This is a genomic window from Legionella donaldsonii (assembly GCF_900452385.1).
Taxonomy (GTDB): domain Bacteria; phylum Pseudomonadota; class Gammaproteobacteria; order Legionellales; family Legionellaceae; genus Tatlockia; species Tatlockia donaldsonii.
On sequence record NZ_UGOA01000001.1, the window covers coordinates 3271374 to 3329044 of the forward strand.

The window sequence follows — 57671 nt, forward strand, 5'->3', positions numbered from 1 at the left end:
TATTCGGCCTTAATAGCCTCAGTTTATTGCTGTGCACCTTAATCTTGTTTGTGAGTTTTGTGGTGCACCGCTTTTCCATAAGATACATGGATGGCGACAGGCTTTATTCCCGTTACTTTTTTACCCTTGCCGCCATTACCCTCAGTGCAACATTAATGGTTCTTTCTGACAACCTCGTCCTGTTTTGGATCTCCTGGTCGCTGAGCAATGTCTTTCTAATACTGCTGATGGTGCATAAAAGCCAATGGTCTGCTGCTAAAAACTCAGGTTGGTTGGCTCTCAACACGCTACTTCCAGGAAGTTTAAGCCTATTGGCAGCGTTCATTTTGATGGCTGTGAATACTCACACCTTGTCTATGCAGCAACTGATCGGCCAATCCAATGTAATTTTTACACCCGCTCTCTTTCTGGCCATGGGGCTGATAATGTGTACGGCAGTGACCCAATCGGCATTGTGGCCATTTCACCGCTGGCTCATAAGCTCCTTGAACTCACCAACGCCAGTATCTGCACTGATGCATGCGGGACTCGTTAATGGCGGCGGCATTCTGATTGTTAAATTCGCCCCCTTATTTGCCATTAACAAAGAACCACTGACGGTTTTATTTATCCTCGGTGCTGTATCTGCCTTATTGGGTACGATTTGGAAGTTAATGCAAACTGACATTAAACGCATGCTTGCCTGCTCCACGATGGCTCAGATGGGGTTTATGATGATGCAATGTGGTGTAGGTTTATTTGCTGCAGCGATAGCACATCTTTGCTGGCATGGTTTATTCAAAGCCTACCTGTTTTTAAGTTCAGGCTCTGCGGTTAAACAGAAAAAATCAGAGGTTACCTCTTCGAAAGCGTCTCCTGGCCTACTGGTCGCTTCTCTTGCCGGTGGGGTGGTTGCGATGACTACTTTTGCCTTTGCCACGAATAAGCCTGTTTCCTTCTTTGAAGCCAGTGCTTTTGTCTTGTTTTTTGCTTTCATCGCTGGAGCGCAACTCATGCTTACATGGGTTCGTAGCCACCAGACAGCGTTAAGCCTGCTTTCAGGGCTCCTGCTTACTTCGTTTTCTGGCCTTCTGTATGGCGGGAGTATTCACCTTGTTGAGCTTTTGATACCGAGCCTCTTAACCATCCAGGCTCCGCAATTATCACTGCTCCACTGGCTCGTAATGATTTTATTCGGTTCCTTGTGGGCAATATTTAATCTTGGAGTGCATCAAACCATGGCGAAATCAAAATTTGGATGCTGGCTTTATATCACTTTGTTTAATGCTGGCCAGCCCTCAAGAAAAACAGTGACTGCTTTACGAAACGATTATAACTACTAATTTGTTAAGGAGTTTTTATGGCTACTGCAAAAATTTTATCTGAAAAAGAGATGATTAGTACTCGTCCTAAAAAAGAGGAAGCTGCTTTTCATCACACAAAAAAGGAAGACCTTCAAATACAAGCCCTGGTACACAATGCCGCAAAATGTATCGCGCCTGTTTGGCCGCTTGAAACGTTTATCGCTTGTAATCCTTTGCAAGGATTTGAAGCACATTCTTTTGAAGAGGCCCTGGCTAAAGGTGGCTTTAGACGTCAAAGGGCAGAGCGTAATCGCCCATTGGAAGAAGTTAATCTGCAAATGATTAAATGGTGTGGTGGTTTTTTTGATGCCGGGCAAGGAAGTATTGAAATGCCGCATCGTGATAAGGGTTTTTATTTTGGGTTCTTAAAACTGGCTTCTTTTGATAAGCAATTGCACCAAAATAAAAAAGAGTCAAAAGAGTTTTTGCGGCAATTACCTGAGTCAGCCGAAGAAGCGATTAACCTGTGCCTTTCAAGACTGAATGTTCCTCAGGGACAAGAAGAAGCGTTTCTTGCCAAGACACTTTGTTATTTACCCGGGTGGGCAGGTTTTGTGAAATGGAAGACGGATTGGCAGAACTCAAAACAGCCCGATGAAAAGCCCGTTACCCTCACCGATTTCATCGCCGTGCGCCTGGTGCTGACTTGTGTGCTCTGGCCTGATGCAATCCAAGAAAAAAAAAGCGTCGAAGATGGCTCTTTGGTTAAAAAAATGATGGCGCAACTAAAAAGCAAGGAAGATTCCTACCGGCAGAAGCTATTGAGCCAGCTTTTGCCAGAGGTCAAAAAAGGCGAGGTCCCTGTTTCGCGCAGAAGCGCTCAGTTAGTGTTTTGCATTGATGTTCGTTCTGAACCTTTCCGCCGCGCAATCGAGTCTTTAGGGCATTACGAGACCTTGGGTTTTGCCGGATTTTTTGGTCTACCTGTTCAAGTCAATGAGTTTGATGTTAATAAAACCAAAGAGTGTTGTCCCGTCTTATTAAAACCGAAGTATGCCATTAAAGAAGTACCCGTTGCTGCGAACAAAGACGATTTTGAGCGTTATCAGCGAGGCAAAGCACTTATTAACAGTTTTACAAGCCTCTATGGGCAATTGAAGCATAATTTTTCAACACCCTTTGCATTGGTTGAATCGTTAGGGCTGTGGTGTGGTTTGAACATGACTTTAAAATCGTTATCACCAACACTCAGTAAAAATTCAGTGTCTGCAATCAACAACTGGTTGAAGCCTGCTCTCCCAACTAAAGTGACCTATGAGTTAAGTGAAACGGATCCAGAGCATGGGTTGTCTGTACAAGAGCAGATTAATTATGCAGAAACAGTATTGCGTCTCATGGGACTCACTTCAGGTTTTGCCAAACTCATTATTCTTTGTGGGCATGGAAGTACGACAGAAAATAATCCCTATGCTTCTGCGTTAGACTGCGGTGCCTGTGGGGGGAATCATGGCGGTATTAATGCCCGATTATTGGCTTCAATCCTGAATAAAGCGGCAGTTCGACGGGGCCTGGAAGACCGTGGAATGCACATCCCCCTTGATACGGTATTTTATGGAGCGCTTCATAATACAACCACTGACTCCGTGGAACTATACACTGCAGAGGGGCCTGAACCTATTTATCCTGATCTCGTCAGTAAACTTCAAGAGGACTTAGAAGAAGCACGGCGTCTAACGAATCAGGAACGAGGGGTTAAATTGCATAGTAGTCATCCTCATAAAGACCTTGCAAGAAGAAGCCTGGACTGGTCTGAAACACGACCTGAATGGGGATTGGCACGCAATGCGGCATTCATTGTTGCTCCTCGTCATCTTACAAAAAATATCTCTCTTGATGGCCGGTGTTTCTTACATTCTTATCGCTTTGAACAAGATAAAGATGGCGCCTTGCTTGAGACCATTTTGACCGCACCCATGGTGGTTGCTGAATGGATCAATACCCAATATTTGTTTTCTACTCTCGATAATGTTGCTTTTGGTAGTGGCAGCAAGATAACCCATAACGTGGTTGGGACCATTGGGGTGATGCAGGGAAATGGGAGCGATCTCATGCATGGTCTTCCCCTGCAATCGGTCATGCGTTCTGATGAGCTGGCTTATCATGAACCACAGCGCTTATTGACGGTTGTTTACGCACCGAGAGAGGTTGTTTCCAAGGTGATTGAAAAGCACTCTATCTTAAAGACTTTATTCTTTAACCAATGGGTTCACTTAGTGGTGATCGATCCAATCAATCAATCGCCTTATCAATTGAATCAATCCGGTCAGTGGGTTTTTGTTAATAAGTAATTAGGAGAAAAAAATGACAGTTATTAAGGTTCAAGAAAGAAAAAACATCGGGATTAATTTGCATCCAATGAAAAAAATTGAGATTGTTGTTGCCGGAGAGCATGAACACCTGATCACCTCTATGATGGAAGAAGCCTCTGTGACAGGATATACGCTGATAAGAAATGTCTCTGGAAAAGGGCATCATGGCTTTCATGAAGGAAAAATGATGTTTAATGATAAGTCCTCTCTGGTTTTATTTATTGCTGTGGCACCTGAAGAGGTAATTGCTACGATCGCCCTGGGGATGAAGACTGTATTTCAAAAGGAGTCTGGAGTCATGTTTGTTTCGGATGTTTCGGTCGCCCGGCTTGATTATTTCCACATAATGAATACTTAATCATGTACTATAAAAATCAGACCATTTTGTTGGCATCCAAGCATGAGAAAGAACATGCCATTGCCCAACCTTTTATCAACAGGCTATCGTGCACCCTTCGTGTGCACGATTTTGATACGGATCAGTTCGGTACGTTTACTGGAGAGATTGAGCGAACCCTGAGCCCCTATGAAACCTGTCTCTTGAAAGCCAAAACAGCCGCAGAACACTACGATTATGCGCTTGCTTTAGCCTCTGAGGGCAGTTTTGGCCCTCATCCGGCATTCCCTTTTGTACCGAGTGCTCATGAGTTGATGGTATTTATTGATAGGGAACATAATTGGGTTGTTGCAGAGCAGCTTGTGAGCCCCAAAACAAACTATGCGATGATAACGATTAATGAACATAGCGAGATTGACTCCTTTCTGGAGCGAGTTCGATTCCCATCTCATGCACTCATCGTACAATCCATTAATAGGAAACATGTTTTTGCGAAAGGCATTAAAGAGTTAGAGAGCTTGATTCATTATGTATCCCTGGGCTTTAAAACAGAGAAAGAGCTTCTTTTAGCAACCGATATGCGCGCGATGATGAATCCTACCCGAATGGAAGTCATTGGCGAGTTAGCCGATAAATTAGCACAAAGGATTGCAACCCTTTGTGTCCAGTGCGGGTGCCCAGGTTTTGGGTTCAAAAGTACGCGCGGAACCCTCCCTTGCTCTTTTTGTGGTTCCTCAACGTCATTTTATGAAGAAGAGGTCTGGGGTTGTATTGCCTGTGATCATCAACAACATAAAGTACGAAGAGATGGGTTGTTAGAAGCAGACCCTGCGTACTGCGATTATTGTAACCCCTAATTGAACTGGATTGGGTTCAATAGGATGACTGAAAATCCTACCAACCTATCCCCCTGGGATAGGCGTATGGAAGCCTCATCGCATAAGGATCCTTATGCGATGAAATTAAAATCAAACCCTCATTGGTTAAAAACTAGCGATTGATCCACAACCCTTTTTTCTGATGAGTTGCCGGTTCTTCGAGTGCAATAGTTAAAAAGTCCGAGCCAACCTCTAGGGGAAGTAGATACAGAAAAATGGCTCGCTTCCTCTTTCTGTAGAACGACTTGTTGCTCTACAGAAGATTTCGGACGAAAGCCAAGACTGTTTAATAATCTGAACGTTGTTTCCCCCTGAAGCGCACTCTCAAATTTATTCTCAGGGAGAGAAGCCGGGGCAACTGTTTCCTGATGTTTCAGGCGATATAAATTGGCTAAAACAAGCGCTGACTCCACAACCATTAATGCAACACCCATCGCTGGATTTAGTGCAAAATCCAAAGCCACAAACAATCCTGAAGCCACCAAGGTAATGACTGAGTTATAAGTTAAACTCACGAATAAGTTTTGGGAAATATTTTGTTTGGTTTTTGATGCAACGTCAAACGCAGTTACAATAGGAAATAACAAACCCTGTTGAACAACTATACCCGCTTTTTGTTTCGTTACTTTATCACCTATACTTGACTCTACCGCAATCCCTATGTCTGCTTCTCCGATGGCTAAAAGATCATTCGCGGCATCACCTACCATAGCAACTTTGTGCCCCTGGCGTTGCAATTTTTTAATGTAACTATCCTTGGAAACCTCATCATCGCTAGTAGATGCACCAACAGTATTTGCACAAATATTGCTGAGAGGGATACCCAGTAAAGCAGCATATTGTTTTGCGGTTTCTTTATCCGCACCGGTACAGATATGGATCTGTTTTCCCATCAACTGTAATTGCTTTACTGTGGCAATCGCATCAGCGCGTAATTTATCGGTTAGAGCAATTTGTCCGATTACCTCTGATCCCCGCACCATATAAATGGTCCCATTTTTATTGTCGTCATAAGGCGGGTTAATCGTATCAATGCCGTTAGCACGAAGCATCTCTCTATTGCCAACCATAAATGTTTCACCAGAGATAATCCCTTTAAAACCGGAGTGGTGGCTTGCATCCGTTGATGTGACCTCTAGGGAGTTATCAATAAGAACCCCTTGTTTCTCTATATAGTCCTTAATCGTTTTTCCTACAGGGTGAGGCGCCCGACTTTCTAATAAAGCAATAAATTTCAGTAAAGGTTTGTTTTTTTCTTCGATAAACAGGTTGCTAACTGAAACCTCGCCTTGTGTAAGCGTGCCATTTAAATCAAAAACGACGGTATCAATATCAGAGGCACTCTGTAACGTCTTACCATCTTTATAATGAACACCTTTCTCGGAGGCTTTCTTCATACCAATTCTGACAGCCATAGGTGTAATCATACTCAATGCACAAGGGCATGCACTGACAAGAACAGAAATGACGCACTGAATAGCGAGTACAGGTGAAAATAACGAACCGACAACGACTCCTGATATTAATGCAACAGTCAGCAGGCCAGGAACAAAGTATTTAAGGATTTGATTTGCTAATAGCTCAACAGGCGCTTTTTCATCATTTGCTTTATTTATTTTTTTTGCAATTAAGGACAGATAGGAATTTTGATAGGTTTTGGTAACCCGCATTTCCAATGGAGGCATGTGATTAGCCAGGCACATACCCGCTTTTACCACATCACCTGGCTTAAATTGCTTTAGATGCGGTGAGCCATCAATTCTTGTGGTATACAACAATGCTGATTGCATTAATACGCCATCAACGGGAATAACTTCTCCTTTATTCAGGATAATAATATCATTAGGGACAAGCTGTTTAACCGAGATTTTACGCTCTCCATCCGCTTTTAATAAGGCGGTTTCAGAGACGCAATCACGTATATCCAGTTTTTCATGAAGTTTGTCCAATAAGCTATGTTCAATCGCCTCACCCAAGTGCCAAAATCCTAAAATAAGCGGGGCTGACTCTAGCATCATAGGTAAGCCTGGCACGAAGAAACTGACGGTAGAGACGGCAATAATAGTTAAGGTACTTATAGTATATAACGAACTCATCTCCCATTTTCTTTGCAGCAAAGCATGCCAGGCAGACTGGTATACTCGATGTCCCAGATATAAGGTGACCAACGTAGAGGACCCGGTGATTAAGTAATAAGCGAGCATAGGAATGTTGATGCCTGCAACAAACAGTGTCAGCAAACCTATACCGTATACCAACCCTACAGCGGCTTTGAGCCAGTGGCGATCATGGTGGCCATGATGGTCATGCTCGCCATGGTGTTTATGATGGTCATGCTGGCCATGGTGTTTATGATGGTCATGCTGGCCATGGTGTTTATGGTGGTCATGCTGGCCATGGTGTTTATGATGGTCATGCTGGCCATGGTGTTTATGGTGGTCATGCTCGCCATGGTGTTTATGGTGGTCATGCTCGCCATGGTGTTTATGATGGTCATGCTCGCCATGGTGTTTATGATGGTCATGCTCGCCATGGTGTTTATGGTGGTCATGCTGGCCATGGTGTTTATGGTGGTCATGCTCGCCATGGTGTTTATGATGGTCATGCTCGCCATGGTGTTTATGATGGTCATGCTCGCCATGATCATCATGTGAGCAACCCAGTTCATGCGCGCAACGAACTTTTAACCGTTCTTCGTCCTCAAGTACTTCATGTTCTATTTTCTCTTCGAGCGATATGTGATTATTTTGTAAAAAAAGCAACCACTTGTCCTGGTGGTGTGTGATTTCTTCTTCTGATTCACATAAAATGCTAATGCTCGGCTCGTCGCTCATTAAATCAAAGGACGCACGGATAAACCCAAGCTCTTTTTGAGAGGTTAATAGGGATTGATTGAGCTCTTCTGTATCATAGGCTCCTGATTCAGAAAGATAAAAGCGAAAATACCTAAAAGACATACAACACCTTTTATTAATGAGGTTACAGACGTTTAATTAAACTAATGATTGAAAATTAATTTTTTAAAAGTGGTAAAAATCATTGCTGCGATAACCATTGATAAGGCCAGGTGTATCAGCTACAGTCATCCGGTTATCAATATTAGCGTTAAACATTCATGCCACTCCAACCCAATTAAAGTGGTATAATATAACACTTTATTGAAGTGTTACAATATAACAGATGATAAAATTCACGCGAACATTCGTAATATGTGATTTATGGTAAAATCATGGTGTCGTTATTAGGAGATAATAGAGAGAATGAGTGAGGGCTTTCTAAACGAGGCATATGAGTACTGTGTTAAAAACGGTTACCGATTTACTGAGCCAAGAGAACGTGTCCTGAAAATACTTCTCTATGAATCGAAGCCTATGGGGGCTTATGAAATTTTAGAAAAATTATCTAATGAAATGGGTAAACAAAATCCGCCAACGGTCTATCGAGCTATACAATTTTGGCATCAAGAAGGGTTTATTCATTGTATTGACAGCCTCAAAGCCTATGTCGCATGCTCACATGGAAAACATATTGGACAGAGCAAGTTTCTTATTTGTACGCAATGTGATTTTGTTAAGGAGTTAGACGGTGTTGTTGATTTTACTCCTATAACCAAATTGGCTACAGCGATTGATTTTGAAATCATGAATTGTACAGTAGAAATTAAGGGGCTATGTGCTGACTGTAAACATTAATTTTCCTGTACGAGAATCGCGGCCACTTCCTGAGAATGAAAATACCAAAGCCTCTACTCCGATTGATAAGGATGAAAGTCCTTTATTGGGACAAACCGCTATGGCTTCTCCGAAAAGCCGTGTTTCACGGTAACTGAAAAAATACTTTGCGTACTGACGTAAGCTATTGCTGTCTTACGTCCCTGATGGTCTTGATTGTTGAATGCGAGATTCAACAATCTGACGCCATCGGTACCTTTATAACCTAAGCGACGTAAGAAATCGTCGTCACCGTTAACTTACTTTCCTCGCCATTTACCCGCAACGTCACCCTATCTCCAACTCGTGCTTTCAATAATGTTTTCGCCAGGGGTGAAATCCAGCTTATTTTTCCTGCACTAATATCAGCTTCATCGACACCGACAATTTTGACCGTATGGGATTCACCCTTTTCATTGCTATATTGAACCGTAGCGCCAAAAAATACTTGAGTAAGGCCCACTTGCAGTTTGGGATCGACTATCTGGGCGCTTTCCAGGCGTTTCGTCAAATAGCGGATGCGTCTGTCAATTTCACGTAATCGTTTTTTGCCATAAATATAATCGCCATTTTCAGAGCGATCCCCATTGCCCGCAGCCCAACTGACTACTTTCACAATTTCCGGCCTTTCATTACTGACTAAATGGCGTAATTCAGATTGCAACATTGAAAAACCAACAGGGGTCATATAATTTTTTATACTTGGTAACACGGTATCTGGTCGCTCCGGTTCACTATACTCGTCATCTTCTCTAGTAAAAGCCTTCGTCATCATTTACTCCCCAATTGTGTTATACACGGGATAAAAAACTTCATCCACCGTAGCCTGGTTGCTTGCAACCAGGATTTCAACCCAATCCCCCATACCTCATTCACCAGAATCACACCTCGTGAACTCTCTACTTCAATTTTCGGTAACAACCCCGGTTGCAAGCAACCAGGCTACCTTGTTTATCAAGAACAAAACCCAGCCAACGTACCCTGGTTGCTTGCAACCAGGATTTCAACCTAATTCCCCATACCTCACTCACCAAAGTCACACCTCGTGAACTCTCTACTCCAATTTTTTGGTAACAATCCTTCCCTGACATACCTATGGAAACTTGAATGAGGCCAATCGATTACTTCTTTTACCAATCCGTGTTTCACCGGATTAAAATGAATGTAATTCACATGAGCATAAAAATCTGATTCATCTCGTATCCGATGTTCCCAGAATCGTCGCTGCCATAAATTGTACTCATCTCGCTGGTTTTTTAATACCGGCTCTCCGATGGATACTATTTCTTGTAAAAAATAAGTTTTTATTTGGCGTAGTCGGGTGGAATAATCTGCTTCTCCACCAGGTAGCTCCATAATCATATGTAAATGCTCTGGCAAGACGACAATCGCCTTTATCATAAAGGGATTATTCTCTCTCGCTCGTCGAAATGAGCATCCTAGAGATGTTATATAACTCGTGAGCCAATTTGATTTTCTATCTCTTAAGGCTAATGTAAAAAAATAGGTGCCACCCGGCGTTTTATCTCGCCTGTAATTGACCATGAGGTTACTCTTCCCTGTGAACTTGCAACCAATAAATTAGCATTTTTATATTGAGGGAAACAATCTAATCGCGGTTTTTTGATAGATCCTGGTTGCAAGCAACCAGGCTACAGTTGCTTTCGTAACACGTGGGGGACATTATTTAAGAAACCGGGACATCCTGGTTGCAAGCAACCAGGCTACGGTTGCTTTCGTAACACGTGGGGGACATTATTTAAGAAACCGGGACATCCTGGTTGCAAGCAACCAGGCTACGGTTGCTTTCGTAACACGTGGGGGACATTATTTAAGAAGCCGGGACATCCTGGTTGCAAGCAACCAGGCTACGGTTGCTTTCGTAACACGTGGGGGGCATTGTTTAAGAATCCGGGGCATCCTCGTTGCAAGCAACCAGGCTACGGTTGCTTTCGCGACACGTGGGGGGCCTTGTTTAAGAACTATAATAGGGTTATGTGGGTTATTTATTGTTCTAAAAATGAAAAGAAAACTTGAATCCGGGACCGATCCCAGACTTTTCAAACGACAAAAAAGCGTTGAAGATTTATCTAAAGAACTGATTTATGCTGCCTCATTATACCAAGGAAAATTACAACATATTTCAAGTAATGGCTATTATGTATCCCAAGCCTTTTTATCATCTTATGCCAATGATTTTATTATTAATTTTTGTGATAGCATCGGTGATGTGCCACCTCAGATTAAATCAGCAGTAGCAGAAAAATTTGAATTAGTAAGAAAATCGCCCCCCAATACGAATCTTGTTGAAAGACATTCAAGCAAGGAAAATCCACATTTATGTTGCTGGGAGTTTTGTTTGTTAGTACTGAACGATATTAATAGGATATCTAAAGAACAAATTGATGATCTTTGTTATATCGTTTACACAATTAACGAACAAAACCAGGAACAAAATGAGGAGGATAGTAATCAGTTGTTAACCTTGGCTGACGCACTTTTTAACCCGGATGGATCTTATAAATGTTATTCTCCTGATCATTTACCATCCCCTGGTGACTTACTGATTTTTAGAAAAGTCGAACCAGTACTTCTTGCTGATTCCACAGAAGATAACCCTCGTTATTATAGTTGCCTTGCAACAGATACCCGTGAACAAATAGGGAATGAATCTCGTCCTTATCACTGTTCTATTGCCACCGATAACCAGGGCAATCACATAGGACTGGATTCTGATGAGGAGTATGTCAAGAAAAAAAATTTTACAACGCTAGGCTCTCTTATGAAGGATGCTTTCTATGAAGACAGCGAGTATTCGTTTGCAGATGACGGGATGTTTTTACCGGACAAAATTTATTATGTCCCCCTTGAAGAAGCGCTACAAAACATAGCGAATTTTATTGCAAAACATCAACATATCCTTGCTCTGAGAGATCCTGCGCTCAAAAAATCGGAAGGGGAAATACTGGAAGCACTGATTAAGAACGAGACCCAATACGATAAGCTAGCGCAAGAATTGCTAAATATTCCCAAACCTTAACCAGCCAACGTGGCCTGGTTGCTTGCAACCGGGATTTCAACCTAACTCTCTACACCTCATTCGCCACAACCACACCCCGTGACCTGAATACAAGATTCAAGCCCTGACTCCATTATGCACTGTTGCCGATATGTTCCTGACCCGTTATATTGGTTGTTACAAGAGCCACCTCATTAAGACGGGACTCTTGTTTGTTAACAGCGAATTAGTCACAAAATCAAGGACGAACGATAATGACTACAGTACAAATATCAATGCATCGATTAAAAACAGCCTTACGCTCTTTCATGGCCATTTACCGTTTACCTCAAGATCAAATCGATGCTTTTTTGCGTTCCTATGAGAGCTTTAACAAAGAGGCGTCAGATGAGAATGAAGAGCAAAGTATTGCTAACTATTATGCTGTTCTCAATCATCTTTGTGCGCTTGGTGAAGTAGAAAAAATGTATATTCCTCCCGTGATGGATCTCACTAAAGGTATCGTTGGCAATCAGATCTTATTCGAAGAAAAAATGAGCAATGATTTAAACATTAGGGAAGGTGATAAGGTTCTAGATATGGGCTGTGGCAGAGGACGGGTAGCTGCTCATTTAGCCACTATCACTAAAGCGAGTGTCACTGGATTTAATATTGATAATGTTCAGTTAGCAAGTGCTAACGAATTTGTCCATTTAAATCGGTTAACTGATCGATGCCAATTTATAAAAGCAAATTTGAATGATCCTTTTCCTTTTGAAAATGCTTCTTTCGATTCTTTATATCAAATCCAGGTTTTAACGTATGCTAAAAATAAGGAAAAACTCTTTGCTGAAATGTATCGCGTTCTTAAACCCGGAGGAAAAATATCCTTTCTGGATTGGGTACAACTGGATAACTACGATACGACTAATAAACACCATCGTGATTTGCTAAAACGCATTAAACCCTTAATCGGTGCAATTGATACGCCTACCCCGGATGAAATTAAAAATACACTCGAGAAAGTTGGTTTTAAGGTACTGTTAAATAAGGATATCAGTGTTGGAGGGCATCAAGCGCCCCTGATAGAAAAAGCGGATAAATATTATGAACACATGGAAAAATTAGTGTACTTCATGGTTAAATTACGCCTGTTGCCCAAACATTTTAAAGTATTGTTTGACCGATTTGTTCAGGATGGTGAGTCATTTATTGAGGCAGATCATTTAGGTCTGTTTACCACCAGTTGCCAAACCATAGCAGAGAAACCTGGTGTGAACCTTCATTGACATCCTCCCAAGACCGTTAGCAAACGTAGCCTTGATTTAGCGTAATCAAGGTGTTTGCGGGATCGTTCAGGTCGAGGCTTGAATTTTGAGTAGTGAATACAAAATTCAAGCCCTGCCCCCCGAGCACGTTTTCAACCGGTTATTGCTTTCACTTCTGAAACATTATAGAGTCCGGCAGCAAAAATTGTATAAGAAATGCCACGCGTATTGACCATCGTGTTTAGGTAAGCGCTGAGCTTTAGAGCTTGCCAATTTGAGATTTAATTTGTTAGTCATTCAGGTTACTACCTATGAGTCGGTTTTTTAGGGCACTTAATCCTTTTTCTAAATCATCCGGTATTTCCCACCGTACTAAACCTATGCTGAGTATATTAGCCTCCGATGAAATAACCGATTTATTACCTCACGAAATTATTCAATTACAATGGGAAGACAATTTATCCTGGGAAAGAACCCTTGACGCAACGTATTTATGTTTAGTGGGTGAACATTATGAGTACCCGACTGTAGCAGCTCAAAAAACTATATTTGAACAAGTAATGACGGCCTTTTTCCGACCCTATCTCATCCCGGTTATGATTGGCTCCGAGCTCCATGCATTACATAAGCATAACCGTCAAACAGGCATTAAAGGAGTTCTAGACTATTTGGTTTTCCCTTTATTAGCGCGTAAATTAATTTCTGATACCTATTTAGAACATAGAAAAAGTACGCCTATTATTAATTCTATAGCCTGGGGGATTGCTATTCCACTTGAAGTGATTAGACACTCGTTAGGATTAGCACTCACAATTGCTCTTGTTCCCGTAGTCGCATTAGTTCATCTTTTAAGAAATTTAATTAATGCCTTGTCAGGGCTAGAGATAGGCACTGACGTTGATAAGAAGGAGCGAGTCATCACTATCCTGTGATCATGAAACTATAGATCAGGGCTTAATTGATTGTTGAATACCTGTTTCAGCCTTGGTCCTACTCGCCCCTGTACCATGAACTGGTAGTATCGGAGCAAGAATTATGCTGTAATCGTTACTATCTATTTAAACTAAAGTGCAAAGAACATTAGGTTGGTGATTTTAATGGTGATTCAGCCAAGATTGTTTTGGTTTCACCTCTATTGATGAACCTGCCAATACACTGAATTGGCCTTAACACCAGAGACCTCACAGCCGCATAAAACTATTGTAATGACAATCAAGCATCCTTTTAATTTCAATGATAAAAGTGGATTAAATTGGAAACAAAAATAACCTCAAGCCGGCATCCATTGATCACTAAAGAAGTACTCATATCCAGTCTGGGCAATACCATTGAGTGGTTTGATTTTGGGCTTTTTATTTTCATGGCGCCCATGATCGGTGCTAAATTTTTTCCGCAAGCATCGGCTGGCAGTGGAACCATTGACGTTTTAATCTTATTTGCGGTTGGTTTTCTTTGCCGACCATTCGGCGGTATTTTTTTTGGTTATTTTGGAGATACGCGCGGCCGTACCAAAACATTAAGAATTTCTATATTGATTATCACCATATCAACCCTTTTGGTGGGTGTTATTCCGTCTTATGAGACGATAGGGGTCACTGCCCCAATCCTGTTCATCCTCCTGCGTTTAATACAAGGTATATCGATTGGCGGCGAATACAGTGGAATCATGATCTACCTTGCTGAATCAGCCCCACAAAACAAACGTGGCCTTATCACGAGTTTTGCAGCAATAGGTGCGAATTTGGGTTTTTTATTTGCCACAATCACATTGATGCTCATTCATTTATTGTTTACTGAAGAAGCTATTACCCATTGGGCATGGCGCCTACCCTTTATTCTTATAGGATTACCCGGCTCATTAATCATTTATTATCGGTTTAAATTAGCTGAAACGCCTGTTTACTCGCAATTACAAAAAAGAAATCGCATTGAGTCCTACCCATTTAGTGCGGCTATTAAGTTCGCCCCCTACCAATTACTAAAGATTTTTGGACTGACTTGCATGGGCTCCTCCTTTTACTATGCATTCTTTGGTTATATGCCAACTTATTTAGAACACTATATTGGCTTTTCATTCGCCAACGCCTTCATAATGAATAGCCTGATGTTAGTTATCATGCTATTTACAGTTCCTTTGGCAGGCCTGTGTGGTGATTATTTTACCCGAAGAAAAACACTGATAATCACGTCTACAGCCGTTATAGTATTCCTTTTACCCTGCTTTTATTTCCTGCAGTCCAAATCGATATTACTGGCGCTGTTAGCGCTGGCTATAGCAACTGTTTTAAGCTCACTAGAGCAAGGAAATACGCTAACTGCTATTGTTGAAAATTGTCCTGAGAACGTTCGTTATAGCGGGATAGCATTCTCTTATAATTTGGGAAATGCCTTATTCGGTGGCAGTGCGCCATTGATTATTACGCTACTGACAGAAAGAGCAGGCCTTATAACACCGGCTTATTATCTAATTTTTATGGCAGGGATCACTTTGCTTACCTCAACAACCTTACTAAGGAATAACCAGTCTTTAGGGCCTCTCCGCAAGCATCACGCTTTAGAATGTCAATGAATCAGATAAGTCCTGGTTGCAAGCAACCAGGCTACGCTGGCTGGTAAATCCTAGCGCCTCCCAATCCATTGTATTAACTGTAGAAAATAAACAATAATAATTGAAGGATTGAAATCAACAAACCTTGATTACGCTACGCTCCCTCAAGGCTGGCTTTTTAATACATAAGACAAGGAAAGTATAATGACTATTTCTAAATTGATAATGGCTAGCGTTTTGATAATTGCCTCAGCCACTGCTGCATCCGCAACAGATATGAGTAAAAATTGGGCATGCAGTACTAATGCAAGTGCAGCGACCACGGAAGCAGAAAAGTCTGCTGAGGTTAAATCGGATAATGCTGCTTCTTCAGCGCTTGGTGCGTTTTCTGCTGCAGCTCAAAATTGTCGAGATTGCACCAAAATTACCTGTGAAGTCGCTGAATAATGCTTAATGCATACTGTATCGAGTAATGTAAAATGAGTCTAATCGCGATGTATTGATAAATCCTGGTTGCAAGCAACCAGGCTACGCTTGCTGAAATCCATAATAGGTTGGATTGAAGAATATTAATTGACGGATTGAGATCAATCAACCTTGATTACGCTACGCTCCATCATATGCATATTATGGGGTCAGGTCTTGAGTTTTGAACCGTTGAATACAAGATTCAAGCCCTGACCCCATTTATGCAATTGTTGCTTAGCCCTGAAGTGATTTGTTGGTTTCCGGACTGCCTATCCTTACTTCCTCAATAATTCTCATTTTGAAAAAACCTGCGTATTGCATAACCATTTTGAGAAGATCGTGATTAGCCCCATCTTTGAAAAAAAAATGGGCGGGGCTAGGCTTGGATTTATCCGCTTGGTTATCGCCGACTACAGCTAGAAATTGCAATGATGGATCAAGCGCTGCGCTTTGCAATAGAGCATGAATTTCTTTCAATCGGGCAAGGTTTTCCTGATGAGTCCTGGCTACCTCATCGGGCGATAGGGTTCCAATGAAAAATTCAGGATTATACTTCTCGCTGTATTCTTCGAGAGCTTTCAAAAATAACGGTACGTTTTCAAGATGATTAGAAATGGTTTGAGCGATCAATCGAATTAAATCAAGTACCGGATCAAGATTACCATCGTATAGTGCTTCAATTGAATGCTCAATTTTTTCAAAGGAAATTACATCTCTTATTCGAGTAAAATCTTTAGCTTGCCATTGGTTTGCAGGTTCAGGCATGGTGACTTGATAAATCGCTTCCATAAGTAAAGCAACAATATCATTTTTATTTTTAGTGCTTTGCTCTTCTTGAGTTGGCAAAGTTGGAATGCCTAATTCAGTTTTTAAGAGGGCAGAAATTTCTTTTAATCGTGCCAGGCCTTTTTGATGAGATTCAATAAGATCAGCAGGTTTATGAGTATGATCGTGAACTGGTGTATGGCGCGTCGCATCATAAAACTGATATTGATATAACTGTTCATAAAAGGAATAGTCATTTTCTTCGAAGCGCATAACACCTTCATCAATTTTTTTAATAAGCTTAAGGATGGGCCCGATATCGCCACCGTCTAATGCGGCCATGGCTTTTTTAACCATCTTAGCGCCGCCGTATCCGAACAGAGTAGAATCATTCCAGTCATGTGCATAAGTAGAGTAGGATTTAAATTTTATTTTTACCAGCGCTTCGTTGGCTAAATGAGCAATTATTTCTCTCTTCATAATGTCGCCTTTAGAACTTTAAGAGCGCTTATTGTACTTAAATTTTATTAATTATACATTAACAGTTGTGCAGGAGAAGACGCAGATTACCTAAAGCAAAATGGGAAAAAGTATGGGTCGGCTTGGAAGCTAGCGTAGCATCCGCAACAGATATGAGTAAAAATTGGGCATGCAGTACTAATGCAAGTGCAGCAACCACGGAAGCAGAAAAGTCTGCTGAGGTTAAATCGGACAATGCTGCTTCTTCAGCGCTTGGTGCGTTTTCTGCTGCAGCTCAAAATTGTCGCGATTGCACCAAAATTACCTGTGAAGTCGCCGAATAATGCTTCATGCATACTGTATCGAGTTATGTAAATTGCGTCTAATCGCGATGTATTGATAATACCCTGGTTGCAAGCAAACAGGCTTGTATCTTTAAAAAGTAGGCAGAAATGCTTAATCTCAAAGGCACTTGGGATGGGAGAAGAGAGCTTGTATCCAGGCAAGGCAAAAAGCCTGGCGCGTAGATTAGCTAGCGTAGCCTGGTTGCTTGCAACCAGGGTTTTACAGGAAGCACCTCTAAGCAGCAAATTTTCCCATTTGCCCAAGTTAATATGAGAGCGGCCTTAGGGAATAAGAAAAAAAGAAAGCCCCTTTCTCTATCTGTGGTGACTCATATGAGTAAATCTGGTGAATAAAAATAGTAGATTTAATAGAAATCCTGGTTGCAAGGAACCAGGCTACACTTGCTGCGTAACAAGCATTGGAAACACTGGCAACCCAATTCTTCGACTGCATCCTGCTTGATTTGGATTTACCGGATAGGCCGGGGGAGGAAATTTTGCCGTTGATTCGGGCTAATCCTCTCTATGAAAGGACACCCATTATTGTGATTTCAGCGCATGTGGATGAGCCTTTGGGGAAACACTGTTTGGCGATGGGGGCGAATCATGTTTATGTGAAACCCTTGTTGCCGACCATGTTGCGGCGCATGGTGGAGAGTACGTTGATTTAAAGGACTATTGCGGATTGCCACCTGAGGTAGGTTGGGTCGCGACCCAACCTACTTCGACTGCATCCTGCTTGATATGGGGTTACCGAATAGACCGGGGGAGGAAATTTCGCCGTAATTAGACAAATTGCCCTCAATCTTCTAAAGCAGGGAAAATCGAAATAAATTTAGCTTAAAAAGAAAAAGATGCATGGCAACCTTGGGAGCCCAATATCTTGAAAAAATAGTAGAAATTGTATGAGAGTTTTCAATATGCGGTTGCCCTGGGCGTCAGAAAGTGTTTTTTAATAACTAATAATTCCTTAAGAATCGTCGTATATTATGACCGTGATTTTTAATTTGCATGAAGACTGTAAAGTTCGATGAGTTAATAGAGGTTAATTATGAGTAAAGGCCGTACCCAAAAAAATCTGAATGAACGTACCCACTTAATTCAAAGTCAACTAACATCACGTCATAAAAAATTATCGCAACCTATTAAAGCAGCTAAAGAAGGCAGCCTGGACCTCGAAAGTTTAAAGCAATTAAAAATAGAATTAGAAAAACCAGTTAGATTATCAGAAACTTTGTCTATTCAAATAGAAGATTGCTATCCTTCTACAGGTAAATACAAAAGTGCACTACCCAAAGGCTACCAATCAGATATTACTGCCGTCAATAAAGCAATTACTCGAGCTCAAAAATCCATCGAAGAACAGCAACGTAATCTAGAGGGGATGAAAGCAGACATCCTAGCAGGAAAGAGAGAAATTGCTCACACTTTTAATGTCAAAGCTAAAGATGGTATCCAAAAAATAAAAGACATCTGCCAAGCAAATAACATAAAAGAAGTTGGAAAACAGATCGCCGATTTTTTTCATGAAGAACATCGAAATTTGGATTTAGAAGCCATTGGTGATTATTTAAGTGGTCCAGATGCCGAGAATAAAGAAGCATTAGAGGCATTTACAGCTCGGATCAATTTAGCGGGTCAAAAATTTCTACCCGCTTTAAGAAGTTATTTAAAAACCTTCCTATTACCTAAAGAATCGCAAAAGATCGAACGGCTTTTAGAAAGTTTTAGCGAAGCTTATTGTAGGCAAAATCCTCAAGGGAATCTTGCTGATAAAACAGCTGGCTATGTGTTAGCAATGCAAGCCATGTTTATGGCTACTACTTTTCATAACCCCAATGCAGCCCAATTTAAAATGGACTTTAAAAAAGTTAAAGATATCTTAAAGGGCGCTAATAGTGGCGCAGATTATGACGAGAATTTTTTAGAAGACATCTATAATGATATTAAAGCAAATCCTTTTGAATTGAATTTCGTTAAAGCGAGCCCTGGATATGAGTTCAATTCTCCTACTCTCGGCCATGATTCTACTTTTAATCAATTAGATTTATTGTTGCAATCACCTACAAAAGCTCAAGTTATTTTTCCTGGAATAGGTGAGCACGTCAAAGCAACTGCCGATCAACCAAAATCTTGGTTAAGTACTTTGACTGGATATAAAGGGACAATCACTCTAACTAATGAAAATACGCAAGAGATATTAGCTACTCTCCAGGTTTATAGTCCGAGTGTCATTTCCAAATGGATATTTGGAGACACCCATAGGGTAATCATACAACCTGTTTCCCAAAATGGACTAGTCGCTCAAGCGAATATCGATTTAGCAGCCAAAATAGCAGCTAGATTTGAGTTACCAGTCACTCACGTTAAAGCAACCTACCACTATCTAGAAGAGGATTTACAAGCTGCTTATGGGAAAGAGAAAGCACTTATTCCTCCAAAAAATTCATCCCAAAACCGCCATAGCTGGTGGTCATTCACAGCGGAAAAATCAGAAGCTCAACAACCTGAGAAAAACATGTCTCTAGGAAACAACTCCTAGTTAGACCTGGCAACAGTAACCTGATTCTTGGGGGGGAACCCCCATTCCGGCATCGTACTGTTAGGGGTGTTTTGAAATCCCGGGTTACAGCCTTTGGCTTAACCCAGGCTACGCGGAAAGACAAGAGTTCCCACGGTATTTTATGCAACTAAATTTAGTTGCAACATTCTTCAAACTACCAAAGACGCTCATTCTTTTTCAAAAAAAGAAAAGCATAAAAGAGCACGGGAACGTCGTCATAGCGAGCGCTAAAGGTTGGGCGAGGTACCCTACTTACTGAGAGATGGTGCCCACTAACGAGGGGAACCCGACATAAAAGAGGCGCTGCACTTAAAGCTGCAGGTTCCTACTGTGGCAAGGAGTCCAGCTTCGCAGATTTTTTATGGTTTTTTTGTTTTTTAAACATAAAGGAAATTTGTCCCCCACGCTCAAGAATAGCCTCATAAATAGGTTCTATGGTGTTGATGCCGTGTTGAAGCCTCAATGCCTGTAAAATATCATTTGAAGTAATGCGGCAGCACTGGAGGCTTTTTCTCACGTATCTTCCATTTTTAATGATAATCACTTTCTCCCCTTTGATGTACTTTCCAATCCCATGACTTTTATACGTCAAGTAAGCCAGGAAACGATAAACCAAAACAATCAGCATACAGACAATCATCGAAGGTAAGAGGGGAATATTATTCACAATGGCCTCACCGAGTATGGCACCAAGGATGATGTAAATAATAAAATCCAATGGGGAGTGATTCCCATAAAGGCGTGACAGGTTCACCCTGAATAAGATAATCGCATACAAGGTAATGATGAGGCCGCGTATATATAAACCGTAGTCCCCTATTTCGCCGAGCCCAAAGAACTTTTCCATGTTAGAGATCCTTCCTTTATCGTTAATTCTAGCATAGCAACGCACAGCGCCTGTTTGACGGCCGTCTGTTCAACTGCACATTGGGTGATGCTTGGGCGAATCAGATGGGTATGAGGTGAATAGCTCCGATCTTGTGCGTATCGGCAGCAATTGGTTATTGATTGGGCGGTAAGACCTCTTCCCCGCTTTCGCGGAGAAGAGCAAAGGAATGAGAAGGCTTAGTCTAACTCAACATCGGTTTCCGTGTCGGTTTGTGCCAGGAATTTATCTTCGTGATCGATGATGAAACCAGCAAAAATACGGACTAAACGATCATCCAGTTTTTCCGGATAATGTACGCTGACAGTCCAGGTCTTATCGCCCAAATTGCGATTGATTTCAGCAAGTGGATGAGGGTTGTCAGGGGTTTCCAGGATAGCAAAACGGTGGAAATCGGGCGTTGCATAGGCCGCTGCAATCTCTTTGTAATTTCCTTCTTCATCGTATTCATAGATAGTGAATTTTGCGGCTTCAAGCGTTGCAAACTTTCCGCTGATTAAACCAATTTTTACACCGCGGGTATCATAAACATCGATGTCTTTTGCCCAGTGATACAAGATGCCAGGTGACAGCACGCGCGTGATACCAGTCGCTTGCCAGCCATCTTTATTCGATAAGTCATAGTTGTCACGAATACGGAAGGCACTCTTCTTTACTGTTCCGGGGTAGGTATCTTGTTGTGTGGATTTAATCTGGTATTGCTCAGAATATCTATAAACATGTTTTGAAATGGTAAAGGTATAAGGATGATCCTCATGAACGCTTGCCAAGGCTACAGACGACAATATTGCAAATAGAACAAACAGGCACGATCTAAATGATTTTCGCATTTTCTACTACCTTATATTGATTAATAATATTGCAGCAAGCATGAGTCAGGATTCAGTAAATAATCCAAATAATTTACAGAGTTACCTAACTTCAGGCAGCAGTATCATAATGCAAATTGCCAAAAAAGTACTAAGGAAATTTGTAACGGTAGGTATCAGTAAAATTGGTTTCTAGGCTTCCACAGCAACGGCATGCCCTGCACCTGGTTCAGGCTTGGTAATCCACACGATGGGAATGAGAGCCAGGAAGATGAGCGATGAAACCCAGAAAATATCATTTAATCCCAGCGTATCGGATTGTACATCGACGATTCGATTAAACAGTGCATAACTTTGTTGTTGGTCGATACCTAAAACATTCTGGCTCAGATTGATAAAGTCATTAAAGGTTGTTGTGTAGGGTGTTGATTGTTCGGTTAATTGCGAATGATGCACGATCGCGCGATTATTCCAGGTTGTGCTCGCAATGGAGGTGCCAATGGCACCGCAGAATACGCGTGCAAAATTGGATAGGCCTGCAGCCGCCGCGATCTTCTCGGTAGGTAATCCGGCAAGAATAATCAGTGATAGCGGGATAAAGAACATCGCGACAGGAATCCCTTGTAATAAGGTAGGGATCACCAGGGTCCAGGTATCGACATCACTGGTATAAAGCGAGCGTAGATAGAAGACAAGTGCAAAAAGAAGAAAGGCAATGGTTGTGATCACCCGGGCATCGCACCGGGGTAAAATTCTTCCGACAATCGGTGAGCAAATCACCGCAAAAACACCGAGGGGCGCCATCACTAATCCGGCATTGAGCGAGGGATAGGCCAGATCTTGTTGCAGCCATTGCGGTAATAAAACCAGGTTACCAAAAAACACGCCATAACCCACCGCAATAGCGATTGTACCGCCAGTAAAATTGCGGCCGGCAAAGAGGGTAAGATCGATCACCGGATTTTTCTGGGTTAATTCCCAGACGAGAAAATAGCAAAAGCCTACCCCTGCAATAATAGCGAGGATAACGATTTCCGGTGAGTTAAACCAATCGAGATTTTTGCCCTTATCGAGCATGATTTGCAGGGCAGCAACCCAGATGATCAGGAGTGTCAGGCCGATTGTATCAATCGGAAAAATTTTTCTGGCCGTCTCACGATCATGATAAATCCACCAACAGACGACAGCAGCAAACAAGCCGACTGGGATATTGATATAAAAAATCCAGGACCAATCATAGCTCGCCGTTATCCAGCCTCCCAGGGTTGGGCCGGCAATCGGGCCGACGGTCGCAGTCATTCCCCAGAGCGCTAAAGCAATGGAGCTTTTTTCCCTGGGGTAAGAGCCCAGCAAAATAGCTTGCGATAAGGGAATCAAGGGACCTGCAACAAAGCCTTGCAATATTCGGGCAAAAAGTAAAAAAGGTAAATTGGTTGCCAAACCGCAAAGCCAGGAGGTCAGCACAAAGAGTATAATAGCCCCTGTAAACAAACGAACCTGACCAAAACGCAAGGTTAACCATCCCGTTAAAGGGATCGCGATCGCATTAGCCGCTGCAAATACAGTGATAACCCAGGTTCCTTCATCGAGAGAGACACCCAGATTCCCAGCAATGGTGGGAATAGCGACATTGGCGATTGATGAATCAAGGACAATCATAAAGGTAGCAAGGGCAACAGCAATCGTGGCAATGACAAGCTTTGCCCCTTCTAAAGGAGGGAGAGCCGCGTGTTGCGTTTGTTCGCTAGTCATTGGGAAGTTCCCTTTGCCGAACTGGGGGCAGGCTCTTGCTCCTTGGGTGCGAGATTGATGGTTTTGGCTACATTTTCCTGAATGACTTTCAGGGTCTCGATATCGGCTTGCTTCCCTAAATCATCATAAATCGTTGTGGTATACCCAGGTACTTCGGAGGCTTCACTGATGTATTTTCCGCTTTGATCACGAATATTGACGGTGACTAACATGGATAAGCCAATACGCAAGGGATGCGCTTTCAGCTCTTGCGGATCAATCATAATACGAACGGGCAATCGTTGGACGACCTTAATCCAGTTTCCTGTCGCATTTTGAGCGGGCAAGAGCGCGAAGGCACTTCCTGTTCCGGCGGAAAAACCCACAATCCTGCCATGGTATTTGACGGAAGAACCATAGAGCTCTGCGATCAGGGTGGCTCGCTGACCAATACGCATATCCCTGACCTGTTTTTCTTTAAAATTGGCATCAACCCAGACTTGCTCCAAGGGAACAACGGCCATTAATCGGGTGCCTGGGGCGATACGTTGTCCAACCTGCGCCACGCGTCGGGAAATTTCACCAGCGGCGGGTGACCGTATTTCACTGCGCTTATAGGCAATATAAGCTTCCCGGAATCTTGCTGCTGCCAATAAAACACTGGGATGCTGTTGCAGGTTTGTATTTTCGGTTAATGCCCGGTTTGCTAAAAGCGCCGAACGGGCTTGCGTGAGCGAGGCATCCGCGCTTGTCAGGTTGTCTTTCGCATGCGTTAATTCCTCATTCGACACGGCGCCATAGCCTATCGCTGCTTTACGGCGTCCTAAATCTTGATGGGCCTTAGCCAGCGTTGCTTCCTTGTCTTTAATACTGGCAGTTAATCCCTCGTTATTAATAAATAATTGCTGGGTATTGCGTATGGTGGATGCCAGATTGGCTTCGGCCTGTTGCAGTGCAATAAAACTGTCAATCGGATCCAGTTGCACTAAAACCTGACCGGTTTTTACAAACTGGGTGTCGTCCGCTTTTACCGCGATAATCGTACCGCCCACCTGTGAGGTGATGGGGATGACATTGCCATTCACGTAAGCATTATCAGTTTCCACATAAAAACGCCCTACCAGCAACCAGTACAAGCCATAAAGGACCGCTATCAGCAAAAAAACGAGGGTCATTGAGGTAAGAATAACTTTCCGCTTCTGATGCATTTGCTGTTCATCATCGAGCTGGGTAATAACCTGTTCTGACATTAACTCTCCTGCTGTACTTTTTTGCATTTAGCAAATTGGGGCTGCAAAGCCCCCGCCAAGTGCCTTAATGAGTGCTATCTGCAGATTACGGCGACTTGTCACAAGTTGCAAATGTGCTTGTTGTTCGTTCAAATAGCTAAGCTGGGCATCCAGGACCACTAATTGTGAGGCAAGGCCGGTACGGTACTGAACGCGTGCCAAATTATAGGCATGTTCGGCTGCCTGGAGTGCTTCTTTTTGCGGCCTTAATTGTCTGTCAACGGATTGAATGGAGGCGAGCTGCATCGCCACCTCACCCAAGGCGCGATTAAGCGTGCTGTTATACTCAGCGACAGCTTCTTCATAGAGTGCGTATTTGCCGCGAAGTTGAGCCCGCAGGGCACCGGCATCAAAGATAGGTAAACTAAACGCTGCGCCCATAAATCTTACATTGGCAGTGTTCGTTATATCGCTCAGTGCAAACGCCAGGAAGGCTGCGCCGGCGACTAAATTCACATCCGGATAAAATCTCGCCTTTGTGCCTTTTATACCATGACGGCTTGCTTCTACTTTCCAGCGTGCGCCAACAATATCAGGCCGCCGACCCAAAAGGTTTAAGGGCAAATTGTCAGGTAATTGCGGTGTCCTGGTCATTTTTAATCGCGGCTGGGTAATCCCCAATCCCCTATCCGGTCCTCCACCGAGTAAGACACCTAATTGCTGGCGCAAGGTGATGATTTCTCCTTCGGCAGCAATCAGCTGGGTACGTGCTGTCTCTGTGCTGGATCGTGATTGGTAGACTTGCGTTTTGGTATCCAGACCGGTACGTAAACGCACCATAGAAATTTTATTCAACCCCTCGCGTTGAGCAACTGTCCCCTTTAATACGTCACGTAACGCGTAATAGTAGGCCAATTGATTGTAGGTTGACGCTACCGAAGTGGCCAGGGAAAGACTGGCTTCTTGCGCTGCAGCTTCTGCCGCCCTTTCCTGTGAAAGGGCTTCCCTGAGGAAAGCGATATTTTTTCCCCACAGATCCAAATCCTGATTGATATTTAAAAGGAAAGCACGCTGTGTGAAGGTGGCATTATCGATATCGAAAGGAAGGTCGGCTGAGGAAGCAAACCTTACCCGATCAAGGGCGCCACGCGCATTGACTTGCGGATATAAAGCCGCTGCTTTATTAGAGGCCAGCGCTTGGGCTTGCCTGATCCGGGCCCTGGCCACTTCCAAATCGGGATTGCAGGCAATGGCTTCATTAATTAACGTGATCAGTTGCGGGTCGCCAAATTGATTAGCCCAATCAAGTTTAGGCCAATGCCCATGTTGTTTGGGTATACTTTTCCTGGTTTGAAACTGGGTGGGAGGGGCCATTTTTTTATGGCTGTGAATGCCTAGATAATTGACGCAACCCGTCAGGGCGGCCAATAAGAGTATTAGCTCAAAGCATTTTAATAATAATTTGATGTGAGCATTCCCGGAAATCACATTGACCCTATTTATCTGTTGAAAAACGATTTTGGCCCATTCATAACTGCTGAATGCACGTTATTAATCCAAATTCACTATGAGTTAGTTAACTTATCTGGTCAATAGGCGTTTCGCAATAGCAAGGTTAGCTGATCCGGACAAAAAGTACTTGTTTTTGCTTGAAATTTAATCAAAAAAGCGAGCCGATAAAAGTACTGCTACACTAAATAAACACACCTACTGATAAAGGATTATCAATGAGAATAGTCTACTATCTGTTTCTTCTCTTATTTAGCTTTAGTTGTTTGGGACAAACGCGCGAAATTGCCCTGACTATCGATGATTTACCGCTTGTTGCCTCACAAATGAATACACCAGGCAATCAGCAACGCTCCACGGAGCGTTTCAATCGAATTATTCAAGCGCTGACCGAACATAATGTCCCTGCTACAGGCTTTGTGATTGCAGGAGCAATAGGAAAAGGGCAATGGGAATTTCTTGAACAGTTTCGTGCTGCAGGATTTGCGATCGGCAATCATACTTATTCGCATTACAATTTAAATCAAATGAACGCTGAGAAATACATTGCCGATGTAGCACGCGCCGATAAAATTCTTGCTCCCCTGATGACGGAGCCAAAATATTTTCGTTATCCCTATCTGGCAGAAGGCAACAAGAACACGAAGCCCAAGGTTCTTGATTATCTTAATGAACATCATTACACCATTGCGCCGGTCACGATTGATAGCAAGGATTTTGCCTTTAATGAACAGCTTTATCATGTTCCTTATCGCTCGAGAGATGCTTATGTAAAAAAGATGAAGGCGCGTTACCTTGCTTTTATCTGGAAACAAACCCTGAGAGCAGAAAGGTTAGCCAAAGATCCCAATGCAAAACAAATCTTATTAGTGCATGCGAATTTACTGAATAGCTATCTCCTGGGTGATGTTATTCAGATGTATAAAGACAATGGTTATACCTTTATTACCTTAACTGAAGCACTGCAAAATCCTGCGCCAGCCCTCACCATTCCTTCGACTGCAACGACCCCATCGGAGAGTGATATCTTAAAAAAAATTGGCAGTGAGCTTTTTCCCTCACAGCCTGAAAATGGGGCAAATTAAACAGCGTTGAAAAGCGCTGTTTAATGCTGTAGGCAATCAAAGGTTTTCCCGTGCGCAACGACAAATAAACCCTGACAATACCTCAGGGTTTGTCCAGGAGGCCAGGTTTAATTAGACTTGACATTGTCCTCACCAATCATTTTCTCAACCTCTTCTTTCTGCAAAAACGCCAATTCTTTTTGTCCTGTTAACGTCAAATACAAGGCTGTTTTTAGCACGGCATTAAAAGCAGCACCCCAGGTTAGCCAGAATAGAATGAGCAGCAATAAAGCATAGAACAGATAGTCATCGATCATTGCCTGATAGGGCTCGGGGATCCAATAGGGCGACAAATGGATAAGCAGGTAGAGAGGTGATAAATACAAGGCCAGGAGCACCAGGAGATTAACCTGAAACACGGCTGATTTGGACAAATAGTGTTTGGCTTTGTCAAAGGCAAGGCTAGGGGTTAATTGCTCAATCATAATAAAAGGCATGATTAAAAAAGCACAGAGATGCCAGCCAACATCGACTGCTTTAAAAAAGAGCCTGCCGAAATTACCGGCACGCGAGAGGAGTGATAAAAGGAATCCGGCACAGGTAAAAAAAACACCCCAGGAAAGTAATGCATAACGCTGTGACCAACATTGTTGCAATCCTTCTTTAAGGGATACGTCTTTCCCCGATAAGTTAAAATTCGCCATGTATACTAACAGCGCACTACAGAAGGTATTGATACCTACGATTAAAAAAATTAACGTTAGGAAACCGGCGATTTGCAGATACCAATTGTATTGAGCCATATTGGGCAGAAGGTTAAGTTCCGCCCCCAAATAAACACCCCAGCCTAATAACACGAAGCCTGAAAATGTAAAAACAAGCGCAACCAAAGGAATAATAATAAACAGTTTATGAGTTACTGCAAATCGCAGTGTTTGCAGAAATAAACGATTGGAGGCCCTCAGGTTAACAAAAAACATAGTGCCTGATAAAAAAGATCGGTAGATAATAGTATAGACGAAAGCAGCCTCGCCTGATGGTTAGGGCGGATAAGCTAGCCAAGATCCAAAACCATTTAATGGCCTGCATTAACGGGCAAAGTTAACACAGGCGCAGCCTGTGAATTTCCATCCAAGCCCGCAGTTAATGCCGTCAATCTTACTAATAAAGCAAAGGTAATTTTTGAGTTATGATCCGAGGCTCGAATAAAGAACCAATGGCCGTTATAGCGCGTTTTTACAAAGGCATCCAGGGGTTCTTTATTACTGGAGTAAATTCTCATGATACCCTGCAGGAGTGGTTTCCAATCGAAACAGCGCCCTTGCGTGTCCTTCGTTATTTTGACCAGATTCGCTTTGACATCCTCTTCCGGGACTTGCACCGCATGAGACAGAAAGAGCATTATCCCATAAACTGAGCGAAGACGAGCGAAAACAACATTCTTCGCCGGCGCAGTTTTGGCTATGGTAATGAATCCAGCGTGATTCACAGTGGAAGTTGCGATGTCTGTGTCCATAATAGCAATGTCCGGGCTGTTTTGCGGCACCTTGAGAAGGGCTTTAAGGGCTAAGGCATCCCGTGAGTAGGGGCTATTAAAGTGAATAATCAACCCTAACTGCTTTTGATAATTGATCGTTTCAATCCTTACTGTCTTTTCATGCAGCATTTTTTGCAGAAGAGTAATGAAGTGTAGAAATTTTTTGTATTCATAGTGGTCAATGGGTGAAATATCCGTGCTATTAGTCCCGGTGGCAAATGAGGCGTTATTAAGTTCCCCAAGTCGATTGATCACTACGCGCATAATTAACTGGTGATCGTGAATACCCCCATGAAAAAGTAATACCAGCTGCTTAAAATTGATGGGCTGGAGAAGTGAAGCGACAAAGTCTGCACTGTCAATGGGGACATAGGAAATGGTAGGTGAATCGGTATAGCTCACACTGGGCGCTACGGCGACGCCAACCGTAGGTATCGTTGAACCCGTATCTGTTGTGTTTCTGTCAACCGGCCAGTTCACATTCCCTGACAGGGCAGAATTTAAAGAATAGGAGGCTGTAACGCTCGTTACCTTTAAATGGGAGGTAGGTTCCAGATAACGTAAACGGACGAGATTTTTTAATACCTGTGCATTATCCGTTTCACGGACAATATCGTTATAACGTGCCCTGTCGAGATGAATTTGTCTTGGCCCGATGGACGTACATCCAGTTAACAATAAAACACTTAAACCCAGATATCGGAAATACAGGAACAGAGTTCGGTGAATTCGTGGGTAATCCATTACGTTGGTAAATCCCTCTTTGCGCTTGTCTGGCATCATAGCCCAGGATGAAAAAAATTAGCAAGTGCCGATCGGTTACTTGCCGTGACGAAGGAAAATAAGCCCTCCACGATGACGACAGGCGTTGATATTATTTCCAATAATCGAATAGCAAACCCTCTTCTCCAAACAGAGGATCCCTAGCTGGTAATCCTACCTGCTTGATGTTATCGACGACCTGGGGATGTTCTTCCGCTTTGCCATAATTCATGTCGCACTCGACATCAAAAGGATAAGCACCAATGCATTTGAAATCGTTGGTTGAACGCCTGTTTTTATGAGCCACACCGGCAGGCAGAATAATGACATCACCGCGAGCAATCTCATACATTTTACCTTGAGCGCCGCCAATCTGAACCTGGCAATACCCTGCAATCACAACCAATAATTCATGCGTGTTACTATGGTAATGATGGTTTTTATAGATTCCATCAACCCAGGAATTGATCCATTGGTTCTGTCGCAAAAACGCCTGAATGGCCTGCGGTGGTTGGTCAGTAAAAGCAACCATGTTTTTATAAATCAATAAGGGATAGTGAGGGTTGTTAGGGAAATAACCGTTTTTTCTAATTAATTCATAAATCACTTCTTTGGGCTGCGCGAGTTGTCCCTTAGTCATTGCATTTCCTTATTATTGTTCCCGCCAACTGATATCTAATTGTAGTCGCTGTAACGTATCTAAATAATCCGTGAGGGAAATCTGCCCCATACAGGCTGTAGCACCGGATAACCGCTGTTCTTCATCACTTAATCGCTCAGCGAGCAAAATCGCCGGGATACAGGGTATATAGAGGCCATCTCCGTGTTTGGCGTAAATATCAAAGCGTATTTGTTTAACCTGTTGCTGGCGATCCACTCCAGAGAGTTCCATATAAAAACCAGTATTATCATGGCCAAATACATTGAACCAATGAGAGATTTTAAGGAGTGCTACAGCAGATTTATCGAGAGAGGGAAAGAGGTTAAGTCTGACCAGCCAGGACATAAAAAATAGAATTAACTGCAAGGTTCTTAATTCCAAACTCGCCTGAAAGCGAATGGTTTTTAACTGGGGATAACGTTCAGGAAACAAGGCTAAATCAGGGACATCACAATTACCAAGAAAGCGTTTATTCAATTGCCAGAATGGTTTTAATTGCAAATCTTGCCAGCCGTAAATCAGCTGTTGTTTGCCATCAATCAGGCTATAAAAAGGTTTCCCGGCGTAACTTAGAACACCGGCAGTTGTTGCTAATCCCTGATTGGTTAATTGCGCCGTTGCGATGGCATAGTCCACTTTCTCCAGGACTGAAAATTGATCAAGGTAATGGTCGATAACAGCGCTGGTTAATGCGGGTAAGGAGCTTGCGCCACTGCAAATGAAAAGATTTTTCTCCGTTGCTTCCGAGTCCAGTCTAGAGATACCATGCACAAAATCCCGCGAATCAGCCAAATCAATGTAATGACAACCTTGCTCTAGACAGGCTTCGGCAACTCGATAGTCCTGGCCCTGGAAAGGACCAGCAGTATGAATAACAATATCGGGTTGCACTGCTGCAAAGATCGTTGCCAGGTTTTGCGAAATATCGCAGCGAATAGCCTGGGCAGGATGAATCGGCGCCAGGGTTTTAACAAAGACCTGCGCCTTCTCAAGGCGTCGCCCACCAATGATTAATTGGATATTGGGATTCGTACTCAACACCTTTGCAATGTAACGGCCAAAATTGCCGTACCCACCAAGAATGAATACTTTTTTTATTTTCATTTCAATATCTCTGAAAAACGTCTTGCGCCGACGCTTATTTGTGCCCTCACTATAATTAACAAACGTCCAATCTCAAAATGGAAATTTACTCTTTATTTTTTGACCGTAATAATTGACGTCGATGACACGCTGTCTCTTTAATCAGATCTAAAGCCATCGCAGGATTGCTATGCTTCCCGGTCAACCGAAACCGGGCCGGCGTGTATGCGCCATGAATTAACAGGCGGCGAATACCTGGAGGAAAGGAATCAGGATTGGGTGCTATACCCAGGCGCTCAGCCAAGGACAGTGTAAATTGTACTTCGTCGCGATGGGTTGGTGTTTCGGCCATTTCTTTTAGCATCTGCTCGGTTGAAGGCAAGGTATATCGACCGCTAAATACGGCACAAGCCAATTCTGCCTGCAGTTCAGCCAGTGGGAATACCGCCCCACGCGCACCCGGGTACATACCAATAAAAGCAATGCCCTTAAAGTCGGTGGGAAAGGTATCTTCATAAAGGGGGGATTTTAAGCGCAACGCGTCGGGCAGGAAGGATAAATTTCGCTGATAACCGGTGCAAAAAATGACGACGTCAAAATCAAGGCGCTCACCCGTTTCCAGCATGAGACTGGTTTTGTTGAAATGCTTGATATCACCGCGTACAGGTTTCAGTTTACCGAGACGAACCCAATGCAAATACTCCTCTGCAATGACAAAATCGACGGGGGAGTGAGGGTGCATACGCCATTCGGGAAATTCATTTTGCTCAGCGCAATGCTCAAGCATCCGTTGATATTGTTGTTCGTTTGAAAGTACCTCCTGTGCACTCGCATAAGATTTCAAAAGATCTCTCGGCAGCAGAGGGCCATTATTTTTTGGATCGGAGGAGCGGTATCTTTTGATCATCCAACGCTCTTTACGAATTAAATGAGTCACCGAGGTTACTTTTGCCAATTCTTCTGCAATGGAAGTACCACTTAATGAGCCGCCTACCACTAACACCTTTTTATCTTTAAAGGGTTCTGGACCGCGATATTTGGCGCTATGGAGCCAGTTGTCTTTTAATTTCTCCAATCCTTGAAAAGGGGGAATAAAAGGATGCGAAAATTTACTGGTGCAAATCAGGACGGAGTCGAAGGATTCTTCTTGAGTTTGCTTACGATCGGTTTGCCATCGAACAAGCCAGTGTTTATCTTTAGGGATTATTTGAATAATTGGTGAGTTAAATCGAATAGAACGCTCAAGCTTATGATGCTGGGCATAATGACATAAATAGTCATAAACCTCTTGAGTGGTGGGAAAATCACTGGCCTCCTTAGGCCAACTGAAATCAGAAAAGGTTCCTGTATGACGAGAGATATTAACCCTCATGCCTGGCCAGGCAGTACTGGCATCATCAATGCTTCGTTCATCTGGACCCCAAACGCCACCCAGCCGATAGGACATTTCAAAAAGGGTTGGAGCTAATCCCTCTTTAATGGCTGCTACAGCAGAAGTCAGGCCTGATGGACCCGCGCCAATAATAGCTAATTTGTGCATCTTTCTCTGATCCAATACTGAGAAAAACTTATCAAAAGAATCGTTGCTTCGTAGAGAATAGATGATAAGGGTAAACTTGTCTGTTTGCGAATATCATTAGCCTGATTAGTCTATTTCTCGTCAGGGCTCGCCCTTTGTATTTTGTCATTCAGGATAATACTTACTCTCTCCAGCGCCTAACGCTTGTTGGCTTTATGACTAACCTGTCAACTCTTGCCCTGTCGACTCGTTCTCCTTCCGCACCGCCTGAAATTTCCTTCAGCTCTTTATCAGATAATTTATTTAACTTTTTATCGGTGGGTTGTTTGTCTTTTCTCTTTGTCATCGTGGTTCTCCGTATTGGGTACTAAAGAAAATTATAGACCACACGATCAATACTTGCTCACTCCTGCAAGAGGCGAAAGGTTGAACAAAAGCTATACCAACTGTTAAAATCGAGAGATTAATTTTTCATAGATCGCTTTTTTGTAGACATTTTGCATGCCCTTATCACCAATAAATCAACTAAAAGACTCCTTCTTTTACAAAGCTCCCAGGCAGCAAAGCCATTTTGATTTTAGGGCTGATGATTTTAACTTACATCAACTGGATGCAGAGTATTCGTCGATGTATCAGCTCTTTATTTCCAATAAAACCCGTTGGGAACATGACCGTCAAAATGAAATCGTCCTCATGGTAGATGCTTTGTGTGATTTGATGATTCACTATTATGAATCCCATTCTGTGCAAGCGAAGTTAGACGAACTTAAGAAAAAGAAACGTGAAATGACGCTTTTTAGAAACAATAATCCCTTATCCGACAATCAAAATGATAACAATCCGCCCAGCACCTTTCTCTGGAATAAAGCGATCGATAAGTTCCTGGATTTTGCCCGGTCCTTAATTAGTACAGCCAAATTAAATGACCATTTGTCTCATTTAGATGACTATCGTACTTATTGGAATAACTGTCACAATCTTGCACACCATGTCGTGCTGTCGCTGCAACCTGCACTCCCTGATTTTATTCAGAGGATAAACAGGAGAATGGGAAACCATTATAGTCCGGATGATTTCCTCCAAATACTCAATAAGCCCAATAATTTTTTATCCGCCCTCAGTGTGGGAATCTATTCCTTCCGCTTCATGATTAACCTGGTGATGATGTGCAAATATACTCTTCAGGCTCATTTGGGTAACCAATTATCCAGTGAAAAAGTTTTTCAGGATGAGCTGGAACAACGTGGTTTTACCATGCTAAATGACATCGTTTGGGGTACCGTCAATTTATTAATCTATCGCCAGGAAATGTTTCGTTTATCAACAGCAGCGATAGTCAATACCGTTGCTGTTTCATTGGTTTTTAATGTCGCCCTGGTAGTAAGCCATTGGCTATTTGACGCAACAAAGCATCATCACCGGCTTCAGGAATTAGAAAGACAAACAGAAAATCTGCCTGCCGATTCGCAAAAATTAGCAATCATTAAGCGACAAATGGATATATTACAGGATGAATGGGAGGCTCAATCGGCCTATTATGCTTTTAACTTCATCGCGGCCTGCTGTCAGGCCATTGGATTTGGCGTGATTTTCCTGTTGTTTGGCAGTCTTTCCCTGACTTATGTGTTCAGTATGATGTTAGGCTCTGCCTTATACGCCACCGCCAATGAATTCAAACAGTGTGCCCAAGCCAACCTCGCTGTACAACGGGAGTTATTAAATGGTCAACAGGCCAATGATCCAACACACCGGAAACTACTGACTGAATTAACCGTAGAGCGCCATAACGCCAATGCCAATTTCTGGAAAAATCTAATTTATAATACAGCCGGGCCGACTTTTATCGTCACTGTCGCAGCCATATCCTGGCCCGCTGCTTTACTCATTACAGCAGCCTACATGGCTTATCAATCAACGCATACCAATCAACAAACGCGTTCTGAAGCCCATCAGGATAAATCTGGCATTTATCGTCTATTTACTCCCCTGCCTAAGGCTGACAATCATGACAGATTGAGAAATGAAGTACCCCTACAACAGTATGGCGCTTATTAAAATCCCATTTCTGACGCTTCGAAGGATAAGACATGCCGATCAATCACGATGAGTGACGATGCTACAATGTTTAATTTGTCATTTGCTTGGGGTTTCACACAGGGCTTGCAGAATATCAAGAAAAGGTTTGGTCGCTGCACCAAGGCGGCCATCCTTGAGGATATCTAACTCCCGTGCCGTAATGGAATTATTATTAATCCCATCCAGTATATCGATCACTTTGTTTGCTGTACAAATCTTGTCTTCAGCATTAAAGCGTGATTTCCACCACATCAATTTATATCTGAGTTTTAACGGATCAGGATTTGGATTGGTTTCGTCGTAGTTAACTTCTGCATTTGAAACACTCTCAGCCTCTTCCGCCCTTGCTTTGATGTAGCATTGCAAAACGTATTTGAGCCTATCCGCAGGAGCCGCAGACTCGGCAGGTTTCGTATAGGTTGTTGCAATTGCTGCGGAACAGATTTGTTTAAACGCTTGCTCCGGACTCAAGTTTTCTTCCTCACCCCCTGCCTGAGGAAATGGCAACTCATTGACGGGGCCTCCCCCTCTTTTGAATTGACTTAATTCGTCTACTTCCTCCTGATGAAGCTCTCCTTCTGGATGGTGTATAGCTAACTCCCTAAGAGGGGGATACTCGGAATAGTAAGGATAATAAATAGTCTTCCAGGGAGACTGAGTGAAATCATGTAATTTTTCCGGCTCCCTATTTAATTCGAAAACAATATCCAGGGTGGGATCACAGATAACCCTATCCTCATCACTCCCCAAACTGACTACAATATGCCTGCTGCCATTGACCCCAAGGACAGCCAGATTTATTTCTGCAAGTTGTTGGGGGTAATTGTTCTGGATATAGTGGAAGGCCAGTGTGGCAAATTCGCCACACTGGCCTATTCCTTTTTCTAAAACAAAGAGTTCAAGGGCGTGCCTTCTAATTGACTGACCGCGTTCAGAGTGTTCGTCCACCCCTTTATACTTACAAAAAGCTTCCCATAACTTATCCGCTTGGGCTCGCATATCAGCAACGTTTTGCTCATAAAGCGCTGGAGAGTTTTCTTCCAGTTGATCGCCGCCAGGTGTATCGCCTTGCTTTATATGTTCCCTGGCATGTGCGCAGGCATCTCGCGCGATGTTCAGAAGCTCAGAGTTATTCATAGAGAAAAATAGGGCAATTGATTGATCATTATATACGATGTATCCACTCTTTGCTGGCTCCTGAAAAGTCCCTCTTTTTGTTTAAAGTCATCGCCAGACCGGATCAAACTCTTTCTGAAGCCAATAAAAACCGGGCCTTTATCACCGATTTACTTCCCCTGCCTAAGGCCAAAATCATGGTGGCGTTCCTTTACAATGGTGCGACGCTTGTTAAAATCGAGGTTCTGACGCACGAGTTAGGAATAGGACATGCCGATCAATCATGATGAATTTCGATGCTACAAAGAAATCGAACTCAGTGAGCAGGGGAAACTGCAATTCTTTTTAAATAAACACAGCACTAAAGAGGGAACCTGGGGTCTTTTGCAACTAAGGGAGGGTGAAATCGATTTTATTTTCCTTAATGGCGCAGAAGAAGAATTAGCCCGGCATCGACTTAATCAGCAGGAACCCCAATTATTAATACCACCGGCTTCCTGGCATAAAATTATCCCCCTCAGTGACAATTGGCGTGCATCACTCCAGTTTTACTGCAAGCCGCAGCGCTATTTTTATAAAAAATATGGTCTTCCTGAGATCCATAGTGATTTATTGCAGGTGTACCAGACCTATCTTCACCAGCAAGAAAAAATGGCCGTGCTGGATGTAGGATGTGGCTCCGGGAGGAATCCCTTATTTTTAGCCTCATTAGGGCATTCCGTGACGGGCATGGACATCAATGAAACCGCCATGCAGCAAATAACCGAGATAGCCCAGAAAGAAGGGCTGACAACTATTCAAACGATTATCCAGGACTTCAATTTGCCATTAAATCCCGGCCATCAAGCCTATGATTTTGTCTACTCAACGGTTACCTTGCAATTTTTAAATGCGAAACGCATCCCGGCTTTGTTAACTGAACTCCAACAAATGACCGCGCCTCAAGGCTTTCATTTCCTGGTTTTTCCAATCAAGGCAGAGCCCTATCTTTACCCTTCATCGTTTACTTTTTTGGCAGAAAAAGACGAGCTGTATCATTTTTACCAGGACTGTGGCTGGTCAATTCTGGAGTACAAAGAAACGGTAGGCAACCTTCATAAACTGGATGAGCATGGTAAACCTATCCAGGGATTATTTGGTTTCTTATTTGCGCAAAAACTGAGATAACAACGGATTAAATCAGAAAGAGGCAAACGAATCAGGAAAAGCCAAAGCGTTGCTTTGGCTGTCTCGCAAAAATAAGCGATCGTCAGGTTATCAATCTGAATAAGGCAATCAATTTATTTTAACCACTTAATCAGTCGTAACCCTGGCAGGCATGCTACGTGCCCGAGCCAATTTTGGAAAAAATGGCCGCAATTTAATGAAGAAATCATAAGCCATTAATAGTGCACCAAGCGCAAAGACCACATCCCCGGGAAGGCGTAACCATTGCCATAACAAGGTGGTATTGTAAAACTCAAGACTTCTTGCGTGGGCAAGCCCATTTTCATAAACATCCATCAATTGAGCCCAACCAATGGGGAAGAAATTTAAAAAAATCCATAAAACCAGACCCGCATTATAAAGCCAGAATGCCCATACCCCTAAACGGTCACTCCAGATCAGTTGATTCCCTGCAGCATAACGGAGGCAAAAATAAATTAACCCCAGTGCGAGTAAACCAAATGCGCCGAATAAGGCGGTGTGGGCATGATTCAGGCTAAGGAAGGTGCCGTGCTCATAAAAATTGACCAGCGGGGCATTGAGTGTCCCGCCGCCGAATACCCCTGCTCCGACAAAATTCCAAAAAGCCGCGCCCAGAATATAAAGATAAGCCAATTTATAAGTAAAATTACCCTGTTTCCTGATGCGTTGATAATCCTCAATCGCATCAATAATTAACAGGACGAGAGGCAATACTTCAATAAATGAAAACATGGTTCCCAACGGTATCCAGATATCCGGTGTACCCGTCCAATACCAATGGTGTCCTGTACCAATAACGCCACCCAGAAAAATCAGGATTGATTCAAGAAGGACAATACGCTCCGCTAACCGTCTGGAAACTAATCCGGTACCCATTAAAAGATAGGCCGTGGCGCAGGCGGTAAAAAATTCAAAGGACTGCTCTACCCAAAGATGCACAACCCACCAACGCCAAAAATCAGTGATGGTGAAGGATTTTTCAATGCCCGTTAAAGGGATCATACCAAAACAATACAGTACAGCGACGTTGATTGTGCTTGCCCAGAAAAGATGTTCCAGGCGGATTCGACCAGTCCAGAACTCCACGGTGGCTGTTTTTAGTTGCTCCCATGTCGGCCACATGCCCCTGAAAACAATAAAACTCCAGAGGAACAGGCCGATACAAAAGCCGATTTGCCAGAGCCTACCCAGTTGAATATAGGACAAGCCCTGATTACCCAACCAAAACCAGACAGGATTTACATAGCCCATAATGCCAAGATAATTGCCAAGAATCGCTCCACCAACCACAAATAGCGTGACCCAAAACAGCAAATCGACTAAAAACCCCTGTCCTTTGGCTTCCTTGCCGCTAATGATGGGCGCGAGAAATATAGCCGCGCTAATCCAGGAAAGCCCTATCCAGATAATGGGTGTTTGCGTATGGACATCACGCAGGAAATTGAATGGCAAAAAGGCATTAATAGAGAGGCCATAAAACCCGTCTCGTTCGGTATAGTAATGCGCCATGATCGCACCAACCAGGATTTGGGCTAATAGAAAAAGGGCAACTACAGCAAAATACTGGCCTAACTTTCGCTGACTGTCTGTAAGCGGTTTAAATCCTAAAAGGACAGGGCTCATGACGCCCGTATCCAATTCGCTTAAATAACGATGATAGACATAAAGCACCGCCCCAAAACCAAGGAATACAAAGCAAAAAGAAATCCAGGTCCAGTAGAAGGTTGCGGAGGTGGGGAGATTGCCCAGGGTGGGCTCATGCGGCCAGTTATTCGTATAGGAATAATTTTTCCCAGGTCGGTGGGCAATGGTTGTCAGCGAGGAATAAATTAAAAAACTGGCCGTTTGTAACGCGCTTTGATTGTCCAGACTATAGGCGCGGGTGTAACCCGTTTCAAAATTATGGTTAAGAAGTGCCTGCGATATATCGACTTGCAATTGCCTGACAGCCTTTACAACAGGGGGTAATAAAATGGCTGTGCTTTGATCGAGTCTTATTTCATGCAAAAGTTGCTGCATCTTGTTACGAGTAACGTATTGGTCTCCCTCTGATAAATTGGCAAAGGATTTTCCAAAATCAGTTTGAGCGATGTTTTCTTCAATTAATCGTCCAAGTTGCACAAGGTATTTCGCAGTGAAATCCTCACCGAAATACGAGCCCATACCATATAGGCTACCGTAATCCATCAGATCAGCACGCTGAAAACCCGCTTTGCCCGCAATGATATCGTCGGCAGTAATGATAGTCTCGCCGGATTCACTGATAAATTTCGTCGGTAATGGCGGGGCTAGTTGATAAGTCTTGACCGTACCCCATATCAGGATCATAAAGCAGATGATTGCAGTTATCAGAAGAATCCATTTTAAAACGGCGGCGACTTTATCAGTTTCTATGTTGTCTTTTATTTCCGATGAAAAAATAGTACTCATTATGCGTTCCCTGCAATGTTGCTAATTACCTAAATTATCCGAAGGAACTAAGTATATAGAATTTAACACCCTTGAAAAGCTGGTCTAGGAAGATTCCGTTTTAAGTCGTGGGCAACCTATGTGCCCCTGGCTGATTTTATTGAACAAATTAGGCTTCTTTAGAAGCCACTTCCTATTGAACCAGCTTTTTTATTGAAAATAAAAAGGCACTTAGGTATCATGCCGGCCTCAACTGAAGTACCCGTTGTACCTCAGAAATATGGAAAAAGGTTTTATACGTTCAACTCATGGATAAACGGTGGAAAATTCTACAATACCCCAACCTACCCGGGTATTGTTGGTTGTTTTTCCAAGTCAATTAAAGGGTGAATCCAAAGTTGCATGTCAGAGTAAGAACAAAATACAAACCTCAAATATCATTACTCTCTAATTGAGAGTGGCTCAGGAAGACAAATTATCCATATTTTAAAGGGAAGCTAATCGGTAACCGTTTCCTGGTGATGCGTTAAAAGGATAACAGAATGTTAGAGTATTTTTCTGAAATAGAAATTGCCCATTTAAGAGAGCTCAAAGCAAGTCTTTCGCTAAAACCCAAAGACTATTTTTTCCATCGCATCGAGAATTTTGATGAGTTTAGGCAAATTAATGCCCAAATGTGGTTATGGCAGTGGCGTTATTTGTATTCCGGACTTACTCTGGTTGTTGAGACTTTTAAGGAACTGGGTAACGCACTTTATTCCTTGCTCACCCTCGATTTTTCCGTAGCAGGAGAGCATTTCTATAAGACACCAAAGGCAGCCTTGGCAGCACTTGCAAAACTCACGTTGGATATTGGCTTACTTTGTTTACACCTGACCCGTTTAACTACTCTTCTCATCGCTACTTTTTTTCCGCAACTAACCTGGTTGAGCCTCACTGCTGCTTCATATGCGATGACTTTTTTGTCTTATCCCGTGCTGGGTACTCCTGGCTTGGTGATTGGGTTAGGGGCTTATACTCTGTGCGCCTCCCTTTTTATTCAGTCAGTTACTCATGAAGGACCCAAAAAAAACAAACGCCAACCGAACAGGCTTAAGGAGCTTGAAGATTATAATAATCTGCTTGAACAAGTTATTTCAGACAAACAAGAGATTCGTGAGGTTCTATGGGCTGTTAATGAGATGCCGCTTCCCAAATTACCTGAGTTAGATAAATCTTCTGGCAAGCAACAACGCTTTTTTTCAGATCCTGCTAAATTACAAAAGGAAATTCGGTTACTAAAAGGAGCATCTGAGACAACATTAGAAATAAAAGAGCGTCTTGCGCAACTTTTTTCAGCCCTTGAATCTTACCCTGATTTTTGTTCTAAGCTCGCTATCTCTGATCCTCATTATATAAGTCAAATGCACAAAGAAACCTCTGAGCATCATGCCACAGTATTGGAACTGGCTAAAGAAGTTGTTGGGCAATTTGAAAATCTAAGACATCAACGAATGCAAATATCTGAAAGCCACAATACCGAGTCAAGTCTTTCTTACAAATAATTTGTTAACTATCAATATATTAAAAATTAATAATAGAGTGGCATATGAAAATTAAATCAATACTAACAGGTACAGCATTGTCTGTAGGTACGGGAGGCCTGATTGCCAAGGGAGCTGCTGTCCTTCTTCATATAACTTTCCCCGCTGCTGCAACTTTGGGGTTAATAGTTGCAGGAGCATGTCAAATAAATAATTTAGTAGGGCTCATTAATGGCGAAAATGATGCGAAAGAGGAGTTCAAAGAAACCGAAGATTCGCGGAATGAAAAATTGGCTGAGAGGATGCTTAAAGTAGTAAAAGATGGGGAAAATAGTGAGAAGCAGAAGTCGTTAGAAAATGAAGGGCAACCTCAATATGACAGTCTTAACATGAAATTTGATAATCTTTTCAAGGAACACAATACTAGAATAACTAATCTCGAAGACCATGTACATGAAAATCAGGCCAGATTAAATCCAGGAACATCCAGGGTCGACGATTCCCCAAGCCCGACTGGAGGTGACCTTTCCAAGCCAGAGAAAGTCGAACATCAATCTCCGGGACTCCCCACAATAGACTCTCAAGACAATTCAGCCAAGGCACTCACTCAACATGGCTTTTATGCAAGTTCAAATCAGAGCAATTTTAATCCCTCACCACAGGTAGCTGCCTCAGATACCTCAATGTCTCAAAGGAAAAAGCGCGTAGAGATCAGAATCTAACGTTAGTGCACTCCCAGGGGTGCCAATTCAGTTTTATACTAAAGCAAGGAACCGAAGGAACATGCCAGGTACAGCCGAACTTTTACCTGTGGGAACCCAGGATCTTGGTGTATTACCTCGCAAGGGGCGGGAAGATTATTTACCCGAGATCGAGTGGCATGACCAGCACAAAAGGCATGCCCTAATCAAACCCGATGAAAACAATGAATACACGATCACAGAAAGCCTGATAAAGGCCAGTTCCCATTGTGCGCTTTATGACAATCAAACGAAAATTTTAGAATGGCATTATGGAGAGGATGGCCGTTTAATTGTGCAATCCTATACTGAAAAGCAGGTGAATTTATTTGCTGCGCTTAAAGTTAAAGAATGTTTGATTAAAGCCCAAGGTCCTTTATTTTTCAAAGGAAAATTAGATAGTGACGCTACTGTCGCTATTGATGCAGACGCTTTATGGTTGGCTGATGCGGTTACCTCTGAAGGCACTATTGTTTTAAACACACGTCAAGGAGTCGGCCTTTTAGCACCGGTTAACGGGCAGCACTTGGTAATTAATGCCTCATACATTCACCAAGAAGCGGACCTCCAACTTTCAGGACAATTGGATGTCTCTACGCAATGCTTTAAACAAGATGCTTCTGTTAAAACCTCGGTAACCTCGTTACGCTTTATTGCTGCCCAATGTGAGATGAGAGGCGAGCTAACAGTTAACAGGGAGTGCTTTTTGACCTCGACTATCCTGGTTTGGGGACATGAAACAGCACAGTCTACTTTCCGTTTCTCTGGTGATAATCATATCCATGCCCGCTACTTGCAACTACACGGAGACACGCAGGCCCGTATCGGGAATTTAGAAGGAAATAAAGAAGGGAGCTTTATTGTTGACCAGGAATTACTGGTTGATGAAATTGCTGTTGCTCATTTTTTTAATACGAAATGTTCTATCAATAAAACGGATAACCAGGGTGAACTCTTATTCGATCAATGCAGCGCGGAAACCCAATTTGTTAAACAAAGCGGGACATTCGACGCACACCAATCCCTGTTAACTGTTGCTGGCGAGTTTACACAACATAACCACGCATTCACGGAACTAAAAAATTGTGTTTTTAATGCCTCCCTGACCAATGTGTGTGGTGGTGAGTTTTTTGTAAGCGACACTGCGTACAAAGGTCAATTTTGCAAGGTATATGCTGGTTTTTTGGCACTTCAAAATCGATCCGAGATTGAAATTGAAAAACTATTTTTAGCCAGGGAGGCTCGTTCAATAGTTCATGATTGTAATGTTAAAGCGCATCATTCTATCGAAGCATCAGGAGAACTGTCTTTTGAAAGCACTGATGTAGAAACAACCTACTTAAAAACTATAAATGGGAAGTTTACCAGTAAGAAGTCAACTATAAATGCTGATGCCCTCGTGCAATTAAGAGGTGTTACCGAATTAGCGGAGTCACATATTGTAGGAAAGACAATGACTCTGGATGGTGAGTTGTCAATTAATAAAGCCCAATTGAATGCGGATTCATTAAAAATAATATCTCAAAAAGCAACCATAAACTTATTATTTTCTCATTCAGGGTACCTTCAATTGCAGGGCAGCGAGAATGCAGAACAAGTTGTTTTTAAAGGATGTGGGTTAACCACTCAATTACTTTCTTGCCTGGATCACATCACTTTTGACTCGTCTACTTTTTATGGTGTTTCTGAGAAAAAAATCATTCATGATTTGCGAGCCCATTTAAAACTCTATAATGCAAAATTTATTACGGAAGATCATATAAGAAATTATATGAATGGTGAGATTGAGTTAGAGAACAGCAGTATTATGAAGGTGCGGCTGTTGCATTCGCAAGGGGCTATGAAGGCTAAGGATTCGCAGTTATTTTGCAACATTTTATGGCAGGAGAATGCGACTCTTAAGCTTGAGTCAAGCGCTGTTGAGATCAAGGATGAACTTCGAACAAAAGCCAGTAAACTCGAGTTAAATGAAGGCTCTGTAGTATTGACAACATCAGCTCAATTGAGAGAACGTTCTGAGCTTAGCCTGAACGAAGGTAGTACGCTGGTTGCTCATTCTGAGCTTGTTAATAGTTCAGACTCAACGGTTATCAGTACTGGTTCAAGAGTTTTTGCCAAAAAATTTAAAGCGTTTGGACGCACCGAATTGTGCTCCAGTCTTTTATCTACAGAAGAGCTATCTATTTATGACGGCTTTGCAGCTAACTCTATGTCAGAGGTTACTGTAGATGGCTTGATTGTTATTGCTTTAGAAGGTCATGCCCGGCTGGAAAATTCAGCAGTAGCTGCAGATACTCTTACAACCTTTGGCAGGATGGATGTAAGTAATTCTGCCTTGGTAACTAAAGAGGACGTACAGGTTTTTTCCTCTGCGACGTTAACCTTGGAGGGGCGGTCAAAGGTAGAAGCTGAAAACATGCTCGTCAGGGGTACTTTGGATGTTCAGGATAAACCCGAAGTAGATAGTGGGAAACAGCAAGAAAAAACCATTTCTTTAATTAAGGTGAATAAAGAATTACATGCTGCTGAGGCTGCTACGATAAAAGGGACCTCTGATTTATTGATTGAAGCTGAAAAATATGTGCATTCAGGCACTACAAATTTTACTGGGAAACTGAGCGTAACCGGAGGAATGCTGACTAATCATGGTTCCTGGGAGGCACGTAGCCTTTATCTGGGATTGGATGATCAAGTACGCAATTTTGGCTCTTTCTCTGCCGAAAATATGACGACTCACAGCAATTTTCTTAATTTAATGGGGCAGGTTTATGCCAGAAAATCATTATCCGTAGCGGGTTTTTATGGCGTTAATTCTGGTCTAATTGCAGCTAATAATTATTCAAACTCTACATTATTGTCAGTTAATGGTGGATTAGTACTTCCTAACTTCTCGGCAGATCCTCAGCATCTTTTTACATGGGGTAATTTTGCAGCAGTAGGCAAAATAGCCTTGACCACCCTGTTTCCCGGATACAGTAATGCGGTTAACCTGGGATTTATGGGCTTAGGGCTTTGGTACAACGAGCCGTCTCTTTATAACAGAGCTAAAGATTTTAATTTGGATAGCATGACTAAAGACTTTAATTGGAAGCGGTATAGGAGCATGCGTCGACATGAGTTGATGGCAGAGCTTTGCCAGCTTAAAGGTCTTGCTTCAACTGCATATAGTGCTTTTAATATGGCTTACTCAATTCCTGGTGAATTATCCAGTTTGAGTAAAGATTATCCTGCTATGAAAAGGGTTTTTGATCTCGAGAGTTACTCCTATTCCCATCTCAAATCAGCCGCATCTCAGTTTGATTACCAAAATTTTGGTAAACGTTCTGCAGGTTTTGTTTTAGGTAATTATTTCGATGACTCTTTAATTAGTATCAATTCTGGGGTCAGCCTGGCCCCTACTACCAAGAAAAGAAGTCTCTTTAGCCTTAATACTGGGGCGGAGTGTTCTCTTCTATCACACAATGTCGAGAACCTGGCGTTTTTTAATAGTGGCTGGTCTGGCGGTAGCGAGGCATGTTTCTCAACTCGTTATGCCTATAACACAGGTGATATACAAGGCGTTAATCGGTTTCTCTTTAATGCGGGTAAAACAGTAAACAAAGGAGACATTCGGGGTAATAATGCCTATGTGGCTATTGATCGCCTCACCCAAGAAGGACAGTTTGACTTAAGTAACGGTCAAGCAAGAATAGAGGAATTTAATGATAACAGAGACGCCATAACTGAATATTCTGATATGTGGGTTACTGGCACCAGTTATGGGTCAGAAGGCCATTTTGCTGCTCAAAGAGCCCGATTCATTTATATCGATAAATTTAGAACCTATGAAAATTCTACAGCCAACACCTCCCAGGTTTTTATTGGTGCGCAGGAGTTCTCGCTTGGCGGGCAGTTAGCACATCAGGATGGGCTTGTTATTGAAGCAGATAAAGCGGTTTTAGCAGAAGATTCAATTGTAACTGGCAAACAAACCAGTAAAGACGAGTTATTTGTACCTAAAGCCGAAATTCCCAAGGAACAAACTGCATCAACAGGTGAACAACCCATGTCAGGTACCGATGCAGCTACAGTAGATGTAGAAAAAGAGTTTAAACCCCAACATATTTTGCAAATTCATGCACGTGAAGTGGTATTTGATGGCAAAATGAGCGGCGGGGATTACACGCAAATCCAAGGAAAGACAGCTCAATCGACTGCGTCGACCCAAACCGGTGAAAATAAAGAAACTACGGTTGCCAAGTTTGAAAAAATGACTGTAGAAGAACATGCCGACATTAAACTGACCAATGGATCTATCGAAGGCATAGCCACAGAAAATTCAGGCCAGTTGGAGCTTTCCAAATTCTCTCTAAATATGCATGAGCTGGAACAGAACGCTGTAATGAGGCTTGATGATTGTGTTGGGGAGATTAGTGAAGTCACTGATTCTGTTACTGCGACTACTGCTATAGAAGGCTATTCATCACTAAAGGGTACAAGTTTTGTTTCCGTAGGAGGGCTTACAGCTCAAAGCACCCGTTTTAATTATACCGATGAGTTTGTCACCGGGGAAACGAGCCAATTTAAGACAGATAATGTGCATGTGGCTACCGGTCATTTCGAGGTTGGAGGCAAAGTTGACTATCAAAATGCTTTATCAGTCTCTGCGGAAAGGGCTCATTTAAAAGCCGGTTCTGTAATAAACGGCAAACAGACAGCAGAAGATGAATTATTCGTGGCCAAGGAGGAAACAGCAACACAATCTGGTAATACTCCAGCCCTTGAAAAAGAATTTAAACCGCAAAATACGTTTGCCATAGAAGCCGAAAAAGTAAAGTTGGATGGGGCAATTAAAGGAGGCGATTATACGTCAATCAAAGGTGTACAGGTTGAAAAAGCAGAAGGTGTAGACGCTGTTGTTGAAAAATGTGAGACCCTGGAGGTAGGCGAATCCGCAGATATCGATCTGACCTATGGTTCTATTGCCGCTAAGAGTGGTGATATTTCAGGGCTAGCTCATTTAAAAAATTTTGATGTAACGCTTGATAAAACACGAGTAGACCAGGATGGGCAATTATCACTTGAAAAATCCGCGCTCAAAGGTACCGCATTGACAAATGTGGACGGTACATTAAGCCTGGATAATTCTGTGGTTGCATTGGACGAAATGAATTTAAGTACTCGTGGACGCGAAACCATTAAAGATTCCACCATCACTACCGGGAAGTTAATCGATAACAGTCAATTACTCTATCAAGGTCAAGCAGCCCTCTTTACTGAAAGTTATGAACATGGTGGAAAAGTAACCTTTCTTAGCGCACCTCATGGGGGAAGCAATAATGGCAACCTGTTTTATGTAAAATCCAAAACAGCAGATTTACATGGGGCTTCAGCTATCGATAATGCGGTTTTTGATATTGAGCATTTTGCCCATGCTACGCAATTTACTTCCGGTCTGGGACGATACGGAAACTATGGTGTGACCAGCAATCTTGAATTGGATACGCTGGATTATATGACTCTTAATTCGCCCTTTTATCGTGATTGCAATTTGACTGTAAAAGCCAGCGGCATAACGATGACGGCAGATTACAACAGGGCAAAAGATCTCAGCCTGATTTCCACTGTGGGTGATGTCTCCTTATTAAGCACTATTATTAATAATAATTTGTATGTTAAATCTGCTGGAAGTATTCGAACTAACCATACTCTCTACAGTAATGGACTAGCAAATTTTGAGGCTTCAGGTGGTTTTTATAATTTAGGCGGAACAGTTAACGCTAACACGGTCGCTATTAAAGCCAGCACCATTAAGAACGTCTCTGCAGGCTCTCATGCCGCGTCGGTGGCTTGGGGTGTACCGATGGGGAACGCTGGCATTATTAATGGCCGCACAGATGCCTATCTAGAGGCAACCGCCGCTAATATTGAAAACTACGGCGGGATTATTCGTTCAGGAAATTACACGCAGTTAATTGCCCGGGGAAGTGTCCTTAATCAGTGCAATATAGGTTCTTACCAAGGTGCTTATGATTTGATTACTACCTATAATGGCGGCCTGATTGCTGGTGGTAGCGGCGTGGGCACCAATGGTATTGGTCTTTATATTAAAGCTGACGGCCGAGTTTATTCAGATGCCTCCAATTTCGTAAGTAATGGCGTCAATTATATCGAAGGGGATAAAGGACTTGACTTTGCTGCCCGGCAAGAAACCCATATTTCAAATATCACAACCACTAAAAATTGGTACGGAAAAACTACCCGTCATGTAACCATGACGACTACTGTTACCAACTCTGTGGTTCATTCTGCAATTGGACAGAATATTTTAGTCACTAAGCATGGAGGAGTTAAATCAGTAGCAACCCGTTTCTCATCGCCTGGAGGAACGCAAATTTATGCCCGTGATAATGTTGATTTATATAGTCTAAGGACCGAATCGCGCGATTATCAATCCACGCGCAGTTTGTGGGGGTTATCAAAACACTCCCGATTACAAATTGATCAGGAGTCTACTCCGACCTTATTTATTGATAATGGGGTAACACGTATCCATTCTTCAGACGGCTCTATTGACGCACGCGGCGCTTATTTTACAGGTGCTGGTGATTTAGACTTAAGAGCCCATGGTCGCATTAAGTTTGGCGTGGATATTCTTGACCATGACGTTGTGGAAAAAACACGACGTTTAGGCATCTCGGTACCTGGTATGGGAGCCTGGCAAGCTTGGAGGAGCACTGGTAATTTGATGGATACACTCACTGCTGAAGATGCAACCTTAGCCAAGCTAAATTCCATGCTATCCAGTAACAATACGAGCGAATTATTAGCTAACTCAGCCAACTTGGGTATTAATTTGTATAACACCACAAATGGCATAATGCGCGGTCTTGGAAACGATAACCTGACTAGTGAATTATTAGCACGCTATGGACTTGGAGGAGCCAATGGATTTTCTCCGACCATTACTCTCTCTATGACTGAAAGCAGAACAACAGCCCAATACCAAACGCAAGGGGTAGGTGGTGTTAATCGAGGTGGCGATGTATACCTCGAAGCCAGCGAAGGCATTGACCTGGAAAATGGAGTTCGGGTTCATGCAGGCGGCGATATGGAAGTTAATGCACCTGAGTTGATCGCTAAAGCAGCGGAGTTACATTCCTTTGTTGATCAAAAAACGACAGCCCAAAGCCTCGGGCTCTCTCTGACTGGGGAATTGCAGGATGCGTCTGTCGGATATTCTCACCAAAAGACACAGGCAACCCATTATGTAAATGCCGAGTTATCTGCTAACGGCAATATGGATTTAAATTACCAGGGGGGGGCCATGCATCATGTCAGGCTCGATGGCGGTCGAATTGAGTCACGTACGCTGGATGCCAAAATTGAAAAATTAGATGTGATTGACAAGCAAGACCTGACGGTGACTCAAACTGAATTTGCCAGTGTCAGCCTGTCAGGTCAGGTATCTGCCTATAAAGGTAAAGGGACGTCAGCCATTACTACTGAGCATAGCGGTATCCATGTTATTGACGGGATTAATAACAACGGACATTCCGTTCATGTTGATGAAGCCTCCATGCATGGCGGAGAAATTCTTACGGAGGGTGTCAATACTATTCAAATTGACCGACTAGTTACTGAGCAAGTCGTCGATCACCAATCTTACAGCGGGATTGGCATTAGTCTTAATGTGAATGACTTGCAACGGTTAACAGGTCAAAAAGCAACAAATGAAACAGGTGAACAGGCCATTGCTGTTGCTGAGATGGTTTTTGACCGCATTGACTATAAGGCAGAAAAAACAGCAGTTATTCACGGGACACAAGGTACACAAACGCAGATTAAAGAGTTGGTTGGCGAACTGCATACTGAATCTGTTGATGGAACCAAGGTTATTAAACAGGATGAATTGCATTTAACTTTAGATATTCCTGTTACTAATACTGATTATCTTGAGAAATCCCGTGCCAACATTCAAGCCGGTTTAGATAAAATTTCCATAGCTTTAGGGATAAATGAGATACCTGAAGTTGAGATACCCTTGCTGGATGAAAAAGCGCTGCCTTCAAGAAGAAAGTATGATGATGAGGAAGAAGAGGAGGAAGAAGAAATAGACAATAGTCTTGAAAAAGACAAGATTAGTGAAAGAAAAGAATCCGTTTCTGAACGAGAAAAGAGTGCTGAAGAAAGTATTTCGCTTTCTCCTGTGGAAGAGAAGGCGCTTGTTGAAGCTGCTTTTTCACTTATGCCGAGAGAGAAGCAAGAGCAAATTAAAATACTTGTTTCTGAGCTTGAAAATAAGCGGAAACAAACTGGGAAATTTGATCCAAAGTCCCAGAGGGTTCTTCAACAACAAATCAAGTCTGCCATTCTGCAAGTATTTAAAGCTGCTTCAGAAGATAGTTGGGGTCGGCTCAGTACGCAATTGGGTCCCGGAACTACCGAAAAACTTGGCAAGATTCTTTCGTCTCCTGATGTGGCCTCCAAACTAGGTATAAAAACTTATTTGGGTACTAAAGGCGTATTCATTACGTTTGCCTTCAATCTTGGTTTGAAATCCGTAGATGGTGATAAAGATCTACTTAAAGAAGCAATTACTGATACGGCAGGAGATATTAGTTTTGGTATTTTATTAAGTTATACCGCCGGCTCTTTAGCCGGCCCCATTAATTGGACCTTTGTTGGTTTAGGGATTGCTGATTCATTTTTATATGATGAAAAAGCCGTCGATCAATTATTCAAGGATAGCCTCAGCAGGATGCGTGAAGGCCAAAAATTGCTTGACCAGGGTGCGCTATCAGAAGGTCTTGGCGCGCAGATTACTGCTTCCGCACAACTAAAATTGGCCAGTCAGACCCAGGCCGCTCACTATCTGTTGACATGGCCATCTTATTTCGCAAAGCCTTTTAGTTACGTTTGGGATAAAGTAGCAGGAAAGCGGGAAGTACCTGAGGCTCCCAAAATACCTACCCCCGCACCCAATCGCAATAGTTTCTTTTCCCAAATACCAGGGAGCTCTGCAGGCCAGAAAAAAGAAAATGTTGTAAAGGAAAGTTACTCACAACTGGAAAGACGTTAATGGTGAACTTGAAAAACACAAAGCTAGTTTTGCTATTTTTATTCTTACTAGGGATAAATCACGCCAGCTTTGCCCAATTAACTCCATGGGAAAAGCTCGAGAAACAATATTTAGTCGCAAAGGAACAAGGGCACTTCCAGGAAGCCCTTACGTTTGCGCGCCAGGCTTTTGCGGTAGCTAGGCATAGCGAGCTTAAACAATTCCCCATGAGTTGTCTTTATTTAGGCGCAGCCTATCATGATCAGGGTAACTATAAGCATGCTGAAATGATGTATAACTATGCTTTATCCCTGGGGACAAAGATTTATGGCTCCGATAGCCTTGCAGTTGCTGGAGCAATGGATAGTCTTTCTAAAAATTATTCTGCCCAAGGAAGATATAAAGAGGCAGAGCAGTTTGCTCGCAAAGCGATGAGAATCTTAGGTAAAAAATACGGTAAAAATGGCCGCATGTGGGCTTCACAGCTCGCTAATTTAGGTTGGATTCAAGATGAACAAGGCAATTATTTAAAAGCTGAGGCGCTCTATAAGAAAGCACAAGCACTCTTGGAGAAAAAGCCTGTGCAAAACGTACGTCAACTTGCTACTTTATTAAATAATCTCGCTTCTCTTTATGAAACACAAGGGAAATATGAAATGGCCGAGCAACTTCACCATCAAGTCATACAAATGGTCGAACGAGCTCAAGGGCAAGACCATCCAACGTTAGCTACAAATTTCAATAATCTAGGCTCCCTCTATATTACTCTAGGGCTTTATAGTAAAGCAGAGCCACTTTTGAATCGTGCTTTATTCCTTGAAAAAAAATATTATGGCTCAAAACATATTATGACAGCGGTCACACTCAATGATTTAGGTCTCTTATACACGGAGCAAGGGAATTATCAGAAAGCCATATTAATGTATCAGCGCTCTTTAACAATTGATAAAAAAATAGAGAGGGAGGGACCCGATGTTGCAACTTCTTTAAGTAATCTTGCCAGAGTCTATCGAATTCTCGGGCAGTATCATCAGGCTGAAGAATTTGCTTTGGAAGCTCTAAAAATGGATAAAAAATTCTTACCAGCAAATCATGCTTCCATTGGGCGTGATTTAAATAATCTTGCGAGAATTTATGACGCTCAAGGGCAGGCGGCGAAAGCTGAGGATTTATACCAGCAAGCGGTATTAATTTTAGAAAAAGCCTATGGGACTGAACATCCTGAGGTTGCTACTTCTTTGAATAATCTTGCCACTATGTATGCTGAAAAAAATCAACACCACAAAGCGGAGAAACTTTATCTGCGGGCTATTGCTATCAATGAAAAAAGCTTACCTCCGGAAAGCCCGAATGCGGCTGATGCATTGCATAATCTGGCAGAGCTTTATCTTCGTGAAGGGAAGTACAGCGAAGCGGTAACACTTTCTCAACGGGTAGTTAACTTGAGACAAAAGGCTTTAGGCGTTAATCATCCTGAAGTGGCTGGCAGTTTGAATAATTTGGCACAAGCCTATTCCAAACAATCCTTATACGCCAAAGCAGAACCCCTTTACTTGCAAGCCATAGGCATTGTTGAAAAAACGTTGGGACCCGAACACCCTGATCTGGCTACCTATATGAATAATCTTGCCGAATTATACCGGGCGCAAAAACAGTACGCCAAGGCGAAACCGCTCTTTGAAAAAGCGTTGCTAATCAGTACCCAAAGCTTGGGTGCCAGACATCCCACGGTATTGGCAATTCAGCACAATTTAAAACAATGTAAGGAATGAGTCTATTGGGCCAGGCGATCAGGGGAAAGTTGGCTTAATGACAAAAACCGGGATATGTCGTAGCAAGCTACGGAAGAGTGGTAGACACACCGGGCTTGAGTAATGCTCATCAGTGCTGAAGAAAGTCATATAATAGGGCCTGCGATTTGAAGAACCTCCAAATGCCTACTAATATGACATAAAGTAAGGCACAGGGAGAGTACCATGATTAAAGCCAAAGGATATGCTGCAAAATCCCCTACCAGTTTGCTTGAGCCGTTTGCTTTTGAGCGCCGAACCCCTGGCAGTGAAGATGTACACATTGCCATTCTTTATTGCGGTATCTGCCATTCTGATCTGCATACAGCGCGCAATGAATGGCAAGGTACGGTTTATCCGGTTGTACCTGGTCATGAAATTGTTGGCAAAGTGATCAAGGTTGGGGACAAGGTAACCCAATTTAAAGAAGGTGAAACCGGACATTCCGCAGCATGAAAAAGCTAAAATTAGAATTATCCCCAAGGAATTATCGCATTAGTTAAATTGAGAAAAAGATCAAGCCGATATAAGAAAAAGATCACAGCCCACAAGAGAAGAATCAGGTACCCTTGTCTCCCAAAGACCTATTGGAGAGAAGGATGCTGAATCGAGATACAGTAAGTTCAGAGCAATTGGGGCATTTAGGACTTGTTGCAGCAACGATTAGAGAATTAGGGATAATAGAGAGAATTGATGCACGCCTTGAGTTAAATGAAAAAAAAGGAGGCGTGGTAAGCTATGGTCGTCGAGTAGCGGCGATGGTTATCAATGGGTTGGGTTTTATGAATAGCCGGTTGTATATGACGCCGCATTTTTTCCAAGATAAGCCTGTGGCTCAACTGCTTGGTTCAGAACTAGACGCGGCACACCTGAATGATGACAGTCTTGGTCGCTGCCTGGATAAAATCGCAGAATACGGTGTGACCAGGCTTTATTCGGAATTGGCTTTTGAGATTGCCCGAGAAAAAAATTTACTAAGCCAGAGACTGCATTTAGACAGTACAAGCTTTGTTCTTTACGGCCGCTATGACACAGAAGAGGCCGCGCCCGGGATTGCGCAACCAGACTACGGATATTCCAAAGCGAATCGCTCTGATCTAAAGCAAGTGATGCTGTCACTAGTACAAGGAGGAGCTGCGAATATCCCCTTATGGATGGAGGCCTTAGATGGGAATAGTAGTGATAAAACAAGTTTCCAAGAGACGGTTAGGAGGGTGCAAGCGTTTACACAAAGTATTCATGGGATGCCTGATGGCCTTTGTTTTGTGGTTGATGCCGCCTTTTATGTTCCAGAGCAGTTGGCAAGCCTCAATAACGTGTTTTGGATAACCCGAGTACCTGCACAGCTTAATGAAGCCAAAGTATTGTTGAACAAGCCTTGTGATGCTCTGACCTGGGAGCCGTTTGATGCAAACTATCGTGGAAGTGTTCATGAAACGGTTCTTTATGGTATTCCACAACGCTGGGTTTTGATTGAGTCGCAACAGGCGAGGTTGCGAGAGCTAAAGACTTTTCAGAGGCATTTGGATAAAAAATCTCAAGAGCTCATTAAATCCTTATGGCATCTTGGTCACCAGGTCTTTCAATGTCCTGACGATGCAAAGCAGGCATTAAAACCGCTCATCAAATCACTCAAATACCACCAAATTCATTATGAGATTCTACCTGTTGAACGCCATACAGGGAAAGGTCGCCCAAAACCTGGAGCTCAAAAAATGGTGATTGGATATCAAATACAAGCCTGTCTTTCTACCTGTCTGGAGAGGGTGGGTGCTAAAAAAGAAACACTGGGACGCTTTATTTTGGCCAGTAATCAATGTGATAGCTCGCTATTGAATAATCATGCCATGCTTCAACAATATAAAGAGCAATCCTGTGTCGAATCAAGCTTTAAATTCATGAAAAACAATGCCTTCGAACTGGACTCTTTCTTCCTTAAAACACCTGAGCGAATTACAGCCTTGATGATGGTAATGACGCTTTGTCTCATGGTGTACAATTTTGCTCAAGCTCACATCAGGCAATGCTTAAAGGAGCATGATGAAGCACTTCCCAATCAGCTGGGTAAGCCAGTACAAAATCCCACAATGAAATGGATTGCTGAGCTGATGAACGTGATAGCTGTTGTAACCATCCTGACAAACGATCAAAAACATCGTGTGGTAACTAATCTAAAACCAGTACATCAACAAATCATTTCTTATTTTGGTCAGTATGCTCTTGAAATCTATGGACTTGCCGCAGAATCTGCGCGTGGCACAGGCTTCTCCTGCCTGGCTATTGAACAGAATAATTATAAAAATCGTTTATCTTGGTGCGAAACGTAGGATAAAGATTACGAACAATGTATTAATGGCGTTAGAATGAATCGTGCCGAATATACTGAGCATGTTCTTGCACAAAGGCAAACGATGACAATCGATACGATTGATTACAAACATATCCTTGAAAAAGGAAACGAGCTTTTTGCAATTTATTATCCCATAGGAAAGAATAAAGGGGGTCTTCCTTTAGAAGCTGAAGTGATTGCCTACTTTCATTTTGAAAATCAGCAGTTATATAGAATACATGGACAAGTTCGCTTGCTTAAAGGCGATTTAACCGATGTTGATATGGAAAGTGCCTAGTCACGTACACTAAATCGCAAAATAGATAACGGTATTTAAGTTAGGCTATCGAGAAAAGCTGTTGATTAAAAGGATTTAAAAATGAAACAAATAAGTACTTTGATAGTGACGTTTATATTTTTCGTTTCTTCTGCTTATAGTGAGATTAAGATAGGGACTCTTGCTTATGATCCGCCTTTCGTTATATCCCCTACCGAAGGGTTTGATATTGATTTGTCGCGGTTAATTTGCAAATACTTGCAAGAACAATGTCGATTAATTCAAAGAGCAAACACCAAACAATTATACCAGGCATTAGAAGAAGGAAAAATCGACCTGGCGATTGCTGGTATTACTATTTCCCAGGCTCGTCAAAATAATTTTGTTTTCACCTTGCCGTATATGCTGAATAAAAGTCAATTTTTAACTTTGAAAAGTAATAACATCAATTCAATCAATGAATTAAAAGGCACAACAGTAGGAGTGATACGAGACCAGCTCAGTGGCGGTGTTTTATATAATTATCTACTTAATCATTATCAGAAACAATTTAAAATCAATCAATATGGGAATGTGGAAGAGCTGTTAGCCTCTTTAAACAATAAGACCCTGTCAGCAGTCTTTCTTTATCGTTCGGACGTGAATTATTGGAATCAAAATGGTGGGGATTCATTTAAGCCGCTTGGTTCTGTAATCACCCTTGGAGAGGGGCTGGCAATCATGGCCTTACCGAAAAACAACCAATTAATTAGCCGTATCAATGCCGTATTGCTTCAAATGGAAAATAATAATATCTACCTGGCGGTCTATAAAACTTATTTTTCCAATGAATAAAACCACCGTGAAATAACAGGAATCAATCTGGTTTTTAAGGGTGACTTAGAGAATCAAGAGTGGAGGGGCAACTCAAATAAGTCGATTGGTTTGGTAAGTTGCAAATCCCACTTCCTGTGGCCAACACATCCTTGTGTTATTTCCCTGTTTAATGGACTTCATGTCCTGGTATTTGCAACTTCCAATGATGCCAGTATGACTTAATTACTCCCCCGAGTCATTAAGATATATCAAGTAAGTCTTGTAAGAAATGTCTTACAAAAAAGCAGTGAGGTTAGTTACCCTTTTCATCGTCATCCCGTTTGTCAACCCAATAATCAGGAGGGCCTCCACGGGGTGTGGGTCTGGTAGGTAAAGGATTTAGAGTTGGGTTTTTCTCATTGCCGCTCGCTCTGGAAGCTTCTTTGTTTCGATTTGCAATGATAATTTTGTTCGCTGTATCAATTAAAAGGTTCCCTTTAACTATAAAAAATAAATCACTATCATGAATCGTCTGGTCAGTTTCAATTTTGCATACGACAAATAGTTTGGCATCCTTTTTATCATTGAATTGAGCAATCATTTCTTTTTCTAAAGACTCTGCGGTCTTAGCCATGACCTGGAAAATAAAGGGGGCTGCATTATTCAAATCGCCATTGCCTTCTGCATAGTGAGCATGGGTAATAGAAATGTTTGTTTTATTTAATTCATGCAATAACTCATTGTCGTCGTAGAGTCTATAAATAATTTTTTTTTTGGCTTCCTCATCAATAGATGCTTTTTGAGCCATAAAAAGTCTGGCTTCATTAAATTTATTAAAGGCAGCAATCAGTTTTTCTTCGCCTCTTGCATAGTGTTCGGTAATTTTATAGCGCATCTGATTTCCAAATACATAGCCATTGATAATGGGGTAGATTGCTCCATCAAGGAAGTTTAGCAACTCTGGCATAGGATGGATCTAGATTCTACCCTCCTGGTTGCCGAAAATTAGTCAGCACAGACCGGGGAAATTTTTTCTAAAATTTCCTCAATGGGTAATCCCATAACATTATAATAAGAGCCACGAATTTCTTTAACAAACGTATCCCGTACCTGCTGGATACCATAGCCCCCGGCTTTATCAAAAGGTTCCCCCGAATTGATATAGTTCTCTATTTGATTTTCTGTAAGAGGGTGAAAGCGAATGCTGGTCGTTACGTAATTAACATACCATTGTTGTTCGGGAAGAAAAATTAAGGCATACCCCGTATAGACTTCATGGGACTTGCCGCTAAGCATGCGCAGCATTCTATAGGCATCGTTATAGTCAGTTGGCTTTTCTAAAATATGATTTTCATAAGCCACCGTGGTATCTGCTGCCAGAATGATATCAGCGGCGCCTGTTGGAACCTGCGATAAAATAGTGTGCGCTTTTTCTCTGGCGAGCCGGGTGACATAGGTTTTGGCATCCTCGCTCTCTTGCAGGATTTCTTCAATATTGGCGGGCATAACCACGGCAGTCAATCCATGTTCTTGCAATATCTGCAAACGTCTTGGGGATGCACTGGCCAGAATGATCTTTAATCGATGATTAGGTTTCATTAAAAATAG

The 57671-nt window shown here is 42.5% G+C and carries 45 protein-coding genes and 1 pseudogene (1 of these 46 only partly in view); 27 read left to right on the forward strand and 19 right to left on the reverse strand.

The features are described from left to right. The 4 genes in view from DYC89_RS14820 to DYC89_RS14835 are tightly spaced (at most 17 nt apart) and all read left to right on the forward strand, a layout consistent with a single transcriptional unit that may run on beyond the window. Positions 1-1322 carry the 3' portion of a proton-conducting transporter membrane subunit gene (locus DYC89_RS14820; RefSeq protein ID WP_245954027.1) on the forward strand. The gene continues 196 nt to the left of window position 1, outside the view, so 1322 of the gene's 1518 nt are visible here — the last part of the coding sequence; its start codon lies off the left edge, out of view; it ends in the stop codon at positions 1320-1322. A gap of 17 nt (positions 1323-1339) precedes the next feature. After that, entirely contained in the window at positions 1340-3631 is a 2292-nt protein-coding gene (locus DYC89_RS14825) for a DUF2309 domain-containing protein (RefSeq protein ID WP_115222486.1), read from the forward strand. Between the two features lie 13 nt (positions 3632-3644). Next, positions 3645-4010 (forward strand): P-II family nitrogen regulator, encoded by a 366-nt coding sequence (locus DYC89_RS14830; protein ID WP_115222487.1) that lies wholly within the window; start codon positions 3645-3647, stop codon positions 4008-4010. Positions 4011-4012: 2 nt separating this feature from the next. Then, positions 4013-4846, forward strand: coding sequence for a DUF6671 family protein (locus DYC89_RS14835; protein ID WP_115222488.1), 834 nt, complete (start codon positions 4013-4015; stop codon positions 4844-4846). Positions 4847-5094: 248 nt separating this feature from the next. On the opposite strand, the pseudogene DYC89_RS14840 reads toward DYC89_RS14835, so the two are convergent. Continuing rightward, positions 5095-7272, reverse strand: a pseudogene (locus DYC89_RS14840) (heavy metal translocating P-type ATPase); the annotation flags it as partial. Between DYC89_RS14840 and DYC89_RS16755 the strand changes: the two are divergent. The 3 genes from DYC89_RS16755 to DYC89_RS16570 all read left to right on the forward strand — a co-directional run bounded on the left by DYC89_RS16755 (position 7156) and on the right by DYC89_RS16570 (position 8692). Continuing rightward, positions 7156-7521, forward strand: a complete 366-nt coding sequence (locus tag DYC89_RS16755; RefSeq protein ID WP_245954029.1) for a hypothetical protein — start codon at positions 7156-7158, stop codon at positions 7519-7521. The pseudogene DYC89_RS14840 and the gene DYC89_RS16755 overlap by 117 nt on opposite strands. A gap of 606 nt (positions 7522-8127) precedes the next feature. Beyond that, positions 8128-8559, forward strand: coding sequence for a Fur family transcriptional regulator (locus tag DYC89_RS14845; RefSeq protein ID WP_115222489.1), 432 nt, complete (start codon positions 8128-8130; stop codon positions 8557-8559). Then, positions 8540-8692, forward strand: coding sequence for a hypothetical protein (locus DYC89_RS16570; protein ID WP_181879426.1), 153 nt, complete (start codon positions 8540-8542; stop codon positions 8690-8692). The genes DYC89_RS14845 and DYC89_RS16570 overlap by 20 nt, the downstream gene beginning before the upstream one ends. Positions 8693-8803: 111 nt before the next feature. Here DYC89_RS16570 and greB read toward each other — a convergent pair whose 3' ends face one another. Together greB and DYC89_RS14855 are read right to left on the reverse strand one after the other, a co-directional pair. Further along, a complete protein-coding gene (greB, locus tag DYC89_RS14850) occupies positions 8804-9352 on the reverse strand; it encodes a transcription elongation factor GreB (RefSeq protein WP_245954030.1) in 549 nt (182 codons plus the stop codon). A 248-nt stretch (positions 9353-9600) separates the two neighbouring features. Then, positions 9601-10122 carry an REP-associated tyrosine transposase gene (locus DYC89_RS14855; RefSeq protein WP_115222491.1) on the reverse strand — a complete coding sequence of 174 codons (522 nt, stop codon included), beginning with the start codon at positions 10120-10122 and terminating at the stop codon, positions 9601-9603. Between the two features lie 475 nt (positions 10123-10597). Between DYC89_RS14855 and DYC89_RS14860 the strand changes: the two genes are divergently transcribed. The 5 genes from DYC89_RS14860 to DYC89_RS14880 all read left to right on the forward strand — a co-directional run bounded on the left by DYC89_RS14860 (position 10598) and on the right by DYC89_RS14880 (position 15838). Next, the gene (locus tag DYC89_RS14860) at positions 10598-11617 is read left to right on the forward strand and encodes a hypothetical protein (protein WP_115222492.1); all 1020 of its coding nucleotides are present in this window, start codon (positions 10598-10600) and stop codon (positions 11615-11617) included. Between the two features lie 233 nt (positions 11618-11850). Next, positions 11851-12864, forward strand: a complete 1014-nt coding sequence (locus tag DYC89_RS14865) for a class I SAM-dependent methyltransferase (protein ID WP_115222493.1) — start codon at positions 11851-11853, stop codon at positions 12862-12864. Positions 12865-13154: 290 nt separating this feature from the next. Beyond that, positions 13155-13775, forward strand: a complete 621-nt coding sequence (locus tag DYC89_RS14870; RefSeq protein ID WP_115222494.1) for a hypothetical protein — start codon at positions 13155-13157, stop codon at positions 13773-13775. 320 nt (positions 13776-14095) lie between these two features. Continuing rightward, positions 14096-15412, forward strand: a complete 1317-nt coding sequence (locus DYC89_RS14875) for an MFS transporter (RefSeq protein WP_245954031.1) — start codon at positions 14096-14098, stop codon at positions 15410-15412. 183 nt (positions 15413-15595) lie between these two features. After that, positions 15596-15838 carry a hypothetical protein gene (locus tag DYC89_RS14880; RefSeq protein WP_115222495.1) on the forward strand — a complete coding sequence of 81 codons (243 nt, stop codon included), beginning with the start codon at positions 15596-15598 and terminating at the stop codon, positions 15836-15838. Between the two features lie 255 nt (positions 15839-16093). Here the strand turns inward: DYC89_RS14880 and DYC89_RS14885 are convergent, their stop codons facing one another. Beyond that, the gene (locus DYC89_RS14885; RefSeq protein ID WP_115222496.1) at positions 16094-17104 is read right to left on the reverse strand and encodes a hypothetical protein; all 1011 of its coding nucleotides are present in this window, start codon (positions 17102-17104) and stop codon (positions 16094-16096) included. Positions 17105-17256: 152 nt separating this feature from the next. Here DYC89_RS14885 and DYC89_RS14890 point away from each other — a divergent pair, with 152 nt between their 5' ends. The 3 genes from DYC89_RS14890 (at position 17257) to ralF (ending at position 19969) form a co-directional block, all read left to right on the forward strand. After that, positions 17257-17427: a hypothetical protein gene (locus tag DYC89_RS14890; protein WP_245954032.1), complete on the forward strand. Its 171-nt coding sequence runs from the start codon at positions 17257-17259 to the stop codon at positions 17425-17427. Positions 17428-17846: 419 nt separating this feature from the next. Next, positions 17847-18098: a response regulator gene (locus tag DYC89_RS14895; protein WP_115222498.1), complete on the forward strand. Its 252-nt coding sequence runs from the start codon at positions 17847-17849 to the stop codon at positions 18096-18098. Between the two features lie 380 nt (positions 18099-18478). After that, on the forward strand, positions 18479-19969 hold the full coding sequence (gene ralF / locus DYC89_RS14900) for a T4SS guanine nucleotide exchange effector RalF (RefSeq protein ID WP_115222499.1): 1491 nt from the start codon (positions 18479-18481) through the stop codon (positions 19967-19969). Positions 19970-20315: 346 nt separating this feature from the next. Here ralF and DYC89_RS14905 read toward each other — a convergent pair whose 3' ends face one another. The 5 genes from DYC89_RS14905 to DYC89_RS14925 all read right to left on the reverse strand — a co-directional run bounded on the left by DYC89_RS14905 (position 20316) and on the right by DYC89_RS14925 (position 26133). Further along, complete coding sequence (locus DYC89_RS14905; protein ID WP_115222500.1) at positions 20316-20837, reverse strand: DUF421 domain-containing protein; 522 nt, start codon at positions 20835-20837, stop codon at positions 20316-20318. Between the two features lie 218 nt (positions 20838-21055). Beyond that, positions 21056-21706, reverse strand: coding sequence for a hypothetical protein (locus DYC89_RS14910; RefSeq protein ID WP_115222501.1), 651 nt, complete (start codon positions 21704-21706; stop codon positions 21056-21058). 171 nt (positions 21707-21877) lie between these two features. Beyond that, complete coding sequence (locus DYC89_RS14915) at positions 21878-23437, reverse strand: DHA2 family efflux MFS transporter permease subunit (RefSeq protein ID WP_115222502.1); 1560 nt, start codon at positions 23435-23437, stop codon at positions 21878-21880. Continuing rightward, positions 23434-24666, reverse strand: a complete 1233-nt coding sequence (locus DYC89_RS14920) for an HlyD family efflux transporter periplasmic adaptor subunit (RefSeq protein WP_245954033.1) — start codon at positions 24664-24666, stop codon at positions 23434-23436. Before DYC89_RS14920 ends, DYC89_RS14915 begins: the two co-directional genes overlap by 4 nt. A 27-nt stretch (positions 24667-24693) precedes the next feature. Next, a complete protein-coding gene (locus DYC89_RS14925) occupies positions 24694-26133 on the reverse strand; it encodes an efflux transporter outer membrane subunit (protein ID WP_181879427.1) in 1440 nt (479 codons plus the stop codon). A gap of 239 nt (positions 26134-26372) precedes the next feature. Between DYC89_RS14925 and DYC89_RS14930 the strand changes: the two genes are divergently transcribed. Then, positions 26373-27239 carry a polysaccharide deacetylase family protein gene (locus tag DYC89_RS14930; RefSeq protein ID WP_115222504.1) on the forward strand — a complete coding sequence of 289 codons (867 nt, stop codon included), beginning with the start codon at positions 26373-26375 and terminating at the stop codon, positions 27237-27239. Between the two features lie 107 nt (positions 27240-27346). Here the strand turns inward: DYC89_RS14930 and DYC89_RS14935 are convergent, their stop codons facing one another. From DYC89_RS14935 to DYC89_RS14960, 6 genes are all read right to left on the reverse strand, one after another. Further along, positions 27347-28198, reverse strand: a complete 852-nt coding sequence (locus DYC89_RS14935) for a DUF6159 family protein (protein WP_115222505.1) — start codon at positions 28196-28198, stop codon at positions 27347-27349. A 95-nt stretch (positions 28199-28293) separates the two neighbouring features. Next, positions 28294-29499, reverse strand: a complete 1206-nt coding sequence (locus DYC89_RS14940; protein WP_115222506.1) for a hypothetical protein — start codon at positions 29497-29499, stop codon at positions 28294-28296. Between the two features lie 130 nt (positions 29500-29629). Further along, positions 29630-30157 (reverse strand): cupin domain-containing protein, encoded by a 528-nt coding sequence (locus DYC89_RS14945; RefSeq protein WP_115222507.1) that lies wholly within the window; start codon positions 30155-30157, stop codon positions 29630-29632. Positions 30158-30169: 12 nt separating this feature from the next. Continuing rightward, positions 30170-31282: a saccharopine dehydrogenase family protein gene (locus DYC89_RS14950; RefSeq protein ID WP_115222508.1), complete on the reverse strand. Its 1113-nt coding sequence runs from the start codon at positions 31280-31282 to the stop codon at positions 30170-30172. 85 nt (positions 31283-31367) lie between these two features. Then, the gene (locus DYC89_RS14955; protein ID WP_115222509.1) at positions 31368-32801 is read right to left on the reverse strand and encodes a flavin-containing monooxygenase; all 1434 of its coding nucleotides are present in this window, start codon (positions 32799-32801) and stop codon (positions 31368-31370) included. A 160-nt stretch (positions 32802-32961) separates the two neighbouring features. Then, a complete protein-coding gene (locus tag DYC89_RS14960) occupies positions 32962-33126 on the reverse strand; it encodes a bacteriocin (protein WP_115222510.1) in 165 nt (54 codons plus the stop codon). A 155-nt stretch (positions 33127-33281) separates the two neighbouring features. On the opposite strand from DYC89_RS14960, the gene DYC89_RS14965 reads away from it, so the two are divergent. Beyond that, a complete protein-coding gene (locus DYC89_RS14965; protein ID WP_115222511.1) occupies positions 33282-34835 on the forward strand; it encodes a hypothetical protein in 1554 nt (517 codons plus the stop codon). A 78-nt stretch (positions 34836-34913) separates the two neighbouring features. Here DYC89_RS14965 and DYC89_RS14970 read toward each other — a convergent pair whose 3' ends face one another. Continuing rightward, positions 34914-35993 carry a hypothetical protein gene (locus DYC89_RS14970; RefSeq protein ID WP_115222512.1) on the reverse strand — a complete coding sequence of 360 codons (1080 nt, stop codon included), beginning with the start codon at positions 35991-35993 and terminating at the stop codon, positions 34914-34916. Positions 35994-36043: 50 nt separating this feature from the next. Here DYC89_RS14970 and DYC89_RS14975 point away from each other — a divergent pair, with 50 nt between their 5' ends. Together DYC89_RS14975 and tehB are read left to right on the forward strand one after the other, a co-directional pair. Further along, on the forward strand, positions 36044-36259 hold the full coding sequence (locus DYC89_RS14975; protein ID WP_115222513.1) for a hypothetical protein: 216 nt from the start codon (positions 36044-36046) through the stop codon (positions 36257-36259). After that, on the forward strand, positions 36243-37139 hold the full coding sequence (gene tehB / locus DYC89_RS14980; protein WP_115222514.1) for an SAM-dependent methyltransferase TehB: 897 nt from the start codon (positions 36243-36245) through the stop codon (positions 37137-37139). The genes DYC89_RS14975 and tehB overlap by 17 nt, the downstream gene beginning before the upstream one ends. Positions 37140-37265: 126 nt before the next feature. On the opposite strand, the gene DYC89_RS14985 is transcribed toward tehB, so the two are convergent. Beyond that, entirely contained in the window at positions 37266-39590 is a 2325-nt protein-coding gene (locus DYC89_RS14985; protein ID WP_115222515.1) for a nitric-oxide reductase large subunit, read from the reverse strand. A 521-nt stretch (positions 39591-40111) separates the two neighbouring features. Between DYC89_RS14985 and DYC89_RS14990 the strand changes: the two genes are divergently transcribed. The 8 genes from DYC89_RS14990 (at position 40112) to DYC89_RS15025 (ending at position 56102) form a co-directional block, all read left to right on the forward strand. Next, positions 40112-41113 (forward strand): hypothetical protein, encoded by a 1002-nt coding sequence (locus DYC89_RS14990; RefSeq protein WP_115222516.1) that lies wholly within the window; start codon positions 40112-40114, stop codon positions 41111-41113. A gap of 44 nt (positions 41114-41157) precedes the next feature. After that, on the forward strand, positions 41158-41814 hold the full coding sequence (locus DYC89_RS14995) for a hypothetical protein (RefSeq protein WP_115222517.1): 657 nt from the start codon (positions 41158-41160) through the stop codon (positions 41812-41814). Positions 41815-41875: 61 nt separating this feature from the next. Then, a complete protein-coding gene (locus tag DYC89_RS15000; protein ID WP_115222518.1) occupies positions 41876-50893 on the forward strand; it encodes a hypothetical protein in 9018 nt (3005 codons plus the stop codon). Next, the gene (locus tag DYC89_RS15005; protein WP_115222519.1) at positions 50893-52644 is read left to right on the forward strand and encodes a tetratricopeptide repeat protein; all 1752 of its coding nucleotides are present in this window, start codon (positions 50893-50895) and stop codon (positions 52642-52644) included. The genes DYC89_RS15000 and DYC89_RS15005 overlap by 1 nt, the downstream gene beginning before the upstream one ends. 204 nt (positions 52645-52848) lie before the next feature. Further along, on the forward strand, positions 52849-53118 hold the full coding sequence (locus DYC89_RS15010) for an alcohol dehydrogenase catalytic domain-containing protein (RefSeq protein ID WP_115222520.1): 270 nt from the start codon (positions 52849-52851) through the stop codon (positions 53116-53118). Positions 53119-53261: 143 nt separating this feature from the next. Beyond that, positions 53262-54989, forward strand: coding sequence for an IS1634 family transposase (locus tag DYC89_RS15015; RefSeq protein ID WP_115220201.1), 1728 nt, complete (start codon positions 53262-53264; stop codon positions 54987-54989). A gap of 36 nt (positions 54990-55025) precedes the next feature. Next, entirely contained in the window at positions 55026-55289 is a 264-nt protein-coding gene (locus DYC89_RS15020) for a hypothetical protein (protein WP_115222521.1), read from the forward strand. An 81-nt stretch (positions 55290-55370) separates the two neighbouring features. Continuing rightward, positions 55371-56102, forward strand: coding sequence for a transporter substrate-binding domain-containing protein (locus tag DYC89_RS15025; protein WP_115222522.1), 732 nt, complete (start codon positions 55371-55373; stop codon positions 56100-56102). Between the two features lie 274 nt (positions 56103-56376). Here DYC89_RS15025 and DYC89_RS15030 read toward each other — a convergent pair whose 3' ends face one another. Further along, positions 56377-56958 (reverse strand): hypothetical protein, encoded by a 582-nt coding sequence (locus DYC89_RS15030; RefSeq protein ID WP_115222792.1) that lies wholly within the window; start codon positions 56956-56958, stop codon positions 56377-56379. A 110-nt stretch (positions 56959-57068) separates the two neighbouring features. Next, positions 57069-57662 carry a Maf family protein gene (locus tag DYC89_RS15035; protein WP_115222523.1) on the reverse strand — a complete coding sequence of 198 codons (594 nt, stop codon included), beginning with the start codon at positions 57660-57662 and terminating at the stop codon, positions 57069-57071. Positions 57663-57671: the final 9 nt, after the last annotated feature.

Excerpts from the sequence above, each read along its gene's own strand:
- DYC89_RS14825 (WP_115222486.1), top strand. The coding sequence starts at position 1,340 with ATGGCTACTGCAAAAATTTTATCTGAAAAAGAGATGATTAGTACTCGT.
- DYC89_RS14830 (WP_115222487.1), top strand. The coding sequence starts at position 3,645 with ATGACAGTTATTAAGGTTCAAGAAAGAAAAAACATCGGGATTAATTTG.
- DYC89_RS14835 (WP_115222488.1), top strand. The coding sequence starts at position 4,013 with ATGTACTATAAAAATCAGACCATTTTGTTGGCATCCAAGCATGAGAAA.
- DYC89_RS16755 (WP_245954029.1), top strand. The coding sequence starts at position 7,156 with ATGGTGGCCATGATGGTCATGCTCGCCATGGTGTTTATGATGGTCATG.
- DYC89_RS14845 (WP_115222489.1), top strand. The coding sequence starts at position 8,128 with ATGAGTGAGGGCTTTCTAAACGAGGCATATGAGTACTGTGTTAAAAAC.
- greB (WP_245954030.1), bottom strand. The coding sequence starts at position 9,352 with ATGATGACGAAGGCTTTTACTAGAGAAGATGACGAGTATAGTGAACCG.
- DYC89_RS14855 (WP_115222491.1), bottom strand. The coding sequence starts at position 10,122 with ATGGTCAATTACAGGCGAGATAAAACGCCGGGTGGCACCTATTTTTTT.
- DYC89_RS14860 (WP_115222492.1), top strand. The coding sequence starts at position 10,598 with ATGAAAAGAAAACTTGAATCCGGGACCGATCCCAGACTTTTCAAACGA.
- DYC89_RS14865 (WP_115222493.1), top strand. The coding sequence starts at position 11,851 with ATGACTACAGTACAAATATCAATGCATCGATTAAAAACAGCCTTACGC.
- DYC89_RS14870 (WP_115222494.1), top strand. The coding sequence starts at position 13,155 with ATGAGTCGGTTTTTTAGGGCACTTAATCCTTTTTCTAAATCATCCGGT.
- DYC89_RS14880 (WP_115222495.1), top strand. The coding sequence starts at position 15,596 with ATGACTATTTCTAAATTGATAATGGCTAGCGTTTTGATAATTGCCTCA.
- DYC89_RS14885 (WP_115222496.1), bottom strand. The coding sequence starts at position 17,104 with ATGAAGAGAGAAATAATTGCTCATTTAGCCAACGAAGCGCTGGTAAAA.
- DYC89_RS14890 (WP_245954032.1), top strand. The coding sequence starts at position 17,257 with ATGAGTAAAAATTGGGCATGCAGTACTAATGCAAGTGCAGCAACCACG.
- ralF (WP_115222499.1), top strand. The coding sequence starts at position 18,479 with ATGAGTAAAGGCCGTACCCAAAAAAATCTGAATGAACGTACCCACTTA.
- DYC89_RS14905 (WP_115222500.1), bottom strand. The coding sequence starts at position 20,837 with ATGGAAAAGTTCTTTGGGCTCGGCGAAATAGGGGACTACGGTTTATAT.
- DYC89_RS14910 (WP_115222501.1), bottom strand. The coding sequence starts at position 21,706 with ATGCGAAAATCATTTAGATCGTGCCTGTTTGTTCTATTTGCAATATTG.
- DYC89_RS14915 (WP_115222502.1), bottom strand. The coding sequence starts at position 23,437 with ATGACTAGCGAACAAACGCAACACGCGGCTCTCCCTCCTTTAGAAGGG.
- DYC89_RS14920 (WP_245954033.1), bottom strand. The coding sequence starts at position 24,666 with ATGTCAGAACAGGTTATTACCCAGCTCGATGATGAACAGCAAATGCAT.
- DYC89_RS14930 (WP_115222504.1), top strand. The coding sequence starts at position 26,373 with ATGAGAATAGTCTACTATCTGTTTCTTCTCTTATTTAGCTTTAGTTGT.
- DYC89_RS14935 (WP_115222505.1), bottom strand. The coding sequence starts at position 28,198 with ATGTTTTTTGTTAACCTGAGGGCCTCCAATCGTTTATTTCTGCAAACA.
- DYC89_RS14940 (WP_115222506.1), bottom strand. The coding sequence starts at position 29,499 with ATGGATTACCCACGAATTCACCGAACTCTGTTCCTGTATTTCCGATAT.
- DYC89_RS14945 (WP_115222507.1), bottom strand. The coding sequence starts at position 30,157 with ATGACTAAGGGACAACTCGCGCAGCCCAAAGAAGTGATTTATGAATTA.
- DYC89_RS14950 (WP_115222508.1), bottom strand. The coding sequence starts at position 31,282 with ATGAAAATAAAAAAAGTATTCATTCTTGGTGGGTACGGCAATTTTGGC.
- DYC89_RS14955 (WP_115222509.1), bottom strand. The coding sequence starts at position 32,801 with ATGCACAAATTAGCTATTATTGGCGCGGGTCCATCAGGCCTGACTTCT.
- DYC89_RS14960 (WP_115222510.1), bottom strand. The coding sequence starts at position 33,126 with ATGACAAAGAGAAAAGACAAACAACCCACCGATAAAAAGTTAAATAAA.
- DYC89_RS14965 (WP_115222511.1), top strand. The coding sequence starts at position 33,282 with ATGCCCTTATCACCAATAAATCAACTAAAAGACTCCTTCTTTTACAAA.
- DYC89_RS14970 (WP_115222512.1), bottom strand. The coding sequence starts at position 35,993 with ATGAATAACTCTGAGCTTCTGAACATCGCGCGAGATGCCTGCGCACAT.
- tehB (WP_115222514.1), top strand. The coding sequence starts at position 36,243 with ATGCCGATCAATCATGATGAATTTCGATGCTACAAAGAAATCGAACTC.
- DYC89_RS14985 (WP_115222515.1), bottom strand. The coding sequence starts at position 39,590 with ATGAGTACTATTTTTTCATCGGAAATAAAAGACAACATAGAAACTGAT.
- DYC89_RS14990 (WP_115222516.1), top strand. The coding sequence starts at position 40,112 with ATGTTAGAGTATTTTTCTGAAATAGAAATTGCCCATTTAAGAGAGCTC.
- DYC89_RS14995 (WP_115222517.1), top strand. The coding sequence starts at position 41,158 with ATGAAAATTAAATCAATACTAACAGGTACAGCATTGTCTGTAGGTACG.
- DYC89_RS15000 (WP_115222518.1), top strand. The coding sequence starts at position 41,876 with ATGCCAGGTACAGCCGAACTTTTACCTGTGGGAACCCAGGATCTTGGT.
- DYC89_RS15005 (WP_115222519.1), top strand. The coding sequence starts at position 50,893 with ATGGTGAACTTGAAAAACACAAAGCTAGTTTTGCTATTTTTATTCTTA.
- DYC89_RS15010 (WP_115222520.1), top strand. The coding sequence starts at position 52,849 with ATGATTAAAGCCAAAGGATATGCTGCAAAATCCCCTACCAGTTTGCTT.
- DYC89_RS15015 (WP_115220201.1), top strand. The coding sequence starts at position 53,262 with ATGCTGAATCGAGATACAGTAAGTTCAGAGCAATTGGGGCATTTAGGA.
- DYC89_RS15020 (WP_115222521.1), top strand. The coding sequence starts at position 55,026 with ATGAATCGTGCCGAATATACTGAGCATGTTCTTGCACAAAGGCAAACG.
- DYC89_RS15025 (WP_115222522.1), top strand. The coding sequence starts at position 55,371 with ATGAAACAAATAAGTACTTTGATAGTGACGTTTATATTTTTCGTTTCT.
- DYC89_RS15030 (WP_115222792.1), bottom strand. The coding sequence starts at position 56,958 with ATGCGCTATAAAATTACCGAACACTATGCAAGAGGCGAAGAAAAACTG.
- DYC89_RS15035 (WP_115222523.1), bottom strand. The coding sequence starts at position 57,662 with ATGAAACCTAATCATCGATTAAAGATCATTCTGGCCAGTGCATCCCCA.